This window comes from Streptococcus nidrosiense, from assembly GCF_042140045.1.
Taxonomy (GTDB): Bacteria; Bacillota; Bacilli; order Lactobacillales; family Streptococcaceae; genus Streptococcus; species Streptococcus nidrosiense.
The window spans coordinates 1-57,671 of sequence record NZ_CP152419.1 but is presented as its reverse complement, the minus strand read 5'-3'; the positions used below and the strand labels follow the sequence as shown (position 1 = coordinate 57,671).

At 41.6% G+C, this 57,671-nt stretch carries 37 protein-coding genes, 10 tRNA genes and 3 rRNA genes (1 of these 50 running past the window's edge); 44 read left to right on the top strand and 6 right to left on the bottom strand.

What is annotated here, in order from left to right; all coding sequences use genetic code 11:
* The 9 genes from AAFQ93_RS00250 to AAFQ93_RS00210 form a co-directional block, all read left to right on the top strand.
* A protein-coding gene (locus AAFQ93_RS00250) for a metallophosphoesterase (protein ID WP_375555325.1) crosses the window boundary here: on the top strand, positions 1–39 show its final stretch. 483 nt of this gene lie to the left of the window's left edge; only the last 39 of its 522 coding nucleotides appear in the window; its start codon lies beyond the left edge, outside the window; it ends in the stop codon at positions 37–39.
* Positions 36–497, top strand: a complete 462-nt coding sequence (gene cbpB / locus AAFQ93_RS00245) for a cyclic-di-AMP-binding protein CbpB (RefSeq protein ID WP_375555324.1) — start codon at positions 36–38, stop codon at positions 495–497. The genes AAFQ93_RS00250 and cbpB overlap by 4 nt, the downstream gene beginning before the upstream one ends.
* Positions 494–1,228 carry a site-specific tyrosine recombinase XerD gene (gene xerD, locus AAFQ93_RS00240; protein ID WP_375555323.1) on the top strand — a complete coding sequence of 245 codons (735 nt, stop codon included), beginning with the start codon at positions 494–496 and terminating at the stop codon, positions 1,226–1,228. Before cbpB ends, xerD begins: the two co-directional genes overlap by 4 nt.
* Positions 1,228–1,962 (top strand): segregation/condensation protein A, encoded by a 735-nt coding sequence (locus AAFQ93_RS00235; protein ID WP_375555322.1) that lies wholly within the window; start codon positions 1,228–1,230, stop codon positions 1,960–1,962. The genes xerD and AAFQ93_RS00235 overlap by 1 nt, the downstream gene beginning before the upstream one ends.
* Before the next feature lie 12 nt (positions 1,963–1,974).
* The gene (gene scpB, locus AAFQ93_RS00230) at positions 1,975–2,544 is read left to right on the top strand and encodes an SMC-Scp complex subunit ScpB (protein WP_375555321.1); all 570 of its coding nucleotides are present in this window, start codon (positions 1,975–1,977) and stop codon (positions 2,542–2,544) included.
* Positions 2,531–3,256 carry a pseudouridine synthase gene (locus tag AAFQ93_RS00225; RefSeq protein WP_016466836.1) on the top strand — a complete coding sequence of 242 codons (726 nt, stop codon included), beginning with the start codon at positions 2,531–2,533 and terminating at the stop codon, positions 3,254–3,256. The genes scpB and AAFQ93_RS00225 overlap by 14 nt, the downstream gene beginning before the upstream one ends.
* Positions 3,256–3,510 carry a membrane protein insertion efficiency factor YidD gene (yidD, locus tag AAFQ93_RS00220; protein ID WP_000721871.1) on the top strand — a complete coding sequence of 85 codons (255 nt, stop codon included), beginning with the start codon at positions 3,256–3,258 and terminating at the stop codon, positions 3,508–3,510. The genes AAFQ93_RS00225 and yidD overlap by 1 nt, the downstream gene beginning before the upstream one ends.
* Positions 3,511–3,613: 103 nt before the next feature.
* Positions 3,614–4,678, top strand: coding sequence for a glutamyl aminopeptidase (gene pepA / locus AAFQ93_RS00215; protein ID WP_375555320.1), 1,065 nt, complete (start codon positions 3,614–3,616; stop codon positions 4,676–4,678).
* Between the two features lie 24 nt (positions 4,679–4,702).
* The gene (locus tag AAFQ93_RS00210; RefSeq protein ID WP_375555319.1) at positions 4,703–4,999 is read left to right on the top strand and encodes a bacteriocin immunity protein; all 297 of its coding nucleotides are present in this window, start codon (positions 4,703–4,705) and stop codon (positions 4,997–4,999) included.
* Between the two features lie 28 nt (positions 5,000–5,027).
* Here AAFQ93_RS00210 and AAFQ93_RS00205 read toward each other — a convergent pair whose 3' ends face one another.
* Positions 5,028–6,659, bottom strand: coding sequence for a Na/Pi cotransporter family protein (locus tag AAFQ93_RS00205; protein WP_375555318.1), 1,632 nt, complete (start codon positions 6,657–6,659; stop codon positions 5,028–5,030).
* Positions 6,660–6,966: 307 nt separating this feature from the next.
* On the opposite strand from AAFQ93_RS00205, the gene AAFQ93_RS00200 reads away from it, so the two are divergent.
* Both AAFQ93_RS00200 and AAFQ93_RS00195 read left to right on the top strand, forming a co-directional pair.
* Positions 6,967–11,775, top strand: a complete 4,809-nt coding sequence (locus tag AAFQ93_RS00200; protein WP_375555317.1) for an endo-beta-N-acetylglucosaminidase — start codon at positions 6,967–6,969, stop codon at positions 11,773–11,775.
* Between the two features lie 238 nt (positions 11,776–12,013).
* Positions 12,014–13,213, top strand: coding sequence for a phosphoglycerate kinase (locus tag AAFQ93_RS00195; RefSeq protein WP_001096781.1), 1,200 nt, complete (start codon positions 12,014–12,016; stop codon positions 13,211–13,213).
* A 313-nt stretch (positions 13,214–13,526) separates the two neighbouring features.
* On the opposite strand, the gene AAFQ93_RS00190 is transcribed toward AAFQ93_RS00195, so the two are convergent.
* The gene (locus tag AAFQ93_RS00190; RefSeq protein ID WP_371620973.1) at positions 13,527–13,874 is read right to left on the bottom strand and encodes a helix-turn-helix domain-containing protein; all 348 of its coding nucleotides are present in this window, start codon (positions 13,872–13,874) and stop codon (positions 13,527–13,529) included.
* Positions 13,875–14,080: 206 nt separating this feature from the next.
* Between AAFQ93_RS00190 and AAFQ93_RS00185 the strand changes: the two genes are divergently transcribed.
* The 7 genes from AAFQ93_RS00185 to AAFQ93_RS00155 all read left to right on the top strand — a co-directional run bounded on the left by AAFQ93_RS00185 (position 14,081) and on the right by AAFQ93_RS00155 (position 23,300).
* Positions 14,081–17,587 carry an LPXTG cell wall anchor domain-containing protein gene (locus AAFQ93_RS00185; RefSeq protein WP_375555316.1) on the top strand — a complete coding sequence of 1,169 codons (3,507 nt, stop codon included), beginning with the start codon at positions 14,081–14,083 and terminating at the stop codon, positions 17,585–17,587.
* A 3-nt stretch (positions 17,588–17,590) separates the two neighbouring features.
* Entirely contained in the window at positions 17,591–18,232 is a 642-nt protein-coding gene (locus tag AAFQ93_RS00180; protein WP_371620971.1) for a hypothetical protein, read from the top strand.
* Positions 18,233–18,355: 123 nt separating this feature from the next.
* Entirely contained in the window at positions 18,356–19,306 is a 951-nt protein-coding gene (gene folP / locus AAFQ93_RS00175; RefSeq protein ID WP_375555315.1) for a dihydropteroate synthase, read from the top strand.
* A gap of 1 nt (position 19,307) precedes the next feature.
* Positions 19,308–20,606: a bifunctional folylpolyglutamate synthase/dihydrofolate synthase gene (locus tag AAFQ93_RS00170; protein WP_375555314.1), complete on the top strand. Its 1,299-nt coding sequence runs from the start codon at positions 19,308–19,310 to the stop codon at positions 20,604–20,606.
* Position 20,607: 1 nt separating this feature from the next.
* The gene (gene folE, locus AAFQ93_RS00165; protein ID WP_000380927.1) at positions 20,608–21,162 is read left to right on the top strand and encodes a GTP cyclohydrolase I FolE; all 555 of its coding nucleotides are present in this window, start codon (positions 20,608–20,610) and stop codon (positions 21,160–21,162) included.
* 40 nt (positions 21,163–21,202) lie between these two features.
* Positions 21,203–22,024, top strand: coding sequence for a dihydroneopterin aldolase (folB, locus tag AAFQ93_RS00160; protein WP_375555313.1), 822 nt, complete (start codon positions 21,203–21,205; stop codon positions 22,022–22,024).
* Positions 22,017–23,300, top strand: coding sequence for a DUF308 domain-containing protein (locus tag AAFQ93_RS00155; RefSeq protein WP_375555312.1), 1,284 nt, complete (start codon positions 22,017–22,019; stop codon positions 23,298–23,300). Before folB ends, AAFQ93_RS00155 begins: the two co-directional genes overlap by 8 nt.
* A 50-nt stretch (positions 23,301–23,350) precedes the next feature.
* Here the strand turns inward: AAFQ93_RS00155 and AAFQ93_RS00150 are convergent, their stop codons facing one another.
* Positions 23,351–23,668: a DUF960 domain-containing protein gene (locus tag AAFQ93_RS00150; protein WP_049527273.1), complete on the bottom strand. Its 318-nt coding sequence runs from the start codon at positions 23,666–23,668 to the stop codon at positions 23,351–23,353.
* A gap of 205 nt (positions 23,669–23,873) precedes the next feature.
* Between AAFQ93_RS00150 and ccpA the strand changes: the two genes are divergently transcribed.
* Positions 23,874–24,881 (top strand): catabolite control protein A, encoded by a 1,008-nt coding sequence (gene ccpA, locus AAFQ93_RS00145; protein ID WP_049503580.1) that lies wholly within the window; start codon positions 23,874–23,876, stop codon positions 24,879–24,881.
* A gap of 406 nt (positions 24,882–25,287) precedes the next feature.
* On the opposite strand, the gene AAFQ93_RS00140 is transcribed toward ccpA, so the two are convergent.
* Entirely contained in the window at positions 25,288–26,250 is a 963-nt protein-coding gene (locus AAFQ93_RS00140; RefSeq protein ID WP_373115600.1) for an asparaginase, read from the bottom strand.
* A gap of 65 nt (positions 26,251–26,315) precedes the next feature.
* Between AAFQ93_RS00140 and AAFQ93_RS00135 the strand changes: the two genes are divergently transcribed.
* On the top strand, positions 26,316–27,707 hold the full coding sequence (locus AAFQ93_RS00135; protein ID WP_375555311.1) for a Cof-type HAD-IIB family hydrolase: 1,392 nt from the start codon (positions 26,316–26,318) through the stop codon (positions 27,705–27,707).
* Between the two features lie 115 nt (positions 27,708–27,822).
* Here the strand turns inward: AAFQ93_RS00135 and AAFQ93_RS00130 are convergent, their stop codons facing one another.
* A complete protein-coding gene (locus AAFQ93_RS00130) occupies positions 27,823–28,275 on the bottom strand; it encodes a universal stress protein (RefSeq protein WP_045762643.1) in 453 nt (150 codons plus the stop codon).
* 144 nt (positions 28,276–28,419) lie between these two features.
* On the opposite strand from AAFQ93_RS00130, the gene AAFQ93_RS00125 reads away from it, so the two are divergent.
* Together AAFQ93_RS00125 and AAFQ93_RS00120 are read left to right on the top strand one after the other, a co-directional pair.
* The gene (locus AAFQ93_RS00125; protein ID WP_375555310.1) at positions 28,420–29,259 is read left to right on the top strand and encodes a metallophosphoesterase family protein; all 840 of its coding nucleotides are present in this window, start codon (positions 28,420–28,422) and stop codon (positions 29,257–29,259) included.
* 71 nt (positions 29,260–29,330) lie between these two features.
* On the top strand, positions 29,331–29,768 hold the full coding sequence (locus tag AAFQ93_RS00120; RefSeq protein WP_375555309.1) for an Rrf2 family transcriptional regulator: 438 nt from the start codon (positions 29,331–29,333) through the stop codon (positions 29,766–29,768).
* Positions 29,769–29,961: 193 nt separating this feature from the next.
* On the opposite strand, the gene AAFQ93_RS00115 is transcribed toward AAFQ93_RS00120, so the two are convergent.
* Positions 29,962–31,431: a M protein trans-acting positive regulator PRD domain-containing protein gene (locus AAFQ93_RS00115; protein WP_375555308.1), complete on the bottom strand. Its 1,470-nt coding sequence runs from the start codon at positions 31,429–31,431 to the stop codon at positions 29,962–29,964.
* 254 nt (positions 31,432–31,685) lie between these two features.
* On the opposite strand from AAFQ93_RS00115, the gene AAFQ93_RS00110 reads away from it, so the two are divergent.
* The 22 genes from AAFQ93_RS00110 to AAFQ93_RS00005 all read left to right on the top strand — a co-directional run bounded on the left by AAFQ93_RS00110 (position 31,686) and on the right by AAFQ93_RS00005 (position 57,595).
* Positions 31,686–40,337, top strand: a complete 8,652-nt coding sequence (locus AAFQ93_RS00110) for a hypothetical protein (RefSeq protein WP_375555307.1) — start codon at positions 31,686–31,688, stop codon at positions 40,335–40,337.
* Positions 40,318–40,878, top strand: a complete 561-nt coding sequence (locus AAFQ93_RS00105; RefSeq protein WP_375555306.1) for a hypothetical protein — start codon at positions 40,318–40,320, stop codon at positions 40,876–40,878. The genes AAFQ93_RS00110 and AAFQ93_RS00105 overlap by 20 nt, the downstream gene beginning before the upstream one ends.
* Entirely contained in the window at positions 40,859–47,908 is a 7,050-nt protein-coding gene (locus tag AAFQ93_RS00100; protein WP_375555305.1) for an Ig-like domain-containing protein, read from the top strand. The genes AAFQ93_RS00105 and AAFQ93_RS00100 overlap by 20 nt, the downstream gene beginning before the upstream one ends.
* Positions 47,909–48,673: 765 nt before the next feature.
* Entirely contained in the window at positions 48,674–49,042 is a 369-nt protein-coding gene (locus AAFQ93_RS00095; RefSeq protein ID WP_049530250.1) for a hypothetical protein, read from the top strand.
* Positions 49,043–49,178: 136 nt separating this feature from the next.
* Complete coding sequence (locus tag AAFQ93_RS00090) at positions 49,179–49,871, top strand: phosphoglycerate mutase (protein WP_223140126.1); 693 nt, start codon at positions 49,179–49,181, stop codon at positions 49,869–49,871.
* 172 nt (positions 49,872–50,043) lie between these two features.
* Positions 50,044–50,196 carry a 50S ribosomal protein L33 gene (gene rpmG / locus AAFQ93_RS00085; protein WP_001809375.1) on the top strand — a complete coding sequence of 51 codons (153 nt, stop codon included), beginning with the start codon at positions 50,044–50,046 and terminating at the stop codon, positions 50,194–50,196.
* A gap of 9 nt (positions 50,197–50,205) precedes the next feature.
* The gene (gene secE / locus AAFQ93_RS00080; protein ID WP_001211016.1) at positions 50,206–50,382 is read left to right on the top strand and encodes a preprotein translocase subunit SecE; all 177 of its coding nucleotides are present in this window, start codon (positions 50,206–50,208) and stop codon (positions 50,380–50,382) included.
* Positions 50,383–50,439: 57 nt separating this feature from the next.
* Positions 50,440–50,976, top strand: a complete 537-nt coding sequence (nusG, locus tag AAFQ93_RS00075; RefSeq protein ID WP_223140125.1) for a transcription termination/antitermination protein NusG — start codon at positions 50,440–50,442, stop codon at positions 50,974–50,976.
* A gap of 190 nt (positions 50,977–51,166) precedes the next feature.
* Positions 51,167–51,631, top strand: a complete 465-nt coding sequence (locus AAFQ93_RS00070; protein WP_223140124.1) for a sigma-70 family RNA polymerase sigma factor — start codon at positions 51,167–51,169, stop codon at positions 51,629–51,631.
* A 72-nt stretch (positions 51,632–51,703) separates the two neighbouring features.
* Positions 51,704–51,775 (top strand) — tRNA-Glu (locus AAFQ93_RS00065).
* A 242-nt stretch (positions 51,776–52,017) separates the two neighbouring features.
* A 16S ribosomal RNA gene (locus tag AAFQ93_RS00060) occupies positions 52,018–53,560 on the top strand.
* Between the two features lie 50 nt (positions 53,561–53,610).
* Positions 53,611–53,683, top strand: a tRNA-Ala gene (locus AAFQ93_RS00055).
* A gap of 126 nt (positions 53,684–53,809) precedes the next feature.
* Positions 53,810–56,707, top strand: a 23S ribosomal RNA gene (locus AAFQ93_RS00050).
* Positions 56,708–56,785: 78 nt separating this feature from the next.
* A 5S ribosomal RNA gene (rrf, locus tag AAFQ93_RS00045) occupies positions 56,786–56,901 on the top strand.
* The 16S, 23S and 5S rRNA genes sit together here with 10 tRNA genes alongside, the layout of an rRNA operon.
* 4 nt (positions 56,902–56,905) lie before the next feature.
* Positions 56,906–56,978: transfer RNA gene (locus AAFQ93_RS00040), tRNA-Val, on the top strand.
* Positions 56,979–56,980: 2 nt separating this feature from the next.
* Positions 56,981–57,053 (top strand) — tRNA-Asp (locus tag AAFQ93_RS00035).
* Between the two features lie 24 nt (positions 57,054–57,077).
* A tRNA-Lys gene (locus AAFQ93_RS00030) sits at positions 57,078–57,150 on the top strand.
* A gap of 5 nt (positions 57,151–57,155) precedes the next feature.
* A tRNA-Leu gene (locus tag AAFQ93_RS00025) sits at positions 57,156–57,236 on the top strand.
* 12 nt (positions 57,237–57,248) lie between these two features.
* A tRNA-Thr gene (locus AAFQ93_RS00020) sits at positions 57,249–57,321 on the top strand.
* 27 nt (positions 57,322–57,348) lie between these two features.
* Positions 57,349–57,420, top strand: a tRNA-Gly gene (locus AAFQ93_RS00015).
* A 7-nt stretch (positions 57,421–57,427) separates the two neighbouring features.
* Positions 57,428–57,513, top strand: a tRNA-Leu gene (locus AAFQ93_RS00010).
* An 8-nt stretch (positions 57,514–57,521) separates the two neighbouring features.
* A tRNA-Arg gene (locus tag AAFQ93_RS00005) sits at positions 57,522–57,595 on the top strand.
* Positions 57,596–57,671: the final 76 nt, after the last annotated feature.

Here is a 57,671-nt window from a genome sequence, read left to right as displayed (position 1 = left end):
GAGGTCTATCCAGGCTTATCCAAGGAGTTTGCTCGATGATTGCCAAAGAGTTTGAACAGTTTTTACTGGAGCAAGAGGAAACCTTTTTAACTCCTGCTGAAAATTTGGCTGTACTCATTGATAGCCACAATGCAGATCATGCAATTCTCCTCCTTAGCCAGATGACCTATACCAGAGTGCCAGTAGTGACTGATGAGAAAGAATTTGTCGGAACCATTGGACTTAGAGACATTCTGGCCTACCAGATGGAGCAGAGCTTGAGTCAGGAAGCTATGGCAGACACGGATATTGTACATATGACCAAGAAGGACGTAGCAGTTGTCAGTCCAGACTATACACTGACGGATGTTTTACATAAGTTAGTGGATGAGTCTTTCCTACCAGTCGTTGACAAGGATGGTATCTTCCAAGGCATTATCACACGGAAATCAATCCTTAAGGCTGTCAATGCTCTCTTGCATGACTTTAGTAAGGGATATGAGATTCGAAGCAAATGAGAGAAGGAATTTCAGCATTTTTAGAAGAAAAACAAGGTTTGTCTGTAAATTCTAAGCAATCCTATAAGTATGACTTGGAGCAGTTTTTAGATTTGATTGGAGAACGAATCTCTGAGACAAGTTTAAAAATCTACCAAGCTCAACTATCAAATTTTAAAATTAGTGCCCAAAAGCGTAAGGTTTCTGCTTGCAATCAATTTCTTTACTTTTTATACCAGAAGGGGAAAATTGACACCTTTTATCGTTTAGAATTGCCGAAACAGGCTGAGAAAAAGCAAGTTCAGTCAGAACTTTTAGACCTCAGTTCTTTCTGGCAAGAAAGTGCTTATCCAGAAGGACGCTTGCTAGCCTTGTTAATAGTAGAATTGGGCCTCTTGCCGAGTGAAATTCTAGCCTTAAAAACAAGTGATGTGAACCTAGATTTTCAAGTGTTGAGAGTCAATAAAGCTTCTCAACAAAGAATCTTGAGCCTTCCCACAAACCTGCTTGCAGAGTTAGAACCCTTGATGGGACAGACCTACCTCTTTGAAAAAGCTGGGAAGCCATACTCTCGTCAATGGGCCTTTCGACAGTTAGAAGCCTTTCTAAAAGAAAGAAGTTTTTCAGACTTATCTGCCCAAGGATTGAGAGAACAGTTTATATTAAGACAAATTGAAGAAAAGGTTGACTTGTACGAAATCGCTAAAAAATTAGGATTAAAGACAGTCATGACCTTGGAAAAATATAGATAATGGATATTAAATTAAAAGATTTTGAAGGGCCTTTGGATCTTCTTTTGCACTTGGTTTCAAAGTACCAGATGGATATCTATGATGTACCGATTACAGAGGTTATCGAGCAATATCTAGCCTATATCTCGACCTTACAAGCCATGCGTTTGGAAGTCGCAGGTGAGTACATGGTCATGGCTAGTCAACTCATGCTGATCAAGAGTCGCAAGCTCTTGCCAAAGGTTGCAGAAGTGACAGATCTAGAGGATGACCTAGAGCAGGACCTCTTTTCTCAAATCGAAGAATACCGCAAGTTTAAACTTTTGGGAGAGCAGTTGGAAGAGAAACATCAAGAACGAGCTCAATATTACTCAAAAGCACCTACAGAGCTGATTTATGAGGATGCTGAACTTGTGCATGATAAGACGACGATTGATCTTTTCTTAGCCTTTTCAAACTTGCTTTCCAAGAAAAAGGAAGAATTCTCGCAAAATCATACAACCATTCTACGAGATGAGTATAAGATTGAGGATATGATGGTTATCGTCCGAGAAGCCTTGGTTGACGGAGAGCAATTGCGCTTGCAGGATTTGTTTAAAGAAACCAAGGATTTACAAGAGGTCATCACGCTCTTTTTAGCAACCTTGGAGTTGATTAAAACCCAAGAAATTCTCTTAATTCAAAAAGAGAGCTTTGGAGATATCTATCTCCTGAAAAAGAATGAGGAAAATCAAGTAGAACAAAGTCAGGCTTGATAGAGAGGAAATATGAGTACTTTAGCAGAAATAGAAGCGCTCTTGTTTGTAGCGGGTGAAGAGGGTATTAGGATTCGCCAGTTGGCTGAGGTCCTATCACTTCCACCGACTGGGATTCAGCAGAGTCTAGAAAAATTAGCCAAAAAGTATGAAAAAGACCAGGATTCTAGTCTAGCCCTGATTGAGACAGGTGGTGCTTATAGATTAGTCACCAAGCCTCAATTTGCAGCCATTTTGAAAGAATACTCTAAGGCACCCATCAATCAGAGCCTGTCTCGGGCTGCCCTTGAAACCTTGTCCATCATTGCCTACAAGCAGCCTATCACACGGATAGAGATCGATGCTATTCGGGGGGTTAATTCAAGTGGAGCGCTAGCTAAGTTGCAAGCCTTTGACTTGATAAAAGAAGACGGGAAAAAAGAGGTTCTTGGACGCCCTAATCTCTATGTAACGACGGATTATTTCCTAGATTACATGGGCATTAACCATTTGGAAGAGTTGCCCGTGATTGATGAGCTTGATATTCAAGCACAAGAAAGCCAATTATTTGGTGAAAGGATAGAAGAAGATGAGAATCAATAAATATATTGCCCACGCAGGTGTGGCCAGTAGGAGAAAAGCAGAAGAGTTGATCAAGCAAGGATTGGTGACGGTTAACGGCCAAGTGGTTCGTGAACTAGCAACGACTATCAAGTCAGGCGACAAGGTCGAAGTTGAAGGTCAACCCATCTATAACGAAGAAAAGGTCTACTATCTGCTCAATAAACCACGCGGTGTGATTTCCAGTGTGACAGATGACAAGGGTCGTAAGACTGTTGTAGATCTCTTACCCAATGTAAAAGAACGTATTTACCCTGTGGGACGTTTGGACTGGGATACATCAGGTGTTTTGATTTTGACCAATGATGGGGACTTTACAGATGAGATGATTCACCCTCGTAATGAGATTGATAAGGTCTATGTTGCGCGTGTGAAAGGAATTGCCAACAAAGAAAATCTTCGTCCCTTGACTCGAGGGGTTGAGATTGATGGCAAGAAAACCAAGCCAGCTGTTTATGAGATTCTTAAAGTAGATCCAGTTAAAAACCGTTCAGTTGTACAGTTGACAATCCATGAGGGACGCAATCACCAGGTCAAAAAAATGTTTGAAGCTGTTGGTCTCCAAGTAGATAAACTCTCTCGAACTCGTTTTGGTCATCTAGACTTGACAGGACTTCGTCCAGGAGAATCACGTCGTCTCAATAAAAAAGAAATCAGCCAACTACACACCATGGCTGTAACCAATAATAAATAATGAAAAAAATCTTAATTGCGCCAGTGCGCTTTTACCAGCGCTTTATCTCGCCGGCTTTTCCACCTTCTTGCAGATTTGAGCCTAGTTGTTCAAACTATATGATTCAGGCTATTGAAAAACATGGATTCAAGGGAGTTTTGATGGGCTTGGCTAGGATATTACGTTGCCATCCTTGGTCTGAAACGGGTAAAGATCCAGTACCAGACTACTTTTCATTAAAACGAAATACAAGAGAAGAAGGATCACATTTGTGATTCTTTTATTGTTATAAGAGTAAGTTACTTGGTAAAATGTTGATTTCCACTACCTTTCTCCTATAAAAAGTGGTAAAATGGTTGAAAGAAAGAAGGGATAGAAATGACAACATTATTTTCTAAAATCAAAGAAGTAACAGAACTTTCCGCTATCTCAGGTCATGAAGCACCTGTTCGAGCTTATCTTCGTGAAAAATTAACACCTCACGTGGATGAAGTCGTGACTGATGGCTTGGGTGGTATTTTTGGGGTTAAACACTCAGAAGTTGAAAATGCACCTCGTGTTTTGGTAGCCTCTCACATGGATGAAGTTGGTTTTATGGTTAGTGAAATCAAAGCAGACGGCACCTTCCGAGTAGTCAGCATTGGTGGTTGGAACCCTATGGTTGTTAGCAGCCAGCGTTTTAAACTCTTTACGCGCCAAGGACGTGAAATTCCAGTCATCTCAGGTTCAGTACCTCCACATTTGACTCGAGGCACAGGTGGCCCAACCATGCCAGCTATTTCAGATATCGTTTTTGACGGTGGTTTTGCGGATAAGGAAGAAGCTGAAAGTTTTGGTATCCGTCCTGGGGACACAATCGTGCCAGATAGTAGCGCAATCCTAACTGCTAATGAAAAAAATATCATCTCAAAAGCATGGGATAACCGTTATGGAGTTCTCATGGTTAGCGAGTTGGCTGAAAACTTGTCAGGTCAAAAACTGGGAAATGAACTTTACCTTGGTGCAAATGTGCAAGAGGAAGTTGGACTTCGTGGTGCCCATGCATCTACAACTAAATTTGATCCAGAAGTATTCCTTGCGGTGGATTGCTCACCAGCAGGTGATGTTTATGGTGGTCAAGGTAAGATTGGTGATGGAACCTTGATTCGTTTCTACGATCCAGGTCACTTGCTTCTCCCAGGCATGAAGGACTTCTTTTTGACAACTGCTGAAGAAGCTGGAATCAAATACCAATACTATTGTGGAAAAGGTGGTACAGATGCAGGAGCAGCTCATTTGAAAAATGGTGGTGTTCCATCTACAACAATCGGTGTTTGTGCCCGTTATATCCACTCTCATCAAACACTTTATGCTATGGACGATTTCCTTGAAGCTCAAGCTTTCTTACAAGCCTTGGTGAAAAAATTAGATCGCTCTACTGTAGATTTGATTAAAAACTATTAAACAGAAAAGATGGAGGTGATAGGTATGGAAGAACCAAACCTAGAAACCTTGATACGGGACCTTTACAATCATGCCCGTCAAAATTTGAGTGAAGATTTAGTGGCTGCACTCCTAGCAACTGCTAAGCAGTTGCCCAGCACCAATGAGCGCTTGCTTGCAGTACGGCTATCAGGTCTGGTCACTCTTGAACTTCTCAAGAATCCCAAGACCCCAGCGCCAGAGTTAGTCAATCTGGCCAGCTTTATCCAAAAGGAAGAAGCTAGGTATAAGGGAGCAGCTGCATCTTCCATTATGATTGGCGAGCTATTTAAAATGCTTTGATTCGAAAGAATCAAAGCATTTTTTTATCTTAAATTTGTTCAGCCAAAACTTTTTCAGCAAGGTTCATAGCGTGGTCTGACACACGAGTGTAGTGTGAAATGATGTCGATAAAGTTGACACCAGCTTGGGTAGAACATTCGCCGTTGTTGAGACGTTTGATGTGAGTCTTACGAAGGACGCGTTCCATCTTGTTGATGGCTTCATGGCGTTCAATAAGAGCTTGAGCTTTTTCAAGGTCATTGTTTTCAACACTCTCAAGAGCATCTTTAACGAAATCGCTTGTTTGACGGTAAATCTCTTCCAACTCTTCTAGAGCTGAGTTAGAGAATTGAACATTCTTGCGTTGCAAGTAGTCGTTAAGATTAATCAAAGCTTCAGCGTGGTCACCGATACGTTCCAAGTCTCGAGAAGAGTCAAGGATGTTGGTTAAGACTTCACTCTCTTTTTGGCTCAATGCTTCACTAGATAGACTAATGAGGTAACGTGTTAATTTCTCGTCGATTGTGTTGATAGCTTCTTCGGTCTTGTGTCCTTTTTCAGCTACTTTTTCGTTAGAATTGATAATGTAGTCGTAAGAAAGGTCAAATGCTTTTACAGCATAGTTTCCTAGGTGCAAGAGTTCTTTCTTGGCATTTCCTAGGGCGATAGAAGGAGCTTGCTTGATGAGTTGTTCATCCAGGTAAAGAGGTTCGTATTTAACAACTTCGTCTTCACCAGGGATTAGCTTAGTAACAAAGTAAGCCAAAGCACCGATGAATGGGAATTGTACAATGGTGTTACTGACGTTAAAGGCACCGTGTGAGAAGGCAATCGTCATCTCAGGTGAGAGGTGAAGTAGTGCCTGGAAGTACTCGATCATCGAAGTGAATGGGCCTAACAAAATCAAACAGAGGATGGTTCCTAAAACGTTAAAGGTAACGTGAGTTGCTGCAACTCGTTTAGCAGAGATGTTTGCTCCGGCTGCTGCGATGATAACGGTTAAGGTTGTACCGATATTATCTCCGAATAGGACTGGTAGTGACCCTTTGAGGTCGAGGAATCCACCTGCATAAAGACCTTGTAGGATCCCGATGGTTGCAGAAGAAGCCTGAATCAGAACGGTAATAACTGCACCAGCCACAACTCCCAAGATAGGATTTTGACCCAAGGTAACCATGTATTCCTTGAACTGAGGCAAGTCTTTAAGAGGGCTCATCCCAGTACTAATGAGGTTGAGGGCATAGAAGATACCACCCACACCAAAAAGGATACGTCCAATATTATTTGCAGTACGGTTTTTTGTAAAGAATAAGAACATGGTTCCAAGGAAAATCAAGGGTAGGGCATACTCGCCAAGTTTAAAACCGATGATGAAGGACGTTACGGTCGTTCCAATATTGGCGCCCATGATAATCCCGATGGCCTGTCTAAGGGTGAGGAGACTAGCACTGACTAGTCCAACCGTAATAACCGTTACACCTGTACTTGACTGGATGAGGGCAGTGACGACAATCCCCACTAAGACCCCTAAGAAGGGATTACTTGTGTACTTGTCAATGTAATATCGAAGGCGGTCTCCAGCAGCTTGTTGCAAACCGTCTCCCATGGTCTTGATACTATATAAAAATAGACCCAGACCACCTAAAAAGTGAAAAATAATTTCCTGCCAATTAATGGACATTTTCTTTTTCCTCCGAAAAATAATCGCGGAATTTCTCCCATTCTATTTTAAAGGATAAAAGTAAATCTAACAAGTAGTAAATGATTTTTTTTTTTAAGAAAATGTTAAATTTATTCTAAAAATGGAGCTTGATTGTCTAATTTATATTAATTCTTCACTTCTTTATAGTTCTTGAAGGGCTAGTGTTGACTCTTTTTCTAAATATCGTAAAATAAAAATGACCTGTTCTGTGTATTTTTGGAACAGCTACTTTTTTAATTCAAAAATAAAGCGCTTACTTTTTTATAGAAAGTCAAAGGAGAAAAAGATGAAGAATCCATTTTTTGAAAAACATTGTCGCTATAGTATTCGGAAATTGTCAGTGGGTGCCTGCTCATTGATGATTGGTTCAGTTCTATTTGCAGGTCCAGCTTTGGCTGAAGAGTCTGTCGTTCCAGAAAATGGGGCAACAACTACAGCAGTAGCTTCAGAGCAACCGTCAACCACTACTCCAGCAGAAGCAACCACACCAGCACCAGAAGTATTGAAGGAGCTAGAAGCTACGGAAGATAAGACAAGCGAGCAGCCTGTTTCAGAAGAGAAACCAAGTTTGGATCAATTGACTGCAGCTGATAAGGAAGCAACTAATCCAGTTGCTGAAACACCTAAGGCTGAAGAAACGCCTGCAACTACAGAAAATAAGGCTGAAGAGAAAGCAACTGTTTCAGATGTTCCTAAGAAAGAAGAAAAAAGTCTTCGACCAAAAGAAATTAAGTTTGATACCTGGGAAGACCTGTTGAAATGGGAACCAGGTGCCCGTGAAGATGATGCCATTAACCGCTCTTCAGTAGAATTGGCTAAGCGTTACCGTGGTCATGTCATCAATGAAAAAGCCAATAAGGATGCCAAAGTCGAAGCCCTTGCTAATACTAACTCTAAGGCTAAAGACCACGCTTCTGTAGGGGGTGAAGAGTTTAAAGCCTATGCTTTTGACTACTGGCAATACCTAAATTCTATGGTCTTCTGGGAAGGGCTAGTCCCAACTCCAGACGTGATTGATGCTGGTCACCGTAATGGTGTTCCTGTATTGGGTACCTTATTCTTTAACTGGTCAAATAGCATTGCAGACCAAGAAAAATTTGCTGCAGCCCTTCAACAAGACGAAGACGGAACTTTCCCTATCGCTCGTAAGTTGGTTGATTTGGCTAAATACTACGGCTTTGATGGTTACTTTATCAACCAAGAAACAACAGGTGATATCGTAACGCCTCTTGGTAAGAAAATGCGTGACTTCATGCTTTATACCAAGGAATATGCAGCTCAAGTTAATCATCCAGTCAAATATTCTTGGTATGACGCCATGACCTATGAATATGGTCGTTATCATGAAGATGGACTTGGTGAATACAATTACCAATTCATGGAAAAAGAGGGAGACAAGGTTCCTGCGGATCATTTCTTTGCCAACTTTAACTGGACCAAAGAGAAAAATGATTACTCTGTAACTATGGCAAAATGGCTTGGACGTAGTCAGTATGATGTTTTTGCAGGTTTGGAATTGCAACAAGGTGGTTCCTACAAGACAAAAGTGAAATGGGATGCCCTTCTAGATGAAAATGGCAAGCTCCGCTTATCACTTGGACTCTTTGCTCCTGATACTATCACGAGTCTTGGTAAGACAGGCGAAGACTATCATAAGAATGAAAACATCTTCTTTACAGGTTATCAAGGAGATCCAACTGGTCAAAAACCAGATGACAAGGACTGGTACGGGATTGCTAACCTAGTAGCTGACCGCACACCAGCAGTAGGCCGTACCTTTACAACATCCTTTAACACAGGACATGGTAAAAAGTGGTTTGTAGACGGTAAAGTTTCTAAGGATTCTGAATGGAACTATCGTTCTGTATCAGGTATCTTGCCTACATGGCGTTGGTGGCAAACATCTTCAGCTGCTAAACTCCAAGCTGACTATGACTTTGAAGATGCCTACAATGGCGGAAATTCACTCAAATTTGCAGGTGATTTAGCCGAAAATACCAACCAAGACGTTCGTCTCTACTCTACAAAACTGGAAGTGACGGATAAAACAAAACTTCGTGTTGCCCATAAGGGTGGTAAGGGAAGCAAGGTTTATGTAGAATTTGCGACTCAGAAAAACTATACTTATGGTGGTGAGAATGCTCGTAAAGAACTGACTCTATCCGACGATTGGACAAAAGACGAATTTGACTTGAGTGCCTTGGCAGGTCAGACCATTTACGGTATCAAACTTACTTTCGAAAATACTGCTGCTCTTAAGGATTACCAATTCAATTTGGGTGAGTTGACTGTGTCAGATAATCAAGAGGCACCTCAAGCACCAACAGCTCTTAAAGTAGCCAAACAATCTCTGAAAAATGCTCAAGAAGCGGAAGCCGTTGTTCAATTTACAGGTAACAAGGATGCTGACTTCTATGAAGTTTATGAGAAGGATGGCGATACTTGGCGTCTATTGACAGGCTCGTCTGCCACTACGATATACCTACCAAAAGTTAGCCGTTCAGCTAGTGCAACTGGTACTAGTCAAGAGTTGAAGGTTGTCGCAGTTGGGAAGAATGGACTTCGCTCTGAAGCAGCAACTACAAACTTCGAGTGGGGAATGACTGTCCAAGATACAAGCCTTCCAAGACCATTAGCAGCAAACATCGTTCCAGGAGCGACTGTTATCGGAAGTACCTTCCCAAATACAGAAGGTGGCGAAGGCATCGAAGGAATGTTGAATGGTACCATCACCAGCCTATCTGACAAATGGTCTTCTGCTCAGTTGAGTGGTAGCGTTGATATCCGTTTGACACAACCACGCCGTGTTGTTAGATGGGTCATGGACCACGCAGGAGCTGGTGGAGAGTCTGTTAATGATGGCTTGATGAACACCAAAGACTTTGACCTCTACTATAAGGATGAAGCTGGAGAATGGAAACTAGCTAAAGCTGTTCGTGGTAATAAAGCCCATGTTTCAGATATCACCCTTGATAGCCCAATCACTGCGCAAGAATGGCGCTTGAACGTCATCACGTCTGACAATGGAACACCATGGAAAGCCATTCGTATCTACAACTGGAAGATGTATGAAACTCTTGATACAGAAAGCCAAAACATTCCAATGAGTAAAGTTGCAGCGCGTGTTCTAACAGACAATAAGGTTCAGCTCGGCTTCTCAGAAGTTCCTGCTGGGGCAACCATCACAGTCTATGACAAGGCAGATTCACAAACTCCAATCGCTACCTTAAATACAGCAGTTGGAGGGGATTTGGCGACAGAACCATTGAGCTTTGAAAAACGTCCAAGTCTTCTTTACTACCGAACACAATTGCCAGGGAAAGAAATCAGTAATACTCTTGCTGTGACGATTCCTCAGGATGAAAGAAAGGTTAAGGCTGTCAGTCTAGAAGTAGCACCTAAAAAGGCAACTTATCAAGTTGGTGAGGAATTGAATCTTAAAGGTGGTCTTCTCCGTGTCAAATACGAAGGTGAAGAAGCAGATGAAGTCATCAACCTTAGTCATGCAGGAGTTACTGTTAATGGCTACGATGCTCACCATCATGGCGAACAAGAGTTAACAGTAACCTATCTTGGTCTTCCAGTTGCAGGTAGCTTTAAGGTTCAAGTCACTGGTGAAGAAACTGGTCCAAAAGAAGTCGCAGCCGTGTATATTAGCAAGCAACCGAAAATTGATTACTTGGTAGGCGATGCTCTAGACTTATCAGAAGGACGTTTCAAGGTCTTGTATGATGATGAGACGGAGACTGAACATAGCTTTACAGACCAAGGAGTCGAAATTACAGGCTATGATTCTCAAAAAACAGGCCGTCAAAAACTTCAGTTGCACTATCAAGGACAAACTGTCGACTTTGATGTTCTAGTATCACCTAAGGCAGCCATTAACGACGAATATCTGAAACAAGAAATCACATCTGCTCAAGGACGCAAAGAAACAATAGCTTATACATTTGCTGATGCCGAAAAACAAGCAGCTCTTGCTGAGAAGCTTGATGCAGCGAAAGCTATCTTAGAAAACCACGATGCTAGTCAAGAAGCAGTCAACCAGGCCTTGAATGACTTGAAACAAGCTGGTACTGAATTGGATGGCAATCAACGTTATCAAACTGCTAGAGAAGAATTGGAGAGCTTGCTCGAATCCGTCATTGAAAAAGATCCTCAATCTGAGTTGATTACGGAAGCTGAAGCTTTGTTATCTTCACAAACGCCAACTCCAGAAGCATTTGCCAACCTCAAGGAAGAACTCAATAAAAAACTCCTTGTTAAAGAAAGCCATCATGTGGGTAGCTTAGAAGAAGGTGAAACTGCGCCAACAGTTGAAGCACTACCTGAATTAGTGGTTGAAACAGAAACTCAAGCCTTCGAACGCCAAGAACGTCCAGTAGGAGATCTCTTGTTGGGTGAACGTCGTATTGTTCAGGTAGGTGTAGAAGGGCAGACTCGTCGTCTGATTGAAGTAGATGTCAAAGGTAACCGTACTCTTCTTAAAACAGAAGTAGTCAAGGAAGCAGTTGCAGAAATCACTGAAGTTGGTACGAAGGTAGAAAGCCGTGTTCAACCGCTAGACGGTCCAAAAGTCTTAGAAGTTAAGAAACCAAGCTTAGTTGTGGAAGAAGAAGTTCTTGCATATGGACATGAAGAAAGAGTAAATCCTAGCCTCCCATTAGGAGAACGACGCTTGGTTCAAGTAGGAGTTGCAGGTCTTCGTAGAAACCTTGTAGAGATTGATGCTGAAGGACATCGCAGTCTTAAGGGAACGGAAGTTCTCAAGGAAGCCGTAACTGAGATTGTTGAAGTCGGTACAAAAGTAGTTAAAGTACCAGGTGACAGACCAGTTACACCTGCTCCAGCGACTCAAGATACTAAGAAGGAAACTACAAAAACAGAACCTAAGACTGAAACATCCGTTTCGCCAGTTCAAGCAAGCCAAGCAGCGAAGCAAGAACCAGCAAAAACAGAAGTACAAGTTGAAAAAACTGAAGGAAAACAACTTCCAAGTACAGGTACAGAAGTAGATGCAAACCTAGTAGCTCTTGGCCTAGCTGGAGTTTTAAGTGGCTTTGGTTTGCTAGCTCAAAAGAAAAAAGAAGAGTAAGATAGAGAGTGTATCTAACACTGACTTCATATTAATAAAAAAGATTTGACTTTTAAAAGTCAAATCTTTTTGTATAGGGGGGGAGAATAAAAATGGTAGAGTATTCTGTCGTAGTTACAAGCACTGTCCTGAATTAATCGAGAAAAATTGTTGTGGATAAAAGTTTAAGGTTTTGCTATCTCTTTTATTGATTTTGTGATATAATTAACACGTAAAAAAAATTAAGGAGTCTTTCCAAATGGCAAAATTGACTGTTAAAGACGTTGAGTTGAAAGGGAAAAAAGTTCTCGTTCGTGTTGACTTCAACGTTCCTGTAAAAGATGGCGTGATTACTAATGACAACCGTATCACTGCAGCTCTTCCAACTATCAAGTACATCCTTGAACAAGGTGGACGCGCAATCCTCTTCTCTCACCTTGGACGTGTAAAAGAAGAAGCAGACAAAGCTGGTAAATCACTTGCTCCTGTAGCTGCTGACTTGGCTGCTAAATTGGGTCAAGAAGTTACTTTCCTTCCAGGTGTAACTCGTGGTGCTGAATTGGAAGCAGCTATCAACGCTCTTGAAGATGGACAAGTTCTTTTGGTTGAAAACACTCGTTTTGAAGATGTTGACGGTAAGAAAGAATCTAAAAACGATCCTGAACTTGGTAAATACTGGGCATCACTTGGAGATGGTATCTTCGTAAACGATGCATTCGGTACAGCTCATCGTGCACACGCATCTAACGTTGGTATCTCAGCAAACGTTGAAAAAGCAGTTGCTGGATTCCTTCTTGAAAACGAAATTGCTTACATCCAAGAAGCAGTTGAAGCTCCAGAACGTCCATTCGTGGCTATCCTTGGTGGTTCAAAAGTTTCAGACAAGATCGGTGTTATCGAAAACTTGCTTGAAAAAGCTGATAAAGTTCTTATCGGTGGTGGGATGACTTACACATTCTACAAAGCACAAGGTATCGAAATCGGTAACTCACTTGTAGAAGAAGACAAATTGGATGTCGCTAAAGCTCTTCTTGAAAAAGCAAACGGCAAATTGATCTTGCCAGTTGACTCAAAAGAAGCGAACGCATTTGCTGACTACACTGAAGTGAAAGACACTGAAGGTGAAGCAGTTGACCCAGGTTTCCTTGGTCTTGACATCGGTCCAAAATCTATCGCTAAATTTGACGAAGCTTTGACTGGTGCTAAAACAGTTGTATGGAACGGACCTATGGGTGTATTTGAAAACCCTGACTTCCAAGCTGGTACAATCGGTGTGATGGACGCTATCGTGAAACAACCAGGCGTTAAATCAATCATCGGTGGTGGTGACTCAGCTGCCGCAGCTATCAACCTTGGTCGTGCAGACAAGTTCTCATGGATCTCTACTGGTGGTGGAGCATCAATGGAACTTCTTGAAGGTAAAGTATTGCCAGGTTTGGCTGCACTTACAGAAAAATAATTTCAGCCCGTTAGTCTCTACAAAATCCTGATTTTGTAGAAAAAGGAACAAAACTGAAACGTTAACGAAAAGGTGGCTCTGTCACCTTTTTGTGTTAGTGGATGTATTTGTGACGCGGTGGTGGAGCATCAGAACTCCTTGATACTGAACAATGGCAAAAGTTAGTGATTTTTAACAATTGTTGATGTTGATGATAGAAAATTAACTTTCGACTGATACAAGGCGACGAAGCGTTATTCGTATCACAACAAAACTGCATAATATAAGGAAAGAAAATTGAACGAATGAAAAAATGACCGCTAGGATTCAAATCTTAGCGGTTTGGTTTTTCTTTCACGGTTTTTATTAGTAATTGGAAGGCTTCTAATAGCTGTTCTTGACTCGTTTGTGGAAGTTGAGTTAATTGGTCAACTAATAACTCTAGATGTGGATTCTTTTGGGTTATACGGCTTTCAAATAGCTCTGATGGTGTGATATTAAGAGCTGTGATAATCTTTTCAAGTGTATCAATCTTTATATTTGAACCCTTTGTTTCAAGGTTGGAAATATAATCTATACCCACACCAGCCTTTTCACTGAGCTTTTGTTGACTTAATCTTTTTTCTTTGCGAATGGTACGAATTTTTTGACCGATATATTTTTTTAATTGAATAGGTTCCATGTTTTACCTCGTTTATCTACCATAATACAAGGAATAAAAGTAGAAAATAACCAGTGTGCAAACAAATATTTACAAAAATATTGTCTATAAACTAAAATTGTGTTAAAATACTGGTATAAAACATGTAAAATTGCATGATATACTACGTATACCATGGTTTGACTTAACAGTCAAACCAATCCTATTAGCCATTAAAGGAGAAATTGATGAAAAAATTGCAAACCCTCACAACTTCAACAGCTATTGCGCTTGCATCAGTTGGTGCGCCTGCATTTGCTCAAGAAGCTCAAGCAACACCAGTACCTGCTGACACTGCTGTTAATGAACCTGCACTTGTTGCTAAGTCACAAGTGAAACCACTTGAAAAGAGCCAAGTTCCTGCGCCTTCTACAGTGAAACCTGCTCTTGACGCACAAAAAGCTGTTGTGAAAGAAGCTGAAGCTAAGATTGACACAGCTAAAGCTGATGTAAAAGAAAAAGAAGCTACTGTTGCTTCAACTGAAACAGAAGTAGCTAATGCAAATCACGCTGTTATTGTAGCTGAAGCGAATGCAGCTGAAGCAACACCTAAACAGATTTTTGAAACAAAACAAACTCAAGCTAAGAACCTTGAAGCACAGACTGCTAACCAAGAAGCAACTGAAACTACAAATGAACAAATCAAAACTGAGACTACTGTTCTTGCTGAAAAGCAATCAGACGTGGCAATAGCTAAAGAAAATCTTGACCAAGCCGAAAAAGATGTCCAAACAGCTGAACAAGCCGTTGCAAATGCAGAATCTGCACTTGACGGAAGTGGACTTGCAACTGCTGAAAAAGACTTGAAAGAAGCTCAAAAAGGCGTTAAAGACACTGAAGCTACAGTCACTGAAGCTGAAACTGCTTTTGCAACAGCAAAAAAAGCTGATGAAGCACGTGAAGATGCTATCAAATCAGCTGAAACTGATGTAAATACTAAAAATGATGCTGTCAAATTAGCTAAAGAAAAATTAGCAACAGCTAATGAACATGCTGAATCAGTAGAAGCTAAATTGCAATCAGCTCAAGATGAATTGAAAAAAGCTCAAGATGCGTTAAAAAATATTGGCAAACCAACAAATATCTATGAAGCTATCAATGCTGAAATTGTAGATAAATCAGGTACTATTTACTTCAAAGATAAAACTTTTGATCTTACAGCTAAAATGAACGAGTTCAGAAGATTAATAAAAGAAGATAAAAATGTTGAAGCTCAAAAATACGCTGAAGAAAATCTACTTAGTAGTATGTTGAATCTTTATATTGACGATACTTCACAACAATTCATCAAAGCTCTAATTGGAGATGAAGCGTTTAACAAGACATACAATTTACAAAATGGTAAATTAATCTTGTCAAGAGAAGATTATAAAGCACTAAACATCGCATTCGCATCTCAACTAAATGCTTTTCGCAAAATCAGTGGGCTAGAGCCAATAAATAAAGTTACAGAAAATAGTATTGATTTGGGAATGAAAGCTATTGATGCTTGGAATGATTTTGCTAACAAACCTGAAAACGTAAATAAATATGGTTCTGAACTAGGTCATAATGGATTTTCAAATGTTCAAAAAGCTACAGGCGCATTTACAGAAAATATTTATCCTATGGCTGGATTTAAGAAAAGTAGCATGACATTTACAGAATTGAACACTTTATTTGTGTATCACATGTTAGGTTTTGCTTTTAAAGATGCTCATTCTAATTGGGGACATTATTTTAACCTTCTATCTGGAGATAACGTTCATATGGGGTTATACCAAAATAGGTCTGATTCAACAGAAGCTGGAGGTGCATATTTTACCCATTCATTTCCTAATGCAAAAGCTAACGATACGATTATTTATAGTCAATATGGGGCAATTAAATTATCTAAAATTGAACATTCATTAGCTGAGTATAACAGTAAGGTTGCTGAACTTATTAATTACGCTGTTAACCATCCGCAATATATTTATCTACTCCAAGAATATAACAACTATTATGCTGCTATTCAAAATGAGTATCGTAGAACAAATGTAATTGATCCCCAAAAACAGGCTCAACTCGATGGTAAAGCGAAGGAGTTGGATGATTATGAAAAAGAACATAAAGTTCCAAGCATCGATTTCACAGGTTCATCTGGGGGATTCACTGTTAGGGAAACTTTTAAATTAAGACATATCGCCCCTTTCAATAGTTGGAGTGTGAGCTGGCTTAAGAAAAATGATGATGGTACTTTTAAATATCAGTCAAGTTCAACAGATGATTTTTCGGGAACTTTAGACGATTATAAAAAAATCATGACCATTAAGGTTGATAATTTAGTCAAAAGCAAGTTGAGCTCAATGCAAGAACAAATTGCTGAAACAAAACAGCTATACGCACCATTTTTTGAAAAATTATCTCAAGCTGAGATAAAAAATAATGTTAACCAACTTCAAGCTAAAGTAATCAAATCCCAATCAAACCTTGAACAAGCAACTACAGCTTTAGAAAATGCTAAAAAAGCTTTGACAAAAGCTTCAACTGATTACGCAAGCGCACTCAGCTTGAAAACTGAAGCTGAAAAAGTCTTGGCTGACGCAATGGCTACGCCACTCCAAGCCCAAGTTGCAGAAAACAACCTACGTTTGGCAAACATTGCTCTTGAAAATGCTAAGAAACGTGAAGCTCAAGCAAGTGAAGCAGTCGCTAACTTCTCAGCAAGTCTAGCTGACAAGAAAGCTACTCTTCTTAAAGCTCAAGATGCACTTAAATCAGCTAAAGTAAAACAAACAATTGCGTCACAAGCTCTTGACATTGCTTCAGCGAACCTTGAAGACCAAGAAACTAAACTAGACAACTTGAATAAACAAGTTACTAAACTTCTTGCTGAAAAAGATGCTCTTGTTAAAGAAGCTAAAGAATTGGCTGAACAATTGCAAGCATATTTGGACGCACCTGTTGCTCTAGCAAATGCGAAACAAGCTCGAACAGCTGTTAGTGTCAAATTAGAACTCGCTAAATCTGACCTAGAAACGGCACAATCTAAGCTTGAAAACTTGTTGACTGCACAAAAAGCTGAAGAAGCTAAACTTGCAGAACTTGAAGCAACATATGCTAAACTTGTTGACCTTGCAGAGAAAGCTCAAGAAAACGTTGTTGCAACACTTCCTGACGGTACAGTAATCGCTGTCCCTAAAGTCGCACCAACCGTTGCAACACTTCCTGAGTTGAATCTTGATGCACTTGTTAAGGAAGATGCGAAAGATAGCACCGTTAAAACACTTCCTGACGGAACAATCGTTGCTGTTCCTAAAGATGCACCAGTTGCTGAAGAACTTCCTACTGTCAATGTTGACAAATTGAAGAAAGCTCTTGATGCAGGTAAAGAAGTTACATTGGATGCTCAAGGGAATGTTGTTGTACGTGAAACAAAACTAGCTACTGATGAAAAACCAGTTAACGTTGATCGTCCACAAGCCGATAATGATAAATCAAATAAAGATTATGCAAGTGATAAAAACGTTACTATCGATAATAAAGGAAATGTTATTGTCAAAGGTCAAACTTACACAAGTCAGCAACAAGCATCAAGCAAGTCGACTTATTCACGAGTAGAACGTGCAAAAACATTGCCAAATACTGGAACGAAAGAAAGTAACTTAACATTATTTGTTTTAGCAATTCTATCAGGGCTAGGAATAGCATTAAAAAGAAGACAAGGAAAATAAAAAATGGGATTATTTACAGACTCACTAAAAGTTAGCTCTGGCTTAACACTAGGGCATGCGGCGACAAAAATAGGTATTCAGAAAACATTGTCAGCAGCTGAGGAGAGAGCAGCTACAAAGTTTAAAAATTATCAAGCTAGATTTTTTGACCCTATTGTACGTGAAGATTTGTGTCATTTAGAAGTCGATGGTCATTTAAGAGCTAAAAGCTATCCTTTCCCTGAAAAAGCTAGTGTAATAAATATTTCAGTTTTGCAAAAGGATATTCAACATCTAACGAAAGAATTTAATACTGAGAAATTAGTAAACTTTATTAAAAGACATCCATTATTTACAGTTTTTATTATTTGGCTATTAAGTGTACCAATTGGTTTGTCAGATATTGGTACAGTGCTAAGTTTTTCAGCAATTGTTTTTGTTGTAAGATTAATATTTATACGACCTAAAAAATTTGAAAAACTATTGATAGAAGATGCTAAACAATACTGGAAAGTTAGAGAGTATGTAAGACATGCTTTAGAGATGGGAGAATTAACACAACAAGAAAGTCTAAGAAAATTATTAAATGCTAGACTGGTACAACGTTTCCCAGACACAATTGAAGAAATTGAAGCACATGCATTTAATTATAAGCATGGATTGTAAAGGAGAACTCAGCTTCTCCTTTTTTTGCGTTCTTTTAAAGTTTGGGAGTATCGAGGGATAATTGGACAGAATCCAAAAAAAACAGTAAAATAGAGGAATACCAATCTAAATGAAATTTGAGTGATGAACGTGGAAAAAAGAGACAATCTTACAAAAACATCTATTTGTGGAATTATCAATGTCACCCCAGATTCTTTTTCTGATGGGGGCCAGTTTTTTTCTGTTGAGGAAGCTTTGAAGCAGGCTCGAAAATTGATTGCTGAAGGTGCCACTATTTTAGATATCGGTGGAGAATCTACTCGACCAGGAAGTAGCTATGTTGAGATTGAAGAGGAAATCCAGCGTGTGGTTCCAGTCATTCAGGCTATTCGTCAAGAAAGTGATGTTCTGATTTCGGTCGATACTTGGAAAAGCCAAGTGGCAGAAGCAGCTTTAAATGCTGGTGCCAATATAGTCAATGACATTACGGGTCTCATGGGTGATGAGAAGATGGCGGAAGTTGTTGCTAAGGCTGGAGCTCAGGTAGTCATCATGTTTAATCCAGTCATGGCACGCCCTCAGCACCCTAGTTCACTTATCTTCCCTCATTTTGGATTTGGAGAGACTTTTACAAAGAAAGACTTAGCAGACTTTGAACAACTATCAGTAGAAGAATTGATGACAGCTTTCTTTGATCGTGCTCTAGTAAGAGCGGAAAAAGCAGGGATTTCGAAAGAAAACATTATGCTGGATCCAGGAATTGGCTTTGGTTTGACCAAAAAGGAAAATCTCATCCTCCTACGTGACCTTGATAAGCTTCACGAGATGGGCTATCCTATCTTTTTAGGAGTCTCTCGCAAGCGCTTTGTCATTAATATCCTTGAAGAAAATGGATTTGAAGTCAATCCAGATACTGAAGCTGGTTTCCGAAATCGTGATACGGCTTCGGCTCATGTGACTAGTATCGCTGCTAGACAAGGTGTGGAAGTGGTGCGCGTGCACGATGTAGCCAGCCACAAGATGGCAGTCGAAATCGCATCAGCCATTCGTCTGGCAGATGATGCGGAAAATTTAGATTTGAAACAATATAAGTAAGATGAATAAAAACGAAACGAATCAGTGGATTGCCCACTACCGGACAGACCAACCGCATTTCGGCTTGGAGAGGATGGTGGAACTATTAGCCTTACGTGGCAATCCCCATCTTAAGCTCAAGGTTATCCACATCGGTGGAACCAATGGTAAGGGATCTACTATAGCTTTTTTGAAAAATATGTTGGAAAAGATGGGACTAAGAGTTGGTGTCTTTAGCTCTCCCTATCTGATTCATTATACAGACCAGATTGCTATTAACGGAGAATCTATCCCAGAAGCTAAACTAGAAGTCTTAATGTCGGAATATCGCTCATTTCTTGAAGGGGAACATGCTCAAGCCTTACAAGGAACGACAGAATTCGAGATTATCACTGCTATAGCCTATGATTACTTTGCCTCAGAGCAAGTCGATGTGGCTATTATGGAAGTTGGTATGGGTGGACTTTTGGATAGTACCAATGTCTGTCAACCCATCCTAACAGGTATCACAACCATAGGATTGGATCATGTAGCGCTTTTAGGGGATAGCTTGGAAGCCATAGCAGAGCAGAAGGCAGGGATTATCAAGCAAGGAGTTCCTCTAGTGACTGGTCGCATTGTTCCAGAAGCCTTGGCGGTTATTGACCAAATTGCAGAGGCAAAACAGGCTGCTAGAATTGTTTATGGAAGAGATTATCAGGTAACCTATCATGAAAGTATTGTCACTGGAGAGGTATTTGACTATACAAGTTCTGTTAGACAAGGTCGCTTTCAAATAGGTCTTCTTGGTTTGCACCAGATAGAGAATGCAGGGATGGCGCTGACTTTGTTGGATACTTATTGCCAAGAGATTGGTCGAGAATTGCCAGATAATGCTTTAGTGGCTCAAGCTTTAGAAGAAACAAGCTGGCCTGGACGCTTGGAAGTTGTTTCTAGAGAACCCTTGATGATTTTGGATGGAGCACACAATCCTCATGCTATCAAGGCCTTGTTGGCTACCTTGAAAGAACGCTTTACGGACTATCAGAAGGAAATCCTCTTTACTTGTATCAAAACCAAGGCCTTGGAGGATATGTTGGACTTGCTAGAAACCTTGCCCGGTACTAAGATTACGCTAACTCATTTTGAGGATAGTCGAGCAACGGATGAAGAAGTCTTGAAAGAACTGGCTGATTCTAGAAATCTCAACTACCAAGATTGGCAAGAATTTCTAGACCAAAAATTATCAGAAAATGAAGAGAAAAAAACAGTTAGGATTATCACGGGCTCATTATACTTTTTAGCCCAAGTGAGAGCCTACCTAATGGAGGGGAAAAATTAGAATGGATACACAAAAGATTGAAGAAGCTGTAAAAATGATTATCGAGGCAGTTGGTGAGGATGCAAATCGCGAAGGCTTGCAGGAAACACCAGCCCGTGTCGCTCGTATGTACCAAGAGATTTTTTCAGGTCTTGGGCAAACTGCAGAAGAGCACCTGTCAAAATCCTTTGAGATTATCGATGACAATATGGTAGTGGAAAAGGATATCTTTTTCCATACCATGTGTGAACACCACTTTTTACCATTTTATGGTCGAGCTCACATTGCCTATATCCCAGATGGACGTGTAGCAGGTTTATCAAAGTTAGCTCGTACTGTAGAAGTTTACTCTAAAAAGCCACAGATTCAAGAGCGTTTGAATATCGAAGTTGCTGATGCCTTGATGGAGTATTTGGGTGCTAAGGGAGCTTTTGTTGTCATTGAAGCAGAGCATATGTGTATGAGTATGCGTGGTGTTCGAAAACCAGGAACTGCGACCTTGACTACAGTAGCTCGTGGTCTATTTGAGACAGATAAGGATCTTCGGGATCAGGCTTATCGTCTGATGGGACTATAAAAAATCCGCGTCAAGCGGATTTTTCTAGAAAGGACTAGTTATGGATCAACTGCGAATTAAAGACCTAGAGATTTTCGCCTTTCATGGACTCTTTCCTAGTGAGAAGAAACTGGGGCAGAAGTTTGTCGTTTCAGCCACCCTATCCTATGATATGACCAAGGCTGCGACAGACTTGGATTTAACTGCTTCTGTCCATTACGGAGAACTTTGCCAGCAATGGACGACATGGTTTCAGGAAACGAGTGAGGATTTGATTGAAACAGTAGCCTACAAACTAGTAGAGCGTACTTTTGAGACCTACCCTCTCGTTCAAGAGATTGAGCTAGAACTAAAAAAACCTTGGGCACCTATCCATCTACCGCTGGATACTTGTTCAGTAACCATCCACCGTCGCAAACAGCGTGCCTTTATCGCTTCAGGAAGCAATATGGGGGATAAGACGGCTAATCTCCAGCAAGCGATTGACAAAATGCAAGCTCGTGGCATCCATGTTCTCAAAGAGTCTAGTGTGATTAGGACCGAACCTTGGGGTGGTGTGGAGCAGGATAGCTTTGCTAATCAGGTGATTGAAGTAGAAACTTGGCTTCCAGCTCCAATCTTGTTAGAAACCTTGTTGGCTATTGAGGCAGAAATGGGACGGGTCAGAGAGGTTCATTGGGGACCTCGCTTGATTGACCTGGATTTGCTTTTTGTAGAGGACCAGGTCATCTATACAGACGACCTCATCTTGCCTCATCCTTATATTGCTGAGCGCCTCTTTGTTTTAGAGTCTTTACAGGAAATAGCTCCGCATTTTATTCATCCAACATTGAAACAACCGATTCGCCACTTGTATCGTCAATTGGAGAAAGAAAATGCCTAAGTTTTCCGAAACTTATAGTAAATGGAGAAGTCTAGGGGAGGGAGCGCTAGCTATTATCCTAGGTCTTCTCTTGATTTGTTTTGGGCAGATTGTACCGAGACTTGGTTATCAACTCTTGATGGGGTACTTTTCCTTGTCGGCTATTTGGCATTTATTGACACGATGGTTCCAGGAAAAGTCCCGTAGAGAAAATATTTTTGTAACCATAGCCAAGCTCTTTCTTGCAGTCATCCTATTTGATTCAGTCATCCTGCAAGGAATAGCTCTCTATCTCCTTGTGATGATTATCGGAGGTTATCAACTGTTTACAGGTCTGATCAGTCTGATTACTTGGTTGATTTACCGAAATAATCATATCCATCCGAGGCTCAATTACTTATTTGATGCTTCGTGGATGATGGGTTTTGGTCTCTATAGTATCTCTCCTTTTCATGATGCGACAAATTTTGAGTTGCTCCTGTTAGGTTTTTACTTAATCATGTTGGGAGCGAGTAGTGTCAGGGATGGTTTCTATTTTGAAAAAGGGAGAAGTAATCCCAAGCTGAAGCGCAGAATGAGAATGACACTGCCTATATTCATGACAGCCTTGATTCCCATTAGCACCTTACGACGATGGAATGAAATGTTATCTACTCATCAGACGGAAGAAAGCGAAGTACATTCAGAGAGGAAAAATGATCAGGCAGTTGATTTGGAAATTTTTATCCATGCTTCAGAATCCTCATTCTTTTTAGCCATGGGGCATGTGGATATTTGTTATCAAGGACAGGTTATTTCCTATGGTTCTTATGATCCTCACTCGGAGCGTTTATTTGGGATGATTGGGGATGGGGTTCTATTTAAGGCTAATCGAGAAAAGTATATCGAACTCTGTAAGAGAGAAAGTCAGAAAACTCTATTCGCTTACGGCTTAAGCTTGTCTGAGCAACAGAAAAAAGCTATAGAAGAACAACTGAGAGAAATTGAAGAACTCTTAATTCCTTGGGAACCAATTTCTCAACTCATGAAAAGAAGAGAAGGGGAAATCAAGCATACCTACTCTTATCAGCTGAAACACGAGGCTGATGCCACTCTTTATAAGTTCAGTTCGTCCAAGTTTAAGACCTATTTTGTTCTCAGCACAAATTGTGTCTTATTGGCTGACTCTATCGTGGGTAAAGCTGGAACAGACATTCTCAGCCCCCAAGGATTTATCGTCCCAGGAACTTATCAGGATTATCTTGACTTAGAATACACCAAACCAAGTGGTATAGTAGTCAGTCGTTCCATTTATTAGCAAAAAGAAAACTCTAGTTTCCTAAGTATTTACAGAGGAGGCTAGAGTTTTTAAAATAGGTCATTTTCTTCTGGTAGGAGAATGGTTTCCTTCCCATCCATATCTAGCACCAGAACTTTAGGTGGGTAGAGTGGGTCAAAGGGATGGTTGAAGTCGAAGTCAATCGTTGTTGGAAGATGTTGACTAGAAAAACGAAAAGTGATGGAGCCTTCATGATTCAAAAGCCGAAACTCCAATTCATCTTCTAGATCAAAAACATGCTTTAAAAAATGATCGATTATATACCAGATTGAATCGATAACATCGTCAGGTAAATTGGTCACTACACCGAAACTAGCGCATCGTCTATGAGAATCTGTAAAAGCCATCCCTATCTCCTAATTGATTTTTTTATTATCATACTGCAAACTGCTAGAAAAATCAAGAAAAGTCAACTACCTTTAAAAAGATGAGAATGATTTTGAAATTTTTTCAACGAATCTCCATCAAATGCTTGAAAATGCTTACAATTAGTGGTAAAATGAAAACAGTTGAATCATGAAAACAAAATTTTCAAAGTAGGAAGGAAACGGAATGAACACAGATGATACAGTAACAATTTATGACGTTGCCCGAGAAGCGGGAGTGTCAATGGCAACTGTCAGTCGTGTTGTCAATGGCAATAAGAACGTCAAAGAAAACACCCGTAAAAAAGTCCTAGAGGTCATTGATCGTCTTGACTACCGCCCTAATGCAGTAGCTCGTGGTCTAGCAAGCAAAAAAACAACAACAGTTGGAGTTGTTATTCCAGATATCACAAACACTTATTTCTCTACCCTTGCTAAGGGGATTGACGATATCGCGGAAATGTACAAATACAACATCGTCCTTGCTAACAGTGATGAGGATGATGAAAAGGAAGTATCTGTGGTCAATACTCTCTTTTCTAAACAGGTGGATGGCGTTATCTTCATGGGTTATCATTTAACTGAGAAGATTCGCTCAGAGTTTTCACGCTCACGCACACCTGTGGTTCTTGCAGGAACAGTTGACATAGAACACCAACTTCCAAGTGTCAATATTGACTATAAACATGCTACTGTTGATGCAGTCCGCCATCTCTTGAAACGAAATAAAAAAATTGCCTTCGTTAGTGGACCATTAGTGGATGATATTAATGGCAAGATTCGCTTAGCTGGTTACAAAGATGCTTTGAAAGAAGCGGGAATTAACTACAGTGAAGGTCTTGTTTTTGAATCAAAATACCGTTATGATGATGGTTATGCCTTGGCAGAACGCTTGATTTCTTCTAAAGCAACAGCAGCGATTGTAACAGGTGATGAATTAGCGGCAGGTGTTTTGAACGGACTTGCTGACAAGGGAGTTTCTGTACCGGAAGACTTTGAAATTATCACCAGTGATGATTCACAAATCGCGCGCTATACTCGTCCAAACCTAACCACCATTGCGCAACCTTTGTATGACCTTGGTGCTATTAGCATGCGTATGTTGACGAAGATTATGCATAAGGAAGAGTTAGAAGAGCGTGAAGTTCTTTTGCCGCATGGTTTGGTAGAACGTCATTCAACTCGTAAAGATTAACCAGAAGAGGCTGGGACAAAAGTCCTAGCCTCTCAATTGTCTTTGGATTGTCGAGCAAGACGCAGTGGTTGAGTGGGCTCTACTACGCTGATTTCATCAGCTTTTACAGCCCTACTCAACTGTGCGGAGGTGGGACGACGAAATCGAATTCTAACGAATTACCGATTTCTGTCCCACTCTCGCTTTTTAGTAGTAAAAACTTTTTGGTCAATGGTTCAAGCATCAAGTTGATGGTAGAAGGCTTGCGGGGGTGACTAGAAAACAAGACTTGATCTAGTAATTTCTATCTCACCGACTTTTTTATACTCAATGAAAATCAAAGAGCAAACTAGGAAACTAGCCGCAGGCTGTACTTGAGTACGGCAAGGCGACGTTGACGAGGTTTGAATTTGATTTTCGAAGAGTATTATCCTTCCATATAGGCTCGTAATTCCTCTCCTGTAAGGCCAGCATTGATAGCAATGAGGAGTTTGAGACGAGCCTTTTGAGCATTGAGTTCTTTGACAAAGAATACACCAGCCTTTTGTAGACAAACGCCACCGCCTTCATAGGCATAAACAGGTTCAGCAATCCCGTTAAAACAACGAGAAACCAAGGCGATTGGGAGTCCTTCTTGGATAAGGGCGTTCAATTTTTGTGATGTTTCCTTGGGAACATTTCCAGCACCAAAGGCCTGGATAATAAGACCATCTAGCTGGTCAACAGGAAGCAAATCAAGGAGTTCTTCTGTCATACCAGCATAGACTGGAATAATTGGAACCAAGCCCTGGATCCTATCAAGGTCAAAACGAACACGGGGTTCAGCTGTTTTGAAGTAGAGAATCTCGTATTTCATGATGAGCCCAAGAGGGCCGTGGGTCGGCGTTTGAAAGGTACTAACATTTGTCGTGTGCGTCTTGGTCACATACTTAGCAGCGTGGATTTCATCATTCATCACGACCAAGACCCCCTTATCAGCAGCCTTATCGTCACTCGCTACGCGTAGGGCACTGAGATAATTGTAGACACCATCGCTTCCGAGTTCGTTGGAACTACGCATGGCCCCTGTTAGTACGATCGGTTTGTGAGGAACCTCCATGGTATCGAGGAAATAGGCAGTTTCCTCCAAGGTATCTGTCCCATGTGTAATCACGAAACCGTCATAATGATCAGCCTCCTCTTTGATTTTTTGATAGAGGGCCAGCATATGCTTGGGTTTAATATGGGGACTTGGCAGATTAAAAAAGTCGAGCGCGTGGACTTCAACTCCTCCAAGTGGATTGGATACATGATTCATAGGGTTTTCTTGGCTAGTTACAACAGCGCCAGAGTCATCGGCTTGCATGGAAATAGTACCACCCGTATGTAAAACAAGGATTTTCTTAGGCATGATTTACTCACTCTTTCTGAAATGTGGTATAATCATTGTATCACAAAAGGGGAGAATGAGGTAGGATGGAAGTCAAAGCTGTTTTTTTTGATATCGATGGAACACTGGTCAACGATCGCAAGAGTGTTTTGAAATCCACTAAGGATGCGATTAAGATTGTGAAGGAACAGGGAGTGCTTGTTGGAGTAGCGACAGGGCGAGGACCTTTTTTTGTTAAGGATTTAATGGATGATTTAGATCTGGATTTTGCTGTAACCTATAACGGCCAATATATCTTTAATAAAGACAGAGTCTTGTTTACAAGTCCTCTTTCCAAATCTCATTTACGGCAGTTGATAGCCTATGCTAAAAAAGAGGGCAAGGAAATTGCTTTGGGGACCAAGGATGCCATGCTGGGTTCAAAAATCATGTCTTTTGGCCTAGGTTCTTTTTCACAAAGAGTGAGTCGTTTTGTCCCCTCTATGTTGACTCGTACAGTTAGTCATTCCTTTAATCGAATGGTGAGTAAGGTCGTTCCTCAGAAGGAAGAAGACTTGCTTCAGTTGATGAATCAGCCCATTTATCAAGTTTTGATGCTAATGACGCCAGAAGAATCTGAGAAAGCAGCAGTTGAATTTCAAGACTTGAAACTGACTCGTAGTAATCCTTTTGCGGCAGATGTCATCAACCAAGGAAATTCCAAGCTAGAAGGCATTCGCCGAGTCGGAAAAGAGTATGGTTTTGATCTCAATCAAGTCATGGCATTTGGTGACTCGGACAATGACCTAGAGATGCTGGCGGGTGTTGGGATGTCAGTCGCCATGGGCAACGGTAGTAGCAGTGTCAAGGAAGTCGCGAAGCATATCACAACCAGCAACCAGCAAGATGGGATTCATAAGGCCTTGGAACATTTTGGTGTTTTGGCTTCAGAAAAAGTCTTTGTCAGCCGTGATTACCATTTTAATAAGGTCAAGACCTTCCATCACATGATGGATGAACGAACTCAGGAAGAGCCACAAGCTTGGGATTTAGAAGGTGCAACCCATAGAGCAGGATTTAAGATAGAAGAATTGGTGGAGTTTGTCCGAGCTGCTAGCTCTTCTGAAGAAGATTTCGAACAGGCAGTTGGACAGCTACACCAAGCTCTTGATCAAGCAGCAGAGAAAGTAGTCAAGAAGACACCTGCTAAGCAAGATTTGGTAGGGCAAGTAGACGCCTTGATTGACACCCTATACTTCACCTATGGTAGCTTTGTTTTGATGGGGGTGGATCCAGAGCGGATTTTTGACATTGTCCATCAAGCCAATATGGGGAAAATGTTCCCTGATGGAAAAGCTCATTTTGATCCAGTGACCCACAAAATCCTAAAACCAGATGACTGGGAAGAAAAATACGCTCCAGAGCCTGCTATTAAAAAGGAAATTGAGCGCCAGATAAAGGCCTACGAGCGCCATAAGGAAAGAGAAGATAAAAAATAGGCGAGAGCAGAGGAAGCCTGGAATGATGTTTTGAGTTCTGAGTTTCAACTACGACATCAATAGTTTATAAAAAAATGAGGTTAGGAGAAAAATCCCAACCTCATTTCTGTTTTTATTACAAAGTTTTATCCTTATCTCTAACGACGAGAAGGTCTACGCTGGTATGGCGTAGGATATATTCTGATGAAGAACCAACTAGCAGGCGCTCAAAAGCATTGAGTCCTGTTGCTCCAACTAAAATCAAATCAACCTTTTCTTTATCTGGAATTGTTTTAGCTAAGAGAGTTTTAGGATTTCCCATCTCAATAACAACTTTAATGTCTGTGAGCCCAGCATCTTTTGCACGCTTTTCATATTCAGCCATCAAATCGTTGGCCTCGACTTGCAATTCTTCGTAAACTTCGGCATCAAATGTTGAGATGCTTTGAAGAGCACGTGTGTCAATAACATGGGCAATTGTTAGTTTTGCCTGGTTACGTAGTGCTGAATGAACCCCTTTGATGAAAGCCAAGTCAGCTTCCTTAGAACCGTCAACCGCTACCATGATGTTTTCATAACGTTGTGCCATAGCAAAAACCTCCTCGTTCTTATTACCTTCATTGTATTCCTTTTCACTAAAAAAGTAAAGTAAAAAACGATAGGAATATAGATGCTTTTTGACTTTGACTTGGAGTTTGTTATAATAAAACTAGAAAAGCTAAGAGGAAGAGATATGACAAAAATCGCAGTATTATCGGATATACATGGCAATACGACAGCTTTGGAGGCTGTTCTGACAAATGCGCAGAAGGCGGAGGTTGATGAGTATTGGCTCTTGGGAGATATCCTCATGCCTGGAACAGGACGAAAAAATATTCTCCGGATATTGGACACTTTACCCATCACCCTTAGAGTTTTAGGGAATTGGGAGGAGAGCTTATGGCGCGCTTGCCATCGTCAGTTGGATGAAAGTAGACCCAGTCATCGTTATCTCTTACGCCAATGTCAGTATATCATGGAAGAACTCAGCATCGAGGAGATTGAGGCACTGCAGAACTATCCCTTGCAAGTGCACCGCCAGTTTGGAGATTTGAAGCTAGGGGTTAGCCACCACTTGCCTGATAAAAATTGGGGACGAGAGCTGATTCATCTTGGGAAGCAAGAGGACTTTGACCGTCTTGTTACCAATCCAGACTGTGATATTGCCATTTACGGGCATATCCATCAACAGTTTCTTCGGTATGGTAGTGGTGGCCAGCTTATCCTGAATCCAGGTTCCATTGGTCAACCCTTCTTTTTATCTGAACATTTACGCAAGGACTTGCGGGCCCAGTACATGATATTAGAATTTGATGAAAAAGGATTGAAAGATATCGATTTTCGTCGGGTTGATTATGATATTGATGCAGAATTACAACTAGCCAAAGAGTTACAATTACCCTACTACCAAGTTTATTATGAAAGCTTGGTTAATGGGATTCACCATACCCATAATCAGGAACTACTTCATGAAATTGCCCAAAGTCAAGGGCATGATGCAGAACTAGATGATTGGTTGAGTGGTAACTCTTGACATTACAACTGCAAGAGATATAATAAATATAAGTAAAAAACGAACTAGTCTAATAGAAAAAGGAGAACCTTATGCAAATTTCAAGTCGATTTACCATCGCGACCCATATGTTGATTATCATAGCCTTAAAAGGGAAAGAAAGTAAGGTGACTAGTGATTTTCTTGCTAGTAGCGTTGGAGTTAATCCTGTCATTATCCGTAAGACCTTGTCTCAACTGAAAAAAGCTGAGTTGATTTCAGTTGCGCGTGGAACTGGTGGAGCGGCAATTATCAAAAATCTAGAGGATATCAGTCTTTTAGATGTTTACCAAGCAGTTGAATGTCTAGGAAAGACTGGTCAACTCTTTAGTTTTCATGACAATCCCAATCCAGCCTGTCCAGTAGGAGCTAACATCCATGGGGTTTTAGATGAGAAATTACAAAAGATTCAGCTAGCCATGGAGCAGGAGCTGAGCCAAACCAGTCTTGCTCAAGTGGTGGCAGATGCAGAGAGTAGGATAGAGAAATAGAAACTATACAAGCAGTAGAAAGAGTCTTTTCGGTTTAAAGTACTGAATTCCCTTTTTTTAAAATCAAAATAGTAAAAAGATAAGAGACCAGAACTCCAATTATCGGAGTTCCGGTCTCTTATCTTTTATAGGTTATAGAAATTGTTCTCTAAGATTCTAATGTCTGAGCAAATCTATTCTTCAATAGGCTTCCTTAAAGTTTAGCAATTGAGATAGTGTTAAGCTCATTAATAACCTGAAGATTGGACATGCGACCGATATTGATTAGATTTGGATGTTTTAGGCCATCTATATCGAAGTTAGTCAAAATGGCATCGTAGTCAGCATCCATAATTTCATCAACATTCAGTGTATCTTTGTCCCAGGTTTCAAATTGGATATTTTTAGAGGTGTAAAATGTATAAAGAGAGATTAAAGCATGAGGGTGAGCAAAGTCAAACTCACTCAAAACAAGGACACGAATGTTACTATGAGCCTCTAACAGTTGTTCCATCAAATTTGAAGTGTGGGTGAAAAGAGTATAGACAAGATGAACAACTGCATAGGCATGTTCATCTTGTCCTAGGCTGGATTTGTAGCGCATCATTTCGAAAACAGATGCTTCATAAAATTCAGGGAAAAATTTCTTAATTTTGTTGAGAGCATAGGATTTGTTATGTGAAATGATGGATTCTGAGTTGATTTCTTGACGTTCAAGAAGGGCGGTGTTGTGTAAGTGCCAGACTAGTTCATCCGTATTTGAAAAATGAACGCCAAACTCACGTGTTAAGTTATCAAGGACATCTCGAGCGGCATGGTAAGATCGGTTGACTTGTTTATCAATTAATCGTGCATCGAGGAACTCTTCAACTGTAAAGAAGATTCCTTTTTGGGTATAGGAGTAAAACAGTTGATCTAAAGTATCTCGGTTGATTTCGATGTTCAGACGCTTAGCCAGAGGGTCAAGCTGGTTCTTAAATTCGGAGAGTTGATCATATAGAGGAAGAACATTTGAAGAATCACTTGCTGTTTGAATAGTAGCACCAATTCTAAAACGGTGCAAATTAACAGCGACTAGTGTTTCTATCTGAAATAGGTTTGCGTAGCTGGCAGGGAAGCCTGTCATATCGAGGAAGAAACGAACAAATCCTTCGATATCTTCCTTAGAGTCAGTAAATGGCCATTTGAAGTAACCATAGGCTTCATGGAAGTACTGGGCGAAAAAGAAGCGGATGTCTCTTTCATCCCCAATGATAGAGATTGGAGTGACCTTGAGTTTGAATCGGTAATTGTTTTGCAAGACACTGTTAATTTCAGCGACTTTCTTGCGAAGTGCAGGTAATGAAACATCGAGGGTTTGAGCTAGATGTTCGTAGGTAAACGGTGCTTCTAATAAAAAGAATGCCTTTAATACTTGAAAATTAGAAGAATTTTGTAAAGCGTGGCGGTAAATTCGTTCAATACCTAGATTACCATTATTAGTTAGTCTGATACCAGCGGTTGAAGATTGAATTTCAAAGCAAGAGAGGACATCACGCATTTCCTTGATATCACTTTTAATGATACGAGTGTTGATATCGAGAGCTTCTGCTAAAGGGTCCAGATGAATCCAGCTTGGATTTTCAAATAAATATTCTAAAACCCTTAATTGCCGTTGTTCTTTTTGAGTTAATAATGTTCTCATTGAGTTTCTCCTATACTAAACTATTTATGAATATTCGGGATAAATTTCAATCGCTCTCTATTATATCACAGGATTTATAAAAAGAATAAAGATTATGCTCGGAATTATATTTTTTATAAAATTTTAGTATAAAAAGCAGGCAAAATAAAAAAAAAAAAAAAGACACCCTTTTATTGACTATATATCAGGGGTGATGTATAATGAAATTGTATGTAGGAAACATGCTTTTATTTTTTATAAAAGGAGACAATGTCATGTATTTTAATCGTAAAAATGCAACTCAAAAGAATTGGCGTATGATTAAAAAAGGAAAACACTTCCTTTTTGGTTGTTCGCTTGTTTTTGCAGTTGGGGCAACTTTGGTGACTCCGACAGTTAAGGCAGATACGGTTGCTGGTAAGGGGGAGGTAGAAACTACCACTACCAACTCGGATAGCAAGGCCAGCCCTGATGAAGAGGTGGGGACTTATAAAGCACCCGCTACTGTAGCAGCTCAACCGGCAGCAGTTGAAGAGGCAGTTGTAGCAGAGAAACCAACAGTCAAAGTGGTTAACAAGGAAGCCTTGACTCAGTTGGTGACAGAAGTGAAAGGTTTAGATAAAGCAGGAAAGACAGAAGATTCTCTTTCACGCTTAAACACAGCGCTTGAACAGGCTCAAAAAGTTTTGGAAAATGCAGAAGCTAGCCAAGACCAAGTAGATGCAGCGGTTGCTAGTCTCAAAGAGGCAGTAGCTCAGCTTGCTACCAAAGAAGAAAAAGCAGCAACAGTTGCAACAGAAGAAGCTGTAGCAACAGAAGAAAAAATTGTAGCAGCAGAGGAAAATGCAGAAGCCACAGAAGATAAAGCTGTACCAACAGACGAAACAACAGAAGTTTCAGCTACCCAACCTAAATCAAGAAGTCGTAGAGCGGCAGGACAAGATCGCTCTATGGAAGGAAGAGATATTAAATATGTCTGGCAAAATAGACAACCTACGTTTAATGGTGGAAATCCAACTCAACGTGCTAAGATCGAGTACAGACAGTTGGATGACTACGAGGTTGTAAACGGTAAGACAGTTACGACGGATCCATCTGGTCAAGGACGCCCAGTCTTGGAATGGACTGTAACCTTCAATGAGGCCCAGTATGATAAACCAGGAAGCTACTGGTATTTCACAATCCCTAAAAACGTATCGGATCCTTATAATGTTGTTACAGACTATGACGGTGTTTACATAGATCGATATGGTTGGAAGGATGCAAATAAGGAATCTGATGCTGGGAGAGCAGGCGTAGAAGGGGTTCAGTATATTGACGCTGGCAATAAACTTGAGATGCGTGTGAAAAACACTACCGGAGCTAGAGAATATAATCAAGTCGATGGTTTGAGTGGTGTTATGGGCGATTCCAAGAAGGTCTATGTTCTTCAAACAAGTATTTATTCTGGTATTCGTAAGTTTACTGTTCGCTACCGTACTGTAGTTGAAGATCCGTCTCAAACAATTTCTTATCTTGCAGGTGTCGAATCATCAGGGAACCTACCAAGATTTAACTGGAATGCGATCTCAGGTAAGTACGACAAGCACTTGGTTAGTCAGGTTGCAACACCAAGCGTAACTCCAAACTTGACCAATACTTCTGTCAACGTTCCTGTTCAGACAGTAGCTTCGACTTCAAGCACTCTTTCAGGTACAGGAACTCCAGGGGCAACTATCAAACTTTATATTGATGGTCGTGAACAAAATATCGGCAATGTCACTGTTGACAACGATGGAAACTGGACTACAGGAGAGCTTCCAACAGCCTTGAACAACAACCAAGGTGATGGTACAACTATTAAACCACGTCAAATAGTACAGGTGAGTCAAACTGTGAACGGAACTGAAAGTAGTCGCCGTACAGTACCGGTATCTGTCGGTATGACAACAGTTGAACCTTCAAGCTTGTCTACTAATCAAGATGCTGTTATTGCAGGGCAAAAAGAGGTGACTCTTAAGGTTCCTCACGATGCAGGGATTGCTTACTTGCGCTATACAAATACTGCAGGACAAACAGTTGAGATTCCAGTTAAACGTGACAATGCCTCAGCTGCATGGGTGTCACAGAAGTCAGATAAGGCAACTGTAAAATCATACGCACATGGTAAGTTTGAAGATACGATTGTCCTTACAATGGCTGATAAGATTGCTGGTACAGAAGTATCATCTATCTCAAACGTGGTGGAAGGTGGTTTCTCAAGTGTGGCTGGATGGGAACCACGCTCAGTAGAAAACCAAGCACCAACTATTGCATCAGCAGTTGAAGGAAACGAAAAAACTGTTGCTCAAGGTGCTCAACTTGACCTTGCATCTCTTGTGACAGTAGCAGATAAAGAAGATGATGCTCAAGCAACCCTAGGTGATAAGGTTCATGCTGAAGTTGTTTCAGTAAATGGTAACACAGCAACTAAGACAGTTGATACAAATACCCAAGGCACTTACACAGTTAAGTATAAAGCCGTTGATAGCCAAGGTAAAGAGTCAGGTGAGATTGAAGTTACTGTAGTTGTAAATCCTGCACGTCAAAACGAGGCTCCAACAGTAGAGATTCCGTACTCTAATAAAGCTGATAAAGAAGTTTATGTATATGGTGGGGAAGAAAACTCATTCGATATCAAGTTCAAAGATGATAGCGGAAAAATTGCAAGTGCTACTGTAAAACAAGGAGGTAACAAGGACTTTGGTTCTGTTGCTGGCGAAGCAGATACCATCAACACTCAATATGGATTTAAAGCAAATGTTATCTCTAGTGAAACACCAGCAACAGCAGATGCACCAGCAGTTATTACTTATAGAGGTACACCAGCAGCGACAGATGGTTTGACACAAGATAGACTAACTGCAGCAACTAAAGGCGAAAATCCAGATGGTTTGGTTTTAGGCTGGCGTTATGCCACTGCGACTGATACTGATGGTGCCCTTATTGAAAATAAAGCCACAGGTGGCTCAACTGCAACTGACCCAGGTGCATTCCGTGTCGTGCTTAAGCCACAAAATCAAAAATATGATATTGCAACTCCGACCGAAAAAGTTACTGTAGCAGATCCAGCTAACGTAACCGAAGCTGAGCTAGCTAAAATCAAAGAAAAAGTACAACTTGAGTACTCTAAAAACAACGATGATGCTAACTTAGCAGACAAAAAAGGTACAACAGCTGATAAAACTAATAAGATTCAATCAGTCACAAAAGATGACAATGGAAATCTTGTAGTAACTTATACAGATGGCTCAATAGATAAAAAACCATTATCAGAGTTTGTAAACGTAGCTCCAACAGTAGAAATTCCTTACTCAAACAAAGATACTAAAGAAGTTTATGTATACGGTGGGGAAGAAAACTCATTCGATATCAAGTTCAAAGATGATAGCGGAAAAATTGCAAGTGCTACTGTAAAACAAGGAGGTAACAAGGACTTTGGTTCTGTTGCTGGCGAAGCAGATACCATCAACACTCAATATGGCTTTAAAGCAAATGTTATCTCTAGTGAAACACCCGCAACAGCAGATGCACCAGCAGTCATTACTTATAGAGGTACTCCGGCAGCGACAGATGGTTTGACACAAGACAGACTAACTGCAGCAACTAAGGGAGAAAATCCAGCTGGTTTGCCTTTAGGATGGCGTTATGCGACTGCAACTGATACAGATGGTGCACTGATTGAGAATAAAGCCACAGGTGGCTCAACTACAACTGACCCAGGCGCATTCCGTGTCGTGCTTAAGCCACAAAATCAAAAATATGATATTGCAACTCCGACCGAAAAAGTTACTGTAGCAGATCCAGCTAACGTAACAGAAGCTGAGCTAGCTAAAATCAAAGAAAAAGTACAACTTGAGTACTCTAAAAACAACGATGATGCGAACTTAGCAGGCAAAAAAGGTACACCAGCTGATAAAACTAATAAGATTCAATCAGTCACAAAAGATGACAATGGAAATCTTGTAGTAACTTATACAGATGGCTCTATAGATAAAAAACCATTATCAGAATTTGTAAACGTAGCTCCAACAGTTGAACTTCCATACTCAAATGAAGCTAATAAACAAATCTATGTTTATACAGGTGAAAACACTGATCTAACTTTCAAAGGTACGGATGAAAAAGAAGTTAAAGATCTTTACCTACGTGGACCTGGAGATGTTTCATGGAATAACGCGAATAAATATGGATTTACAACAGGTAAAGTTGAAAATGGCGCAGTGACTGGAGAAGGTTCAGTATCTGAAGATAAGACATCAGCTACTATCAAGATGACTGGTACTACAAACCTTAAAGCTGGTCAAGAGTGGACAAGTTTTATCGTTTCTAAAGACAACAATGGCGAACTTTCAAACACTGATTACAGAGCGCTAGATGTAGATCCTAACGCTAAAGAAAAACCAGGATATGTTCGATTTGTAGTTAAAAATCAAACATCTAAATACGATATAGCAACTCCAGCTCCAGCTGATAAAGTTGAAGTAGCAGATCCAACTAAGGTAACAGACGCTGAGTTAGATAAAATCAAAGAAAAACTGCAAATTGAGTATGCTCAAACTAATGATGATGCCAACTTTGCAGACAAAAAAGGTAAAACTGTAGATGCTGAAGATGCTAAGACTAAGATTAAATCAGTAGAAAAAGATAACGCTGGAAATCTTGTAGTAACATACACTGACGGTTCTACAGATAAAAAACCATTATCAGATTTTGTAGTCAAAGATACCACAACACCAGCGAAACCAAGCACACCAGTTGTAGATACAGACCTTACAGGTAAAGCAGGAACTAAGACACCAGTTGAAGTGACAGCAGAACCAGGTACTAAGGTAGAATTGTTCGACAAAGATGGTAACAAGATTGGTGAAGGCGTAGCTGATGAAAATGGTAAAGCTAAAATCACACCAACTGTAGATATTCCAGAAGGTAATGTGACAGCTAAAGCTACAAAAGATGGTCAAACATCAGATGCAAGCGCACCAAAAGAAGCTACAGCAGCAACACCAGCGAAACCAAGCACACCAGTTGTAGATACAGACCTTACAGGTAAAGCAGGAACTAAGACACCAGTTGAAGTGACAGCAGAACCAGGTACTAAGGTAGAATTGTTCGACAAAGATGGTAACAAGATTGGTGAAGGCGTAGCTGATGAAAATGGTAAAGCTAAAATCACACCAACTGTAGATATTCCAGAAGGTAATGTGACAGCTAAAGCTACAAAAGATGGTCAAACATCAGATGCAAGCGCACCAAAAGAAGCTACAGCAGCAACACCAGCGAAACCAAGCACACCAGTTGTAGATACAGACCTTACAGGTAAAGCAGGAACTAAGACACCAGTTGAAGTGACAGCAGAACCAGGTACTAAGGTAGAATTGTTCGACAAAGATGGTAACAAGATTGGTGAAGGCGTAGCTGATGAAAATGGTAAAGCTAAAATCACACCAACTGTAGATATTCCAGAAGGTAATGTGACAGCTAAAGCTACAAAAGATGGTCAAACATCAGATGCAAGCGCACCAAAAGAAGCTACAGCAGCAACACCAGCGAAACCAAGCACACCAGTTGTAGATACAGACCTTACAGGTAAAGCAGGAACTAAGACACCAGTTGAAGTGACAGCAGAACCAGGTACTAAGGTAGAATTGTTCGACAAAGATGGTAACAAGATTGGTGAAGGCGTAGCTGATGAAAATGGTAAAGCTAAAATCACACCAACTGTAGATATTCCAGAAGGTAATGTGACAGCTAAAGCTACAAAAGATGGTCAAACATCAGATGCAAGCGCACCAAAAGAAGCTACAGCAGCAACACCAGCGAAACCAAGCACACCAGTTGTAGATACAGACCTTACAGGTAAAGCAGGAACTAAGACACCAGTTGAAGTGACAGCAGAACCAGGTACTAAGGTAGAATTGTTCGACAAAGATGGTAACAAGATTGGTGAAGGCGTAGCTGATGAAAATGGTAAAGCTAAAATCACACCAACTGTAGATATTCCAGAAGGTAATGTGACAGCTAAAGCTACAAAAGATGGTCAAACATCAGATGCAAGCGCACCAAAAGAAGCTACAGCAGCAACACCAGCGAAACCAAGCACACCAGTTGTAGATACAGACCTTACAGGTAAAGCAGGAACTAAGACACCAGTTGAAGTGACAGCAGAACCAGGTACTAAGGTAGAATTGTTCGACAAAGATGGTAACAAGATTGGTGAAGGCGTAGCTGATGAAAATGGTAAAGCTAAAATCACACCAACTGTAGATATTCCAGAAGGTAATGTGACAGCTAAAGCTACAAAAGATGGTCAAACATCAGATGCAAGCGCACCAAAAGAAGCTACAGCAGCAACACCAGCGAAACCAAGCACACCAGTTGTAGATACAGACCTTACAGGTAAAGCAGGAACTAAGACACCAGTTGAAGTGACAGCAGAACCAGGTACTAAGGTAGAATTGTTCGACAAAGATGGTAACAAGATTGGTGAAGGCGTAGCTGATGAAAATGGTAAAGCTAAAATCACACCAACTGTAGATATTCCAGAAGGTAATGTGACAGCTAAAGCTACAAAAGATGGTCAAACATCAGATGCAAGCGCACCAAAAGAAGCTACAGCAGCAACACCAGCGAAACCAAGCACACCAGTTGTAGATACAGACCTTACAGGTAAAGCAGGAACTAAGACACCAGTTGAAGTGACAGCAGAACCAGGTACTAAGGTAGAATTGTTCGACAAAGATGGTAACAAGATTGGTGAAGGCGTAGCTGATGAAAATGGTAAAGCTAAAATCACACCAACTGTAGATATTCCAGAAGGTAATGTGACAGCTAAAGCTACAAAAGATGGTCAAACATCAGATGCAAGCGCACCAAAAGAAGCTACAGCAGCAACACCAGCGAAACCAAGCACACCAGTTGTAGATACAGACCTTACAGGTAAAGCAGGAACTAAGACACCAGTTGAAGTGACAGCAGAACCAGGTACTAAGGTAGAATTGTTCGACAAAGATGGTAACAAGATTGGTGAAGGCGTAGCTGATGAAAATGGTAAAGCTAAAATCACACCAACTGTAGATATTCCAGAAGGTAATGTGACAGCTAAAGCTACAAAAGATGGTCAAACATCAGATGCAAGCGCACCAAAAGAAGCTACAGCAGCAACACCAGCGAAACCAAGCACACCAGTTGTAGATACAGACCTTACAGGTAAAGCAGGAACTAAGACACCAGTTGAAGTGACAGCAGAACCAGGTACTAAGGTAGAATTGTTCGACAAAGATGGTAACAAGATTGGTGAAGGCGTAGCTGATGAAAATGGTAAAGCTAAAATCACACCAACTGTAGATATTCCAGAAGGTAATGTGACAGCTAAAGCTACAAAAGATGGTCAAACATCAGATGCAAGCGCACCAAAAGAAGCTACAGCAGCAACACCAGCGAAACCAAGCACACCAGTTGTAGATACAGACCTTACAGGTAAAGCAGGAACTAAGACACCAGTTGAAGTGACAGCAGAACCAGGTACTAAGGTAGAATTGTTCGACAAAGATGGTAACAAGATTGGTGAAGGCGTAGCTGATGAAAATGGTAAAGCTAAAATCACACCAACTGTAGATATTCCAGAAGGTAATGTGACAGCTAAAGCTACAAAAGATGGTCAAACATCAGATGCAAGCGCACCAAAAGAAGCTACAGCAGCAACACCAGCGAAACCAAGCACACCAGTTGTAGATACAGACCTTACAGGTAAAGCAGGAACTAAGACACCAGTTGAAGTGACAGCAGAACCAGGTACTAAGGTAGAATTGTTCGACAAAGATGGTAACAAGATTGGTGAAGGCGTAGCTGATGAAAATGGTAAAGCTAAAATCACACCAACTGTAGATATTCCAGAAGGTAATGTGACAGCTAAAGCTACAAAAGATGGTCAAACATCAGATGCAAGCGCACCAAAAGAAGCTACAGCAGCAACACCAGCGAAACCAAGCACACCAGTTGTAGATACAGACCTTACAGGTAAAGCAGGAACTAAGACACCAGTTGAAGTGACAGCAGAACCAGGTACTAAGGTAGAATTGTTCGACAAAGATGGTAACAAGATTGGTGAAGGCGTAGCTGATGAAAATGGTAAAGCTAAAATCACACCAACTGTAGATATTCCAGAAGGTAATGTGACAGCTAAAGCTACAAAAGATGGTCAAACATCAGATGCAAGCGCACCAAAAGAAGCTACAGCAGCAACACCAGCGAAACCAAGCACACCAGTTGTAGATACAGACCTTACAGGTAAAGCAGGAACTAAGACACCAGTTGAAGTGACAGCAGAACCAGGTACTAAGGTAGAATTGTTCGACAAAGATGGTAACAAGATTGGTGAAGGCGTAGCTGATGAAAATGGTAAAGCTAAAATCACACCAACTGTAGATATTCCAGAAGGTAATGTGACAGCTAAAGCTACAAAAGATGGTCAAACATCAGATGCAAGCGCACCAAAAGAAGCTACAGCAGCAACACCAGCGAAACCAAGCACACCAGTTGTAGATACAGACCTTACAGGTAAAGCAGGAACTAAGACACCAGTTGAAGTGACAGCAGAACCAGGTACTAAGGTAGAATTGTTCGACAAAGATGGTAACAAGATTGGTGAAGGCGTAGCTGATGAAAATGGTAAAGCTAAAATCACACCAACTGTAGATATTCCAGAAGGTAATGTGACAGCTAAAGCTACAAAAGATGGTCAAACATCAGATGCAAGCGCACCAAAAGAAGCTACAGCAGCAACACCAGCGAAACCAAGCACACCAGTTGTAGATACAGACCTTACAGGTAAAGCAGGAACTAAGACACCAGTTGAAGTGACAGCAGAACCAGGTACTAAAGGTAGAATTGTTCGACAAAGATGGTAACAAGATTGGTGAAGGCGTAGCTGATGAAAATGGTAAAGCTAAAATCACACCAACTGTAGATATTCCAGAAGGTAATGTGACAGCTAAAGCTACAAAAGATGGTCAAACATCAGATGCAAGCGCACCAAAAGAAGCTACAGCAGCAACACCAGCGAAACCAAGCACACCAGTTGTAGATACAGACCTTACAGGTAAAGCAGGAACTAAGACACCAGTTGAAGTGACAGCAGAACCAGGTACTAAGGTAGAATTGTTCGACAAAGATGGTAACAAGATTGGTGAAGGCGTAGCTGATGAAAATGGTAAAGCTAAAATCACACCAACTGTAGATATTCCAGAAGGTAATGTGACAGCTAAAGCTACAAAAGATGGTCAAACATCAGATGCAAGCGCACCAAAAGAAGCTACAGCAGCAACACCAGCGAAACCAAGCACACCAGTTGTAGATACAGACCTTACAGGTAAAGCAGGAACTAAGACACCAGTTGAAGTGACAGCAGAACCAGGTACTAAAGGTAGAATTGTTCGACAAAGATGGTAACAAGATTGGTGAAGGCGTAGCTGATGAAAATGGTAAAGCTAAAATCACACCAACTGTAGATATTCCAGAAGGTAATGTGACAGCTAAAGCTACAAAAGATGGTCAAACATCAGATGCAAGCGCACCAAAAGAAGCTACAGCAGCAACACCAGCGAAACCAAGCACACCAGTTGTAGATACAGACCTTACAGGTAAAGCAGGAACTAAGACACCAGTTGAAGTGACAGCAGAACCAGGTACTAAGGTAGAATTGTTCGACAAAGATGGTAACAAGATTGGTGAAGGCGTAGCTGATGAAAATGGTAAAGCTAAAATCACACCAACTGTAGATATTCCAGAAGGTAATGTGACAGCTAAAGCTACAAAAGATGGTCAAACATCAGATGCAAGCGCACCAAAAGAAGCTACAGCAGCAACACCAGCGAAACCAAGCACACCAGTTGTAGATACAGACCTTACAGGTAAAGCAGGAACTAAGACACCAGTTGAAGTGACAGCAGAACCAGGTACTAAGGTAGAATTGTTCGACAAAGATGGTAACAAGATTGGTGAAGGCGTAGCTGATGAAAATGGTAAAGCTAAAATCACACCAACTGTAGATATTCCAGAAGGTAATGTGACAGCTAAAGCTACAAAAGATGGTCAAACATCAGATGCAAGCGCACCAAAAGAAGCTACAGCAGCAACACCAGCGAAACCAAGCACACCAGTTGTAGATACAGACCTTACAGGTAAAGCTGGAACTAAGACTCCGGTTGAAGTGACAGCAGAACCAGGCTCAACAGTTGCCCTTTACGATAAAGACGGTAACAAGATTGGTGAAGGTACAGCAGGCCCAGATGGTAAAGTTACAATCACACCAGATGTAGATATTCCAGCAGGCCCAGTAACAGCTAAAGCTACGAAAGATGGTCAAACATCAGACGCAAGCACACCAAAAGAAGCTACAGCAGCAACACCAGCTAAACCAAGCCAACCAGTAGTCGATACAGACCTTGCAGGTAAAGCTGGCACTAAGACTCCGGTTGAAGTGACTGCAGAACCAGGCTCAACAGTTGCCCTTTACGATAAAGACGGTAACAAGATTGGTGAAGGTACAGCAGGCCCAGATGGTAAAGTTACAATCACACCAGATGTAGATATTCCAGCAGGCCCAGTAACAGCTAAAGCTACGAAAGATGGTCAAACATCAGACGCAAGCACACCAAAAGAAGCTACAGCAGCAACACCAGCGAAACCAAGCACACCAGTTGTAGATACAGACCTTACAGGTAAAGCTGGCACTAAGACTCCGGTTGAAGTGACTGCAGAACCAGGCTCAACAGTTGCCCTTTACGATAAAGACGGTAACAAGATTGGTGAAGGTACAGCAGGCCCAGATGGTAAAGTTACAATCACACCAGATGTAGATATTCCAGCAGGCCCAGTAACAGCTAAAGCTACGAAAGATGGTCAAACATCAGACGCAAGCACACCAAAAGAAGCTACAGCAGCAACACCAGCGAAACCAAGCACACCAGTTGTAGATACAGACCTTACAGGTAAAGCAGGAACTAAGACACCAGTTGAAGTGACAGCAGAACCAGGTACTAAGGTAGAATTGTTCGACAAAGATGGTAACAAGATTGGTGAAGGCGTAGCTGATGAAAATGGTAAAGCTAAAATCACACCAACTGTAGATATTCCAGAAGGTAATGTGACAGCTAAAGCTACAAAAGATGGTCAAACATCAGATGCAAGCGCACCAAAAGAAGCTACAGCAGCAACACCAGCTAAACCAAGCCAACCAGTAGTCGATACAGACCTTGCAGGTAAAGCTGGCACTAAGACTCCGGTTGAAGTGACTGCAGAACCAGGCTCAACAGTTGCCCTTTACGATAAAGACGGTAACAAGATTGGTGAAGGTACAGCAGGCCCAGATGGTAAAGTTACAATCACACCAGATGTAGATATTCCAGCAGGCCCAGTAACAGCTAAAGCTACGAAAGATGGTCAAACATCAGACGCAAGCACACCAAAAGAAGCTACAGCAGCAACACCAGCTAAACCAAGCCAACCAGTAGTCGATACAGACCTTGCAGGTAAAGCTGGCACTAAGACTCCGGTTGAAGTGACTGCAAAACCAGGCTCAACAGTTGCCCTTTACGATAAAGACGGTAACAAGATTGGTGAAGGTACAGCAGGCCCAGATGGTAAAGTTACAATCACACCAGATGTAGATATTCCAGCAGGCCCAGTAATAGCTAAAGCTACGAAAGATGGTCAAACATCAGACGCAAGCACACCAAAAGAAGCTACAGCAGCAACACCAGCTAAACCAAGCCAACCAGTAGTCGATACAGACCTTGCAGGTAAAGCTGGAACTAAGACTCCGGTTGAAGTGACTGCAGAACCAGGTTCTAAGGTTGAAATGTATGATAAAGATGGTAACAAGATTGGTGAAGGCGTAGCTGATGAAAACGGTAAAGCAACCATCACCCCAACAGTAGATATTCCAGAAGGTAATGTGACAGTTGTGGCAAGTAAGGATGGTCAAACACCAGAAGCTAGTGATCCAGTTCAAGCAACAACACCATCAACACCAGATACCACAGCACCAGCGAAACCAGTTGTAACAACAGATCTAACAGGTAAAGCCGGAACTAAGACTCCAGTTGAAGTGACAGCAGAACCAGGATCAACAGTTAAGTTGTTCGACAAAGATGGTAACAAGATTGGTGAAGGCGTAGCTGATAACAATGGTAAAGCAACCATCACCCCAACAGTAGACCTACCAGCCGGTGGCGTAACAGCGACAGCAACAGACCCATCAGGCAATGTATCAGATCCAAGTGATGCTGCGACAGCAACAACACCATCAACACCAGATACCACAGCACCAGCGAAACCAGTTGTAACAACAGATCTAACAGGTAAAGCCGGAACTAAGACCCCAGTTGAAGTGACAGCAGAACCAGGATCAACAGTTAAGTTGTTCGATAAAGACGGCAACAAGATTGGTGAAGGCGTAGCTGATAACAATGGTAAAGCAACCATCATCCCAACCGTTGATATTCCAGCCGGTGGCGTAACAGCAACAGCAACAGACCCATCAGGCAATGTATCAGATCCAAGTGATACAGCGACAGTAACAACTCAACCAGAAATCACAACAGACCTTACAGGAAAAGCTGGCACTAAGACTCCAGTTGAAGTGACAGCAGAACCAGGTTCTAAGGTTGAAATGTATGATAAAGATGGTAACAAGATTGGTGAAGGCGTAGCTGATGAAAACGGTAAAGCAACCATCACCCCAACAGTAGATATTCCAGAAGGTAATGTGACAGTTGTGGCAAGTAAGGATGGTCAAACACCAGAAGCTAGTGATCCAGTTCAAGCAACAACACCATCAACACCAGATACCACAGCACCAGCGAAACCAGTTGTAACAACAGATCTAACAGGTAAAGCCGGAACTAAGACTCCAGTTGAAGTGACAGCAGAACCAGGATCAACAGTTAAGTTGTTCGACAAAGATGGTAACAAGATTGGTGAAGGCGTAGCTGATAACAATGGTAAAGCAACCATCACACCAACCGTTGATATTCCAGCCGGTGGCGTAACAGCAACAGCAACAGACCCATCAGGAAATACATCAGACGCAAGTGAACCAAAAGAAACTACGGCAGCAACCCCAAGCGATAAAGCCGTTAAAGATCCATCGGTAACACCTGTTACAGATCCAAGCAACTTGACTGATGCCGAAAAAGCTAAGGTATCGGACGAAGTTAAGAAATCAAACCCTACAGTAAGCAAGGTAGAAGTTGGAAACGACGGTACCGCAACAGTAACTTACCCAGATGGTACAACAGCTGTAATCCCAGCAGATAAGACAGTTAAGAAATCAGATGATAAAGTCGTAACGGATCCATCAGTAACCCCAGTTACAGATTCAAGCAACTTGACTGATGCCGAAAAAGCCAAAGTATCGGACGAAGTTGAGAAATCAAACCCTACAGTAAGTAAGGTAGAAGTTGGTAACGACGGCACAACAACTGTAACTTACCCAGATGGCACAACAGCTGTAATCCCAGCAGATAAGACAGTTAAGAAATCAGATGATAAAGTTGTTAAGGATCCATCAGTAACCCCAGTTACAGATCCAAGCAACTTGACTGATGCGGAAAAAGGTAAAGTAGCGGACGAAGTTAAGAAATCAAACCCAACAGTAACTGATGTTAAGGTTGACAAAGATGGCACAACAACAGTAACTTACCCAGATGGTACAACAGCCGTTATTCCAGCAGATAAGACAGTTAAGAAATCAGATGATAAAGGTACTAAGGATCCATCAGTAACCCCAGTTACAAATCCAAGCAACTTGACTGATGCGGAAAAAGCTAAAGTCGCAGAAGAAGTTAAGAAAGCTAACCCAACAGTAACTGACGTTAAGGTTGACAACGATGGTACAACAACTGTAACTTACCCAGATGGCACAACAGCTGTGATCCCAGCAGATAAGACCGTTAAGAAATCAGCTGACAAATCTGTTAAGGATCCATCAGTAACCCCAGTTACAGATCCAAGCAACTTGACTGATGCGGAAAAAGCTAAAGTGGCCGACGAAGTTAAGAAATCAAACCCTACAGTAAGTAAGGTAGAAGTTGGCAACGATGGTACAACAACTGTAACTTACCCAGATGGCACAACAGCTGTAATCCCAGCAGATAAGACAGTTAAGAAATCATCTGATAAATCTGTTAAGGATCCATCAGTAACCCCAGTTACAGATCCAAGCAACTTGACTGATGCGGAAAAAGCTAAAGTGGCCGACGAAGTTAAGAAATCAAACCCTACAGTAAGTAAGGTAGAAGTTGGCAACGATGGTACAACAACTGTAACTTACCCAGATGGCACAACAGCTGTAATCCCAGCAGATAAGACAGTTAAGAAATCATCTGATAAATCTGTTAAGGATCCATCAGTAACCCCAGTTACAGATCCAAGCAACTTGACTGATGCGGAAAAAGCTAAAGTGGCCGACGAAGTTAAGAAATCAAACCCTACAGTAAGTAAGGTAGAAGTTGGCAACGATGGTACAACAACTGTAACTTACCCAGATGGCACAACAGCTGTAATCCCAGCAGATAAGACAGTTAAGAAATCATCTGATAAATCTGTTAAGGATCCATCAGTAACCCCAGTTACAGATCCAAGCAACTTGACTGATGCGGAAAAAGCCAAGGTAGCGGACGAAGTTAAGAAATCAAACCCTACAGTAAGTAAGGTAGAAGTTGGCAACGACGGTACAACAACTGTAACTTACCCAGATGGTACAACAGCAGTAGTTCCAGCAGATAAGACAGTTAAGAAATCAGATGATAAAGCTGTCAAGGATCCATCAGTAACCCCAGTTACAGATCCAAGCAACTTGACTGATGCGGAAAAAGCTAAAGTGGCCGACGAAGTTAAGAAATCAAACCCTACAGTAAGTAAGGTAGAGGTTGGCAACGATGGTACAACAACTGTAACTTACCCAGATGGTACAACAGCCGTTATCCCAGCAGATAAGACAGTTAAGAAATCAGCTGATAAAGTAGTTACAAATCCATCAGTAACTCCGGTTACAGATCCAAGCAACTTGACAGATGCCGAAAAAGCTAAAGTAGCGGACGAAGTTAAGAAAGCTAACCCAACTGCGAAAGATATCAAGGTTAACAAAGACGGATCAGTAGTTGTAACCTTTGAAGATGGCACAACAGCTGTAATTCCAGCAGATAAGACAGTTAAGAAATCAGCTGATAAGGTAGTTACAAATCCATCAGTAACTCCGGTTACAGATCCAAGCAACTTGACAGATGCCGAAAAAGCTAAAGTAGCTGAAGAAGTTAAGAAAGCTAACCCAACTGCGAAAGATATCAAGGTTAATAAAGACGGATCAGTAGTTGTAACCTTTGAAGATGGTACAACAGCCGTTATCCCAGCAGATAAGACAGTTAAGAAATCAGCTGATAAAGTAGTTACAAATCCATCAGTAACCCCAGTTACAGATCCAAGCAACTTGACTGACGCCGAAAAGGCTAAAGTAGCGGACGAAGTTAAGAAAGCTAACCCAACCGCGAAAGATATCAAGGTTAACAAAGACGGATCAGTAGTTGTAACCTTTGAAGATGGTACAACAGCTGTTATTCCAGCAGATAAGACAGTTAAGAAATCATCAGACAAAGCTAAGGAATCAGATGGAGTTAAGAATCCATCAGTAACTCCGGTTACAGATCCAAGCAACTTGACTGATGCCGAAAAAGCTAAAGTAGCGGACGAAGTTAAGAAAGCTAACCCAACTGCGAAAGATATCAAGGTTAACAAAGACGGATCAGTAGTTGTAACCTTTGAAGATGGTACAACAGCTGTTATTCCAGCAGATAAGACAGTTAAGAAATCATCAGACAAAGCTAAGGAATCAGATGGAGTTAAGAATCCATCAGTAACTCCGGTTACAGATCCAAGCAACTTGACTGATGCCGAAAAAGCTAAAGTAGCGGACGAAGTTAAGAAAGCTAACCCAACTGCGAAAGATATCAAGGTTAACAAAGACGGATCGGTAGTTGTAACCTTTGAAGATGGTACAACAGCTGTTATCCCAGCAGATAAGACTGTTAAGAAATCATCAGACAAAGCTAAGGAATCAGATGGGGTTAAGAATCCATCAGTAACTCCGGTTACAGATCCAAGCAACTTGACTGACGCCGAAAAGGCTAAAGTAGCGGACGAAGTTAAGAAAGCTAACCCAACTGCGACAGATGTTAAGGTTAACAATGACGGATCAGTAGTTGTAACCTTTGCGGACGGATCAGTAGCAACAATTGCAGCTAATAAAGTTGTTAAGGAAGCAACTAAAGAGTCATCTGCTCAAGCACCAGCTAAGAAAGCAGGAGCGAAAGAATTGCCAAACACTGGTACAAAACAATCTAGCGCTTCACTTGGACTAGCACTTCTTGCAGCAGTGACAGGAGGACTCCTCATCGCTAAAAAACGCGAGGAAGAAGAGTAAATAAAAAGCTCAAATAAAGTAAAACTGAGAATGATTATTCTTTGATACTGCTAGAAAAACCGTAAGAAGAAATTCTTACGGTTTTTTGATTTCAAGGCTCGTTTTACTACTATTTGAAGTCAGATAAATTAAATTTTTTCCTAATAACGATATCTCGGAAAAATTGCTGTATGTAAATTAGTCAACAATTTATTGATACTAGTTGTACAGTTCTATCAGAAACGATCAAGAACACTAAATTAAATCTGAGTAAGGCATAAGAACAAGAAAACGGATATTTAACTCAGATAGCCTTACATAAGGGTTTAAACCGCCAAAATAGAAAATATAAACAGTTAGAAAATCTAGAAGATAATCGAGATTGAGAATGAAACTGACTTGTAACTAAAGTTAACCTCAAAAATAATAGAATAATCAAAAAATAAATGATGAGTATAACCTAAACTAATAAATGGGTAATACTAAAGATTAGCAACAAATCGCATAATAAATGCATCTCCACTAATTAGAAGTAAGTTAGATATAGATTCTGATTTGAGTGGGCATATTTCACGAGGTTATGAAAAAATGGATTACTTGAACGACTGGACATAATGTAAAATAACAAGTAAAAAAATAGAACTATTACACTTAAAATATCACTAGTTTGCTTCATATAGAGTTCCAGTAAAGGAATCATCAATTCCATACCAGACTGGTAAAAACTTTAAATAAAAACTAAAATATGGTAAAATAACGATTAAATAAAATTTTTAGGAGACATTTATGAAGACAAAAACACTTGCACAAGTTGATGGAATTATTGGGATCATTGCAGGAGCTGTTTTAGCAATTTTACCAGTCGTTATCGTTATGATTGCAGCTATTTCTGAAAATGAAGATTTTGCGGGAGTTGTTTTGGGAATTGTTTTCCTTGTTTTTACTTTAGTAAAAATCGCAACTCTAATCCTAGGAATTCTCACTCTTGTCTACTACAAGGATGACAAACGTATCTCACTTGCTCCGTCTATCTTATTTATCGTTGGATCGGTAGTATCATTGATTCCGTTCTTGGGATGGATCGGTGGAATTATCCTCATCATTGGTGGAGCGCTATACTTGTCAAGCTTAAAACATTTCCAAATCGAAGGATAGTTCCATACTAAAAGAGAAGAGCCAAGAAGTCTCTTCTCTTTTTTGATTGATTTTGACTAGCTTTTTTGTGAAAAATTGTGTAAAATAGAATAGATAAACGAGGGAAACCTCGGAAAATAAAAGGAGTATCCATCAAATGGTAAAATTGGTTTTTGCTCGCCACGGTGAGTCTGAATGGAACAAAGCTAACCTTTTCACTGGTTGGGCTGATGTTGATTTGTCTGAAAAAGGAACACAACAAGCGATTGACGCTGGTAAATTGATCAAGGAAGCTGGTATCGAGTTTGATCAAGCTTACACTTCAGTATTGAAACGTGCAATCAAAACAACTAACTTGGCTCTTGAAGCATCTGACCAATTGTGGGTTCCAGTTGAAAAATCATGGCGCTTGAACGAACGTCACTACGGTGGTTTGACTGGTAAAAACAAAGCTGAAGCAGCTGAACAATTTGGTGATGAACAAGTTCACATCTGGCGTCGTTCATACGATGTATTGCCTCCAGCAATGGATCGCGACGATGAGCACTCAGCTCACACTGACCGTCGTTACGCTTTACTTGACGACTCAGTTATCCCAGATGCTGAAAACTTGAAAGTGACTTTGGAACGTGCCCTTCCATTCTGGGAAGATAAAATCGCTCCAGCTCTTAAAGATGGTAAAAACGTATTCGTAGGAGCACACGGTAACTCAATCCGTGCTCTTGTAAAACACATCAAAGGTTTGTCAGACGACGAAATCATGGATGTAGAAATCCCTAACTTCCCACCATTGGTATTCGAATTTGACGAAAAATTGAACGTAGTTTCTGAATACTACCTTGGTAAATAAGAACCATAAAGCCTAGGATGATTCCTGGGTTTTTTCAATTTCTATATATTACAGTGCGAGATTAAAAGAAACCATATTTTGCAAATTTAAATAGAAAGTTTTAAGAATACAAAAAACAATTAAGCTTGTCAAAGCAGAGGATTCTTGTTATAATAGGTAAGATGGAGGCGTTATGGCACTTAAAAAAGCAAGTCTAGCCTGTGCGGTTTGTGGTTCTAGAAACTATTCGATTAAGATTAGTGGAAATCCAAAACCAACACGCTTAGAAGTAAATAAATTTTGTAAACACTGTGGCAAGTACACCACACACCGAGAAACGAGATAGGAGAAAACGATGCGTTTTATTAAGGATATTTTTAAACTTCTTAAAGAAACAACTTGGCCGACTCGCAAGGAAAGTTGGTTAGATTTTAAATCTATCATGGAATACACTGCTTTCTTTGTAGTGATGATTTATATTTTTGACCAATTGATTGTTAGCGGATTGATTCGTTTTATTAATATTTTTTAAAATAAGCTAAGAAAAAGATCTAGTCGCTGAAATTCTTCAGTTAGGAAAGGAAAAAACATGGATAGTTTTGATAAAGGATGGTTTGTGCTACAAACTTATTCTGGCTACGAAAATAAAGTAAAAGAAAATCTATTGCAACGTGCACAAACATACAATATGCTAGAAAATATTCTACGTGTTGAAATTCCTACACAAACAGTGCAAGTAGAAAAAAATGGAAAGAAAAAAGAAATCGAAGAAAATCGCTTTCCAGGGTATGTTCTTGTAGAAATGGCTATGACCGACGAAGCATGGTTTGTTGTGCGTAACACACCAAACGTAACAGGATTCGTAGGTTCACACGGAAATAGATCAAAACCAACTCCACTTTTGGAACAAGAAATTCGCGATATTTTAGTTTCTATGGGTCAAACTGTCCAAGAATTTGATATTGATGTTGAAGTTGGTCAAACTGTTCGTATTATTGACGGTGCTTTCGCAGATTACACAGGTAAGATCACAGAAATTGATAACAACAAAGTCAAAATGATTATCTCAATGTTTGGTAATGATACAGTTGCAGAAGTAAATCTTAACCAGATTGCAGAACTTTAATCGGACATTTCATCAATTAAAATTACAAAGTAAAGACAACTGTAGAGAAAACAGTTGTCTTTTTTACCCTCACTTGTCAGTATTCACAACTGCCATAACATTAGAGAGTAAAAACAGCACAAGACAGAAACCAAAGCCCCTCTTTCCCCCTTTCTCTGCTATACTACAAGCAGAGAAAGGGGGAAAGCAAATGCTTGAAAAGTATTATGCGAAGGTAAAAGGAATTGTTCATAAATGTAGAAAAGACTACTATCTCCACCTGTGGGAGAAAGAGGATTGGGACCAAGAAGGCATGATCTGTCTCCATGAACTTCTAGAATATCATCCAGAACTAGTGGAAGAAGAAAAGAAACTCTACGTCTACTTCAAAACAAAATTTCGCAATCGAATCCTTGATAGCGTTAGAAAACAAGAGAGTCAAAAACGTCGCCTAGACCGGATGGCCTACGAAGAAGTAGGAGAAATTAGCCATCGTCTACCAGAAGGAGGATTGTGGTTGGATGATTACTACGCCCTTCATGAATTGTTGAATACTTATAGAAGAAAATTACCAGAAGATAAACAAGAAGCCTACGAACGCCTCTGGGCAGACGAACGATTTAAAGGCCGCAAAGCCCTTCTCAGAGAGCTGAAGGAAACATTACAAGACTTCTAAAAAAAATTAAAAAAAGGTGTTGACAAAGTAAGAAAAGTCGGTATAATAGTAAGAGTTGAAAATAACAACTCCGGTCCGTTGGTCAAGGGGTTAAGACACCGCCTTTTCACGGCGGTAACACGGGTTCGAATCCCGTACGGACTATAGTATGAAGCAGATAAAACACTAGATGAAAAAAATAAAAAAAGTTTCAAAAAAGTGTTGACAAGCGAAAGCGGCTGTGATATACTAATATAGTTGTCACTTGAGAGAAGCGAGTGACAAAGACCTTTGAAAACTGAACAAGACGAACCAATGTGCAGGGCACTACAACTAAGGTTGTAGTACTGAACAATGAAAAAAAACAATAAATCTGTCAGTGACAGAAATGAGTGAGAACTCAAACTTTTAATGAGAGTTTGATCCTGGCTCAGGACGAACGCTGGCGGCGTGCCTAATACATGCAAGTAGAACGCTGAAGGAGGAGCTTGCTTCTCCGGATGAGTTGCGAACGGGTGAGTAACGCGTAGGTAACCTGCCTGGTAGCGGGGGATAACTATTGGAAACGATAGCTAATACCGCATAACAGTAGATATTGCATGATATCTGCTTGAAAGGTGCAATTGCATCACTACCAGATGGACCTGCGTTGTATTAGCTAGTTGGTGGGGTAACGGCTCACCAAGGCGACGATACATAGCCGACCTGAGAGGGTGATCGGCCACACTGGGACTGAGACACGGCCCAGACTCCTACGGGAGGCAGCAGTAGGGAATCTTCGGCAATGGACGGAAGTCTGACCGAGCAACGCCGCGTGAGTGAAGAAGGTTTTCGGATCGTAAAGCTCTGTTGTAAGAGAAGAACGAGTGTGAGAGTGGAAAGTTCACACTGTGACGGTATCTTACCAGAAAGGGACGGCTAACTACGTGCCAGCAGCCGCGGTAATACGTAGGTCCCGAGCGTTGTCCGGATTTATTGGGCGTAAAGCGAGCGCAGGCGGTTAGATAAGTCTGAAGTTAAAGGCTGTGGCTTAACCATAGTACGCTTTGGAAACTGTTTAACTTGAGTGCAAGAGGGAGAGTGGAATTCCATGTAGCGGTGAAATGCGTAGATATATGGAGGAACACCGGTGGCGAAAGCGGCTCTCTGGCTTGTAACTGACGCTGAGGCTCGAAAGCGTGGGGAGCAAACAGGATTAGATACCCTGGTAGTCCACGCCGTAAACGATGAGTGCTAGGTGTTAGACCCTTTCCGGGGTTTAGTGCCGCAGCTAACGCATTAAGCACTCCGCCTGGGGAGTACGACCGCAAGGTTGAAACTCAAAGGAATTGACGGGGGCCCGCACAAGCGGTGGAGCATGTGGTTTAATTCGAAGCAACGCGAAGAACCTTACCAGGTCTTGACATCCCTCTGACCACTCTAGAGATAGAGTTTTCCTTCGGGACAGAGGTGACAGGTGGTGCATGGTTGTCGTCAGCTCGTGTCGTGAGATGTTGGGTTAAGTCCCGCAACGAGCGCAACCCCTATTGTTAGTTGCCATCATTCAGTTGGGCACTCTAGCGAGACTGCCGGTAATAAACCGGAGGAAGGTGGGGATGACGTCAAATCATCATGCCCCTTATGACCTGGGCTACACACGTGCTACAATGGCTGGTACAACGAGTCGCAAGTCGGTGACGGCAAGCTAATCTCTTAAAGCCAGTCTCAGTTCGGATTGTAGGCTGCAACTCGCCTACATGAAGTCGGAATCGCTAGTAATCGCGGATCAGCACGCCGCGGTGAATACGTTCCCGGGCCTTGTACACACCGCCCGTCACACCACGAGAGTTTGTAACACCCGAAGTCGGTGAGGTAACCTTTTAGAGCCAGCCGCCTAAGGTGGGATAGATGATTGGGGTGAAGTCGTAACAAGGTAGCCGTATCGGAAGGTGCGGCTGGATCACCTCCTTTCTAAGGATAAGGAAAGCACATTGGTCTTGTTTAGTCTTGAGAGGTCTTGTGGGGCCTTAGCTCAGCTGGGAGAGCGCCTGCTTTGCACGCAGGAGGTCAGCGGTTCGATCCCGCTAGGCTCCATTGGTGAGAGATCACCAAGTAATGCACATTGAAAATTGAATATCTATATCAAATAGTAACAAGAAAATAAACCGAAAACGCTGTAGTATTAATAAAGAGTTTATGACTGAAAGGTCAGAAAAATAAGGTTAAGTTAATAAGGGCGCACGGTGGATGCCTTGGCACTAGGAGCCGAAGAAGGACGTGACAAACGACGATATGCCTTGGGTAGCTGTAAGTAAGCGATGATCCAGGGATTTCCGAATGGGGAACCCAACAGGTACTACCTGTTACCCATATCTGTTAAGGATATGAGGAGGAAGACGCAGTGAACTGAAACATCTAAGTAGCTGCAGGAAGAGAAAGCAAAAGCGATTGCCTTAGTAGCGGCGAGCGAAACAGCAGAAGGGCAAACCGAAGAGTTTACTCTTCGGGGTTGTAGGACTGCAATGTGGACTCAAAGATTATAGAAGAATGGTTTGGGAAAATCAGCCAAAGAGAGTGATAGCCTCGTATTCAAAATAGTCTTTGTACCTAGCAGTATCCTGAGTACGGCGGGACACGTGAAATCCCGTCGGAATCTGGGAGGACCATCTCCCAACCCTAAATACTCCCTAGTGACCGATAGTGAACCAGTACCGTGAGGGAAAGGTGAAAAGCACCCCGAGGGGAGTGAAATAGAACCTGAAACCGTGTGCCTACAACAAGTTCGAGCCCGTTAATGGGTGAGAGCGTGCCTTTTGTAGAATGAACCGGCGAGTTACGATATGATGCGAGGTTAAGTTGAAGAGACGGAGCCGTAGGGAAACCGAGTCTGAATAGGGCGTCTTAGTATCATGTCGTAGACCCGAAACCATGTGACCTACCCATGAGCAGGTTGAAGGTGCGGTAAGACGCACTGGAGGACCGAACCAGGGCACGTTGAAAAGTGCTTGGATGACTTGTGGGTAGCGGAGAAATTCCAAACGAACTTGGAGATAGCTGGTTCTCTCCGAAATAGCTTTAGGGCTAGCGTCGACATTAGAGATTCTTGGAGGTAGAGCACTGTTTGGGTGAGGGGTCCATCCCGGATTACCAATCTCAGATAAACTCCGAATGCCAATGAATTATGGTCGGCAGTCAGACTGCGAGTGCTAAGATCCGTAGTCGAAAGGGAAACAGCCCAGACCACCAGCTAAGGTCCCAAAATAATTGTTAAGTGGAAAAGGATGTGGGGTTGCACAGACAACTAGGATGTTAGCTTAGAAGCAGCTATTCATTCAAAGAGTGCGTAATAGCTCACTAGTCGAGTGACCCTGCGCCGAAAATGTACCGGGGCTAAAACAATTTACCGAAGCTGTGGATACCTTTATAGGTATGGTAGGAGAGCGTTCTATGTGTGAAGAAGGTGTACCGTGAGGAGTGCTGGAACGCATAGAAGTGAGAATGCCGGTATGAGTAGCGAAAGACAGGTGAGAATCCTGTCCACCGTAAGACTAAGGTTTCCAGGGGAAGGCTCGTCCGCCCTGGGTTAGTCGGGACCTAAGGAGAGACCGAAAGGTGTATCCGATGGACAACAGGTTGATATTCCTGTACTAGAGTATGTAGTGATGGAGGGACGCAGTAGGCTAACTAAAGCAGACGATTGGAAGTGTCTGTCTAAGCAGTGAGGTGTGAATTGAGTTAAATGCTTAGTTCTATAACATTGAGCTGTGATGGGGAGCGAAGTTTAGTAGCGAAGTTAGTGACGTCACACTGCCAAGAAAAGCTTCTAGCGTTTAAACATACTCTACCCGTACCGCAAACCGACACAGGTAGTCGAGGCGAGTAGCCTCAGGTGAGCGAGAGAACTCTCGTTAAGGAACTCGGCAAAATGACCCCGTAACTTCGGGAGAAGGGGTGCTGACTTTAAGTCAGCCGCAGTGAATAGGCCCAAGCAACTGTTTATCAAAAACACAGCTCTCTGCTAAATCGTAAGATGATGTATAGGGGGTGACGCCTGCCCGGTGCTGGAAGGTTAAGAGGAGTGCTTAGCGGAAACGCGAAGGTATGAATTGAAGCCCCAGTAAACGGCGGCCGTAACTATAACGGTCCTAAGGTAGCGAAATTCCTTGTCGGGTAAGTTCCGACCCGCACGAAAGGCGTAATGATTTGGGCACTGTCTCAACGAGAGACTCGGTGAAATTTTAGTACCTGTGAAGATGCAGGTTACCCGCGACAGGACGGAAAGACCCCATGGAGCTTTACTGCAGTTTGATATTGAGTGTCTGTACCACATGTACAGGATAGGTAGGAGTCTATGAGATCAGGACGCCAGTTTCGAAGGAGACGCTGTTGGGATACTACCCTTGTTATGGCCACTCTAACCCAGATAGGTGATCCCTATCGGAGACAGTGTCTGACGGGCAGTTTGACTGGGGCGGTCGCCTCTAAAAGGTAACGGAGGCGCCCAAAGGTTCCCTCAGAATGGTTGGAAATCATTCGCAGAGTGTAAAGGTATAAGGGAGCTTGACTGCGAGAGCTACAACTCGAGCAGGGACGAAAGTCGGGCTTAGTGATCCGGTGGTTCCGTATGGAAGGGCCATCGCTCAACGGATAAAAGCTACCCTGGGGATAACAGGCTTATCTCCCCCAAGAGTTCACATCGACGGGGAGGTTTGGCACCTCGATGTCGGCTCGTCGCATCCTGGGGCTGTAGTCGGTCCCAAGGGTTGGGCTGTTCGCCCATTAAAGCGGCACGCGAGCTGGGTTCAGAACGTCGTGAGACAGTTCGGTCCCTATCCGTCGCGGGCGTAGGAAATTTGAGAGGATCTGCTCCTAGTACGAGAGGACCAGAGTGGACTTACCGCTGGTGTACCAGTTGTCTTGCCAAAGGCATCGCTGGGTAGCTATGTAGGGAAGGGATAAACGCTGAAAGCATCTAAGTGTGAAACCCACCTCAAGATGAGATTTCCCATGATTTTATATCAGTAAGAGCCCTGAGAGATGATCAGGTAGATAGGTTAGAAGTGGAAGTGTGGCGACACATGTAGCGGACTAATACTAATAGCTCGAGGACTTATCCAAAGTAACTGAGAATACGAAGCGTGATTATTTTAAGTGAAATTTGAAAGATATTCAATTTTGAGTAGGTATTACTCAAAGTTAAGTGACGATAGCCTAGGAGATACACCTGTACCCATGCCGAACACAGAAGTTAAGCCCTAGAACGCCGGAAGTAGTTGGGGGTTGCCCCCTGTGAGATAAGGAAGTCGCTTAGCTAAAGGGAGTTTAGCTCAGCTGGGAGAGCATCTGCCTTACAAGCAGAGGGTCAGCGGTTCGATCCCGTTAACTCCCATAGGTCCCGTAGTGTAGCGGTTATCACGTCGCCCTGTCACGGCGAAGATCGCGGGGTTCGATTCCGTCGGGACCGTTTAAGATAACGGAAGTTATTTTAGACTCGTTAGCTCAGTTGGTAGAGCAATTGACTTTTAATCAATGGGTCACTGGTTCGAGCCCAGTACGGGTCATCATTGCGGGTTTGGCGGAATTGGCAGACGCACCAGATTTAGGATCTGGCGCTTAACGGCGTGGGGGTTCAAGTCCTTAACCCGCATAATAGAAATAAGCCGGCTTAGCTCAGTTGGTAGAGCATCTGATTTGTAATCAGAGGGTCGCGTGTTCAAGTCATGTAGCCGGCATTTTTTTAATATAACCAAGAGGTCGATGCGAACGTAGTTCAGTGGTAGAACACCACCTTGCCAAGGTGGGGGTCGCGGGTTCGAATCCCGTCGTTCGCTTAGAGAGGCCGGGGTGGCGGAACTGGCAGACGCACAGGACTTAAAATCCTGCGATTGGTAACGATCGTACCGGTTCGATCCCGGTCCTCGGCATATAATGAGCACCCTTAGCTCAACTGGATAGAGTACCTGACTACGAATCAGGCGGTTAGAGGTTCGACTCCTCTAGGGTGCATTTTTTCTATTTAACTCGGGAAGTAGCTCAGCTTGGTAGAGTACTTGGTTTGGGACCAAGGTGTCGCAGGTTCGAA

What these genes read in the sequence shown, in the direction of transcription:
- ccpA (WP_049503580.1), top strand. Translation starts at nt 23,874, where the DNA reads ATGAACACAGATGATACAGTAACAATTTATGACGTTGCCCGAGAAGCG.
- AAFQ93_RS00115 (WP_375555308.1), bottom strand. Translation starts at nt 31,431, where the DNA reads ATGAGAACATTATTAACTCAAAAAGAACAACGGCAATTAAGGGTTTTA.
- rpmG (WP_001809375.1), top strand. Translation starts at nt 50,044, where the DNA reads ATGGCACTTAAAAAAGCAAGTCTAGCCTGTGCGGTTTGTGGTTCTAGA.
- AAFQ93_RS00205 (WP_375555318.1), bottom strand. Translation starts at nt 6,659, where the DNA reads ATGTCCATTAATTGGCAGGAAATTATTTTTCACTTTTTAGGTGGTCTG.
- AAFQ93_RS00120 (WP_375555309.1), top strand. Translation starts at nt 29,331, where the DNA reads ATGCAAATTTCAAGTCGATTTACCATCGCGACCCATATGTTGATTATC.
- AAFQ93_RS00185 (WP_375555316.1), top strand. Translation starts at nt 14,081, where the DNA reads ATGAAAAAATTGCAAACCCTCACAACTTCAACAGCTATTGCGCTTGCA.
- AAFQ93_RS00095 (WP_049530250.1), top strand. Translation starts at nt 48,674, where the DNA reads ATGAAGACAAAAACACTTGCACAAGTTGATGGAATTATTGGGATCATT.
- AAFQ93_RS00180 (WP_371620971.1), top strand. Translation starts at nt 17,591, where the DNA reads ATGGGATTATTTACAGACTCACTAAAAGTTAGCTCTGGCTTAACACTA.
- secE (WP_001211016.1), top strand. Translation starts at nt 50,206, where the DNA reads ATGCGTTTTATTAAGGATATTTTTAAACTTCTTAAAGAAACAACTTGG.
- AAFQ93_RS00070 (WP_223140124.1), top strand. Translation starts at nt 51,167, where the DNA reads ATGCTTGAAAAGTATTATGCGAAGGTAAAAGGAATTGTTCATAAATGT.
- AAFQ93_RS00225 (WP_016466836.1), top strand. Translation starts at nt 2,531, where the DNA reads ATGAGAATCAATAAATATATTGCCCACGCAGGTGTGGCCAGTAGGAGA.
- AAFQ93_RS00195 (WP_001096781.1), top strand. Translation starts at nt 12,014, where the DNA reads ATGGCAAAATTGACTGTTAAAGACGTTGAGTTGAAAGGGAAAAAAGTT.
- AAFQ93_RS00170 (WP_375555314.1), top strand. Translation starts at nt 19,308, where the DNA reads ATGAATAAAAACGAAACGAATCAGTGGATTGCCCACTACCGGACAGAC.
- AAFQ93_RS00155 (WP_375555312.1), top strand. Translation starts at nt 22,017, where the DNA reads ATGCCTAAGTTTTCCGAAACTTATAGTAAATGGAGAAGTCTAGGGGAG.
- nusG (WP_223140125.1), top strand. Translation starts at nt 50,440, where the DNA reads ATGGATAGTTTTGATAAAGGATGGTTTGTGCTACAAACTTATTCTGGC.
- folE (WP_000380927.1), top strand. Translation starts at nt 20,608, where the DNA reads ATGGATACACAAAAGATTGAAGAAGCTGTAAAAATGATTATCGAGGCA.
- xerD (WP_375555323.1), top strand. Translation starts at nt 494, where the DNA reads ATGAGAGAAGGAATTTCAGCATTTTTAGAAGAAAAACAAGGTTTGTCT.
- AAFQ93_RS00200 (WP_375555317.1), top strand. Translation starts at nt 6,967, where the DNA reads ATGAAGAATCCATTTTTTGAAAAACATTGTCGCTATAGTATTCGGAAA.
- AAFQ93_RS00210 (WP_375555319.1), top strand. Translation starts at nt 4,703, where the DNA reads ATGGAAGAACCAAACCTAGAAACCTTGATACGGGACCTTTACAATCAT.
- pepA (WP_375555320.1), top strand. Translation starts at nt 3,614, where the DNA reads ATGACAACATTATTTTCTAAAATCAAAGAAGTAACAGAACTTTCCGCT.
- AAFQ93_RS00130 (WP_045762643.1), bottom strand. Translation starts at nt 28,275, where the DNA reads ATGGCACAACGTTATGAAAACATCATGGTAGCGGTTGACGGTTCTAAG.
- AAFQ93_RS00190 (WP_371620973.1), bottom strand. Translation starts at nt 13,874, where the DNA reads ATGGAACCTATTCAATTAAAAAAATATATCGGTCAAAAAATTCGTACC.
- AAFQ93_RS00090 (WP_223140126.1), top strand. Translation starts at nt 49,179, where the DNA reads ATGGTAAAATTGGTTTTTGCTCGCCACGGTGAGTCTGAATGGAACAAA.
- folP (WP_375555315.1), top strand. Translation starts at nt 18,356, where the DNA reads ATGAACGTGGAAAAAAGAGACAATCTTACAAAAACATCTATTTGTGGA.
- AAFQ93_RS00140 (WP_373115600.1), bottom strand. Translation starts at nt 26,250, where the DNA reads ATGCCTAAGAAAATCCTTGTTTTACATACGGGTGGTACTATTTCCATG.
- AAFQ93_RS00150 (WP_049527273.1), bottom strand. Translation starts at nt 23,668, where the DNA reads ATGGCTTTTACAGATTCTCATAGACGATGCGCTAGTTTCGGTGTAGTG.
- AAFQ93_RS00125 (WP_375555310.1), top strand. Translation starts at nt 28,420, where the DNA reads ATGACAAAAATCGCAGTATTATCGGATATACATGGCAATACGACAGCT.
- cbpB (WP_375555324.1), top strand. Translation starts at nt 36, where the DNA reads ATGATTGCCAAAGAGTTTGAACAGTTTTTACTGGAGCAAGAGGAAACC.
- AAFQ93_RS00235 (WP_375555322.1), top strand. Translation starts at nt 1,228, where the DNA reads ATGGATATTAAATTAAAAGATTTTGAAGGGCCTTTGGATCTTCTTTTG.
- folB (WP_375555313.1), top strand. Translation starts at nt 21,203, where the DNA reads ATGGATCAACTGCGAATTAAAGACCTAGAGATTTTCGCCTTTCATGGA.
- AAFQ93_RS00110 (WP_375555307.1), top strand. Translation starts at nt 31,686, where the DNA reads ATGTATTTTAATCGTAAAAATGCAACTCAAAAGAATTGGCGTATGATT.
- scpB (WP_375555321.1), top strand. Translation starts at nt 1,975, where the DNA reads ATGAGTACTTTAGCAGAAATAGAAGCGCTCTTGTTTGTAGCGGGTGAA.
- yidD (WP_000721871.1), top strand. Translation starts at nt 3,256, where the DNA reads ATGAAAAAAATCTTAATTGCGCCAGTGCGCTTTTACCAGCGCTTTATC.
- AAFQ93_RS00135 (WP_375555311.1), top strand. Translation starts at nt 26,316, where the DNA reads ATGGAAGTCAAAGCTGTTTTTTTTGATATCGATGGAACACTGGTCAAC.